Here is a 57,671-nt window from a genome sequence, read left to right as displayed (position 1 = left end):
GCTTCGCCACAGGGTCCGATTCTTCTGGGGTTTATCTGCTTGTTAATAATAGAGTGGGAATGATCGTATGAGCCTGTGAACGCAGGCTCAAAACGATAGCGACAAAAAGAAGCCCCGGGTTGTGAGACCCGGGGCTTCTTGCGTTTCAGTTGTGTTCGCCCCAAATCCCCTGTGGGAGCGAGCTTGCTCGCGATGAGGCCAGCACATCCAACATCTCCCGCGCCTGACACGCCGCCATCGCGAGCAGGTTTGTTTACACCGGCAAGCGCCCTTCGAGGTTCATGCCCATACGGCTGAGCCCCCAGGACAGCTCGTCGATGCTGGCATAAGGCACCTGATTCACGTCGGTCCATGCGGGGCGATTGATCAGGTAGCTGCCGTCAGCTGTGCGCTCGACCATCGTTCGGACCACTTGGCCGAGTCTGTTGCGATGAATCAGTGTCCAGTTTCCGTTCGATTTCTCGAAAGTGAACATGCCTTGCCGATATAGCAGTCGATCAAGTGCTTCCGGTGTCTTTTCAAGCAACGGCAGTGGCATCTGCAAGCTCAAGTCAGCGTGCAAGGTGTCGAAGTTTCCGTCGGTTAATTCGGGTTGGGTGGCAAAGCCGCGGCCTACCTCAATGCCTCGATCCGTTTCAATCAGCAGGCTTTCTTCCGGCAGCACTTCTTCGATGCGCAAACCAATACCGCCCTGCATTTCGCTGATGCCGGACATTGCGCGAAAGGTGTTGATGTTTTCCTGATCCGTCAGCACCACCCATCTGCCCGCTCCGTTGAGCGTTTTGTCGGCCTCCATGATGGTGTGGGTGAGGTAGGTCTTGATGGCTTGCTCATGCATGTCGGGAAGTGATGGGCCGGGGAAACGGTAACTGGCCAGGCAGTCGGTTGCCTGAATCCGAATGCCATTTTGTTGAGCCGCCTTGACCACTTCAAGCGGGGTGAATCTGCCGGAGGGATCGCTTTTCAGCTTTTGCAAATACGCCTTGAGATCATCGGGCATTGACCCGGTCTTGAAGAATTGATCGAGTTCCACCTGGTTGAAATCGTTAAGCAGGCGATGGAAATAGATCGTCTTGACTTCCTGTTGGGCAAGGGTCGGCATGTTCTCGATGAGAAACCGCATGCTGGCAATGCGGTCCTGGCTTTCACCGATGACCAGGCCCGGTGCCGCTTCAAATATCTTCGGGAGCAGTTCTGCGGCAGTGGTTGATGGCGTCACGACTGGAAGCTGCGGACGAGGGGGTAATGAAGCGAAAAATCCACTGCGGGAAAAGAATTGACGGGCGTCTTGTGACAGCGTGGCGCGCGGGGCCGCGACGTATCGTGCGTAAGTGGACTCTGCGCGAAAGCTTCCGTCTGGCTGACGGACCAGTTTGATATGGGTTTCTCTCTCGCCCATCGCCAGTAGTCTGATACTGAATCGGTTAGTTGCGTCGTATTGCGTGGCAGGGCGGCGCAGGATGGCCTGTGTTGGCTCTTGAACAGAGGCAGACTCAGAGGCCGGAGCAGATGTAGACGGCGGAACGCGGGACCCGCCCGGATGCCGGTTTCCACCACCCCTGAGCCCGGCTCGGGGTGTCAGCTCCCATTCGCCCTCGGCATTGAGACGCACAGGGAGTGAACCTGAAAACGCGTTGGGATTTTCAGGGTCGATGATGGCCCAGGTGCCGCCTCCGTTGGGATCGGCTTCGTAGCGCACGTAATAGGCCCTGTCATCGAGCAAGATCGCAGTGGCGGGGTTGGAGTCGAGTTGATAGATGCCCTGGAATTTTCCGGCTTCACTCACGGGTGTCCGCCCCTCGAGCAGTTCATTGGCTTGCCAGTGGTCCGGTATTTCGATGGGTTGAGAGGTTCCTGACAAGGGTGAATCGAGTTCACTTGCCAGCTCGACGGGCCAGCCCATGGGCTTCATGCCCTTTGCAACCAACGCTTGCTTGAGTTCTTCGAGGTTGTCCACTGTCATGGACTCGTAGGCTGGCCGAAGCGGGGTATCCAGATTCAGCCTTCCACCCGGTGTGGATCTGATGACGCTGTCTGCCATCCCGTTGTTGGCATTGCGATAAACCACAAGGACGCTGCTGCGGTAGCGCTGAAAGGTGAACATCCCCGGTTCAGGCAGCAGCGCTCGCAGTTGTTGCGGGGTCCTGTATGCCCACGGGGTTTGCATCTGCACGCGCCAGTCGCCTTTGATCAGTGCATGGACGCTGTCGAAGTCCATGCCATCAGATACGTAAAAAACAGGGGAATCCGGATAGTCCGCATGCTCCACAGCCAACCCCGGATCGGAGTTGATGGGTTGCGCTTGCCCCGGCGCTACGTCATCGATACGAATGCTCAGGGCATCGGTCTGTTCGCTAATGCCGCGATAGCCTCTGAATGTCGCCATGTTTTCCTGATTGACCAAGGCGATCCATTTGGCCGGTTCTTTCAATGCTTCGTTGAACCGGATGACCTCGCTGGCAAAAAAACTCCTGGCCATCTGGTAATCGGATTCCCAGTTAATCGCTTCTTTGTTGATGTTGTAGGTCGTCGACATGTCGAGGGCCTGAACCCGGATCTGTTGGGCATTGGCGGCTTTGACCAGCGCCAGCAGATTGAATTGGCCTGTTGGGTCGTTGCCGGCCTTGATGTCGAGTTTTTTCAGGTAGTTTTCCAGCTCGACGGGCATTTCACCTGTGCGCGCGAAGGTGTCCAATTCGAGTTGATTGACGTTGGCCAGCAGCTCCTGCAAGTACAGGGTCTTGACGCCATGTTGCGCGAGCGTTGGCATGTTTTCGATCAGGAACTGTTTGCTGCCGATGCTGCCCCGGCTCTCGCCGACGACCAGCCCCGGTTTTTCTGCGTAGGCCGCTTCAAACAGTTCGCCAGGCGTGGCAAACGCTTGTGCAGAGGGCGCCGGTTGGCTCAGCGTCGGAGGGTGAAGCTCGTACCAGGTCCTGGCGTCGCTGACCAGGTTGCGACGAGGTTCTTCCTGGGCCATCTCGAATTCGCTGAGGGTGATGACCTCTTGGTCGGCATCGGACATGAGTACGCTGTGGACGTCGATGTCTGCCACTGACCAGATCCGTCTGAACGGGCTGCGTACGTCGGGTCCACCCAGCGCCCATGCCCGCATTTCAGGGTCGTCAAGGCCCGGCACGTGAACGCCTGGCCGTTGTGACCACTCCTCGACGGCGGGGGAGGCGGCGTCCGCTGCTTGCATCCCGCCTCTGAGGCCCAATTTTGGAACGACTTCCCATTCTCCCGAATCATTCATAAACCGTACTGGAATCGAATCCGTGAAGGAGTCGGGATTGGCCGGGTCGATGATTGCCCAGTACCCACGCCCGTTGAGGCTGTTTTCATAACGCACGTAATAGGCGTTGCCGTTGAGTTTGATGGCGGACGAAGGATTCGAGGCGAGCCGATATGTACCCTGGAACTTGCCTGACTCACGAACCAGGGCATCATCGCTGAGCACATCATTAATCCTGAAGGTGTCCGGCACTGATGACGCTGGCCTGTCCTCAGTCGAGCCCGTGACAGCCTCTGATTCTCCTTCGATGGTTTCGACCTTCGACCCCGCGGTTTCGGCAGGTGTGGTTGATTCAATCAGGTCGGTCATTTCTTTGGCTTCGGCGGCGTCGATGTCCGGGCCGATTTCCTCCAGCGATCCTGGACCTTTGAGCACCAGGAGGTTGAACAGCAAATCAATACCGCTGAGCACGGCGCCAAGAACGCCGGCCTTGCGCTCCCCGGCGGTTTTGCCATTGACCGCCTGATCGATGTTCAAACCCAGGCTGGCGATACTGGCGCCGACCACCGGCAGGGCAATCGGCCAACCGACCACCGCCATGGGGCCGAATACTTTTAAACCGGCGCTGAGGTAACCGATCCAGAGTTTCTTGCGCAGATCGCCATTGGACGTCAGCGAGAGTTCGGCTTCGGCAAACATTGCGCTTTTGGTCGAGTTGCTCAACCAGCTGAATGCGTCGCCGGTGATGACCTGGTTTTTTTGATTGATCAGGTGATGATCGTACTTGCCCCAGGTGCTGACCAGCCGGTTCATGATATCGGTGATGTTCTTGTCGATGGCTTGACGATCGGCCAAGGAAAAATGCGTCATGAAGCCTCGGCGAGCCTCTTCTTCGTTCATCTGCTGCAACATCCAGTAGTGCATGTCCGTCGCGGTTTCCAGCACTTTGAAAGCGACGTTTTCACCGGGCAGGTACACGATCTGGCGCCCCTTGGGTGCGACGAAACGCAGGATGTTGGTGGCAAGGTACCCGTCGACGTCCAGAGCCCGAACAATGTCGGCGCAAGGGTGCTGAGCCCGCAGCATCTGCAGATCGACGGGCCAGTTGATCGGGCCCATTACGGCGTTCGTGACGAACTGGAAGTCATCGTCGCTCAACTGCCGTTTGTCCCTGGCCTTTACGGCTTGTATCAGAAAATTGCATTTGGCCAGGGTTCGGAAGTCGGTGCCGGACTGCTTCCAGAACGCGGTCAATTTGTCGGTATAGAGCGTGCTGAAATCGATGTTCCAGAACGCCTTCAGCACCTCGTTGCCGTGCAGGCGTACTTCGTTGGTTTCGTTGAACCTCCCGGCGTTCGGGCCGGCGGTATAAAAGCCTGCATAGACGTCAAGCAGGTCGGCGTTGTCCTGATCGCTGGTGCGAAAGCGCTGGATCACCAGCTGTGTCAGGGTCGTGGTTGACGTCGGCGTTGCTTTGACATGCTCCCACCCCGTGAACGTTTTCGAACTGCTTTCCGCTGTGTCGAAACGGTGGAAGTACACCTGATCCGGATCGAGGTCGGTAATGCCGGATTTTTTCAGTAAGTCGCTGGCGACTTCGTGCGCCGTGTCTTGCAGGCTCGGGCAAGTCTGGATCACGGTGGTGGCGATCGCCTTGAGCGCAGCCTTGTCGGCGGCATTGGGCAGCGGGCGTGTTTCGTTCGGGTTCATGCACTCTCTTTCCTTGAGAAAACGGGATGTCGAGGATGGCCGGTTTTTTCAAGGCAAGTGCACTACATAGTTATGCCCACAGCTGATGTGCGGCCACAGGTCACCCTTACCGTTTCGCAGTTGCAGGTGTATCGTATTCGCCTTTTGCAGGCTCCCGGGCCTGTCGCTGATACGTGAGGTAGTTGAGTTCATGTCGTTTACCCGTCGCCAAATCCTCGGTGGCCTGGCCGGTCTTGTTGTCGTTGGTGTCGGTGCAGGGGGCGCGTCGCGCTACTGGCTGGGCAAGATGGCTGACGCCGAGGCGGGCCACGACTATGAGCTGATCGCAGCGCCGTTGGACTTGGAACTGGTAGCCGGGCACAAGACCCAGGCTTGGGCCTTCGGCCCTTCGGCGCCGGGCACCGAGTTGCGGGTGCGCCAGGGTGAATGGCTGCGGGTGCGTTTCATCAACCACCTGCCGGTCGCCACCACCATCCACTGGCACGGCATCCGTCTGCCGCTGGAAATGGACGGTGTGCCTTACGTCTCGCAGCTGCCGGTGCTGCCGGGCGAATACTTCGATTACAAATTCCGCGTGCCTGATGCCGGCAGCTACTGGTATCACCCCCATGTGAGCAGCAGCGAGGAACTCGGTCGCGGCCTGGTCGGCCCGCTGATTGTCGAGGAGCGTGAGCCCACCGGCTTCAAGTACGAAAAAACCTTGAGCCTGAAGAACTGGCACATCGATGAGCAGGGCGCTTTCGTCGACTTCAGTATTCCCCGGGAAGCGGCCCGTGGCGGCACGGCGGGGCGTCTGTCGACCATCAACGGCATCGCGCAAGCGGTGATTGATTTGCCGGCCGGGCAGATCACCCGTGTACGTTTGCTCAACCTCGATAACACCTTGACCTATCGCCTGAATATTCCCGGCGTCGAAGCGCAGATCTATGCGCTCGATGGCAACCCCATCGAACCGCGCCCGCTAGGCAAGGAATACTGGCTCGGCCCCGGCATGCGTATCTGCCTGGCGATCAAGGCGCCGCCGGCCGGTGAAGAATTGTCCCTGCGCAACGGCCCGGTGCGCTTGGGTACGCTGCGTTCGGTGGCCAACACCGACGCCCCGACCGAGTGGCCGCCCGCGCTGCCCGCCAACCCGGTGGCCGAGCCGGACCTGGCCAATGCCGAGAAACTCAACTTCAATTTCGAATGGGTCGGTTCGGTGTCGGTGAACGTCGATAATGGTAAGCCGCCAAGCCTGTGGCAGATCAATGGCAAGGCCTGGGACATCACCGACAAAACCTGTGCCGACCGCCCGATCGCCAAACTGGAAAAGGGCAAGAGCTACATTTTCGAATTGAAAAACATGACCCAGTATCAGCACCCGATTCACCTGCACGGCATGAGTTTCAAGGTCATCGCCTCGAACCGGCACAAGGTCATTCCGTATTTCACCGACACCTACCTGCTGGGCAAGAACGAGCGCGCGCAGGTAGCGCTGGTGGCGGATAATCCGGGTGTATGGATGTTCCACTGCCATGTGATCGATCACATGGAAACCGGCCTGATGGCCGCTATCGAGGTGGCGTGATGCGTCAGATTCGTCCCGCCGCCATCATCGACCGCAGTCGTGATCGCGAATTCATGCGTGAGGCCCTGGCACTGGCGGCCCAAGGCGCGGCCCTCGGCGAAGTGCCGGTGGGCGCGGTACTGGTCCAGGATGGGGAAATCATCGGTCGCGGCTTCAACTGCCCGATCAGTGGCAACGACCCCAGCGCCCACGCCGAGATGGTCGCAATCCGCGCCGCCGCCCAGGCCGTCAGCAATTACCGACTAACCGGCAGTACGCTTTACGTGACGCTGGAGCCGTGCAGCATGTGCGCGGGTCTGATCGTGCATTCGCGGATTGCCCGGGTGGTGTACGGCGCGCTGGAACCCAAGGCGGGGATCGTGCAGAGCCAGGGGCAGTTCTTTACCCAGGGCTTCCTGAATCATCGGGTACTGCATGAAGGTGGGGTGTTGGCGGATGAGTGTGGAGCGGTGTTGAGCGAATTCTTCAAGGCCCGAAGAGCGAAACCAGCAGACTGAACCCGGACCTGTGGGAGCGAGCTTGCTCGCGATAGCGGACTAACATTCAACATCTCTGTTGGCTGACAGTGCCTCATCGCGAGCAAGCTCGCTCCCACAGGGTTCTTCTGTATTTGGGTGGTTGTGGTTTACTTCCGCGCCACAATCACCGCCCGCATCGGCGCCGGCAACCCTTCAATGGTCTTGCTGTGATCTTCCGGATCGAGGAAGTCACTGAGCGACTGATACTTCATCCACTCCGTCCCGCGCTGTTCCTCGATCGTGGTGGTGCTCACGTCCACGCACTTCACGTCTGTGAACCCGGCACGTCGCAACCACAACTCCAGCGCCGGCACCGACGGCAGGAACCACACGTTGCGCATCTGCGCGTAGCGGTCCTCCGGCACCAGCACCTGATGTTTGTCGCCTTCGACCACCAGGGTTTCCAGCACCAGCTCACCGCCCTTGACCAGGCAATCCTTCAGCGCCAGCAAATGTTCGATGGGCGAACGGCGGTGGTAGAACACACCCATGGAAAACACTGTGTCGAACCCTTCGAGGTTCGGCGGCAGGTCTTCGAACGGGAAGGGCAGGTGCCAGGCGTTCGGCTCGGACAGGTAGCGTTGCACCGCCTGGAACTGGCAGAAGAACAGCCAGTTCGGGTCGACACCGATCACGCTGTCCGCGCCGGCGCCAAGCATGCGCCACATGTAATATCCGTTGCCACAGCCGACATCGAGGATGCGCTTGCCTTTCAGGTTCAGGTGCGGGGCGACCCGTGACCACTTCCAGTCCGAGCGCCATTCGGTGTCGACGTGCACGCCGAACAGGTCGAACGGCCCTTTGCGCCATGGCGACAGGCCCATCAGCGCGGTACGCATTTGCGCGCGGGTCTCGTCGCTGCAATCGGTATCGAGCTTCAAGCCATTGAGCAAATCGACTTCACTCGGCTGGATCTTCGGCAGGGCGTCCAGCGCGCTTTGCCAGCGTTCCAGGTCGCCATGGCCCTTTTCCATTTTCTTGTCGAGTTGTGCTTGCAGGGTGTTGGCCCATTCGGCCAGCGGCGTGCCGGCCAGACGGCGGGCGAGGGGGGACAGATCAATCATGGCAAGGCAATCAACGAGGCAAAGTTAAGACACTGGAACCACGGCACGACTTTCGAGAACCCGGCGGCCAACAGGCGTTCGCGGTGTTCTTCGAGGCTGTCGGGCTTCATGACGTTTTCGATGGCGCTGCGCTTCTGGGCGATTTCCAGTTCGCTATAGCCGTTGGCGCGTTTGAAGGCGATATGCAGGTCGGTGAGCAACGCGTGTTCCTGCTCGTCTTCGAAACGCAGTTTTTCCGAGAGGATCAGGGCGCCGCCGGGCAACAGCGACTGACGGATGCGCGACAGCAATGCTGTGCGTTGGTCCCGGGCGATGAATTGCAGGGTGAAATTCAGCGCCACCACCGAGGCCGGCTGGAACTCCAGCGCCAGGATGTCGCCTTCGATCACCTCCACCGGCAGCAACTCCTGGAACATCGAGTCCTGACCGTTGAGGTACTCGCGGCAGCGTTCGACCATCGCCGCCGAGTTATCCACAGCGATCACCCGGCAGCCATCGGTGCGCACGTGCCGGCGCAAGGCCTGGGTCACGGCACCCAGCGACGAGCCCAGGTCATACAGCACGCTGCCCGGCTGGGCGAACTGCGCGGCGAGCACACCGAGGTTTTCGACGATGGTCGGATAACCCGGCACCGAGCGCTTGATCATGTCCGGGAACACCCGCACCACGTCCTCGTTGAAGGCGAAGTCAGGCACCTGGGCCAGAGGCTGGGCGAAAAGGCGATCGGGTTCTTTGCTCACGGCGGTTCCAGCGGTGTAGGTGGAAAAGGCCGGCATTTTAGCCAAGTTGGCGCGGGGATGCGCGGGTTGTCTGATAAACCGCCAAGCAGCCTGCAAAGTCTGTGTGTTCAGTGATATTGATATCGCGAGCAAGCTCGCTCCCACAAGGGCTGTGCAATACCTGTGGGAGCGAGCTTGCTCGCGATGGGGTCAGCGCGGTTTCTGAGTGAACGCCGATGCCGTGATCCCCCATTGCCCCAGCCAATAGCTGAGGATGATCACGTACGGCGCCGCGTCGAACGGCACCACGAAGCGGCTGATGCCGATCACGCTGTCGGAGAACACGAATGCCACTGCGCCCGCCGCCGCCAGTAGCGCCGAGCGTTTGGGCACATCGGTCCCGAGTCGGGCCAGGGCGCGCCACAGCATGGCGCTGATCGCCGTGCCATAGACAATCACAGGCACCAACAATGGCCCGAGGCCGTTGGAAATCAGAATCCCCAGCAGGACGGCGCCGACGCCGAGGGCCAGCACCAGTGGCAGCAATGCCGGACGCCGGCAATCGCTCAAATAGGCTTTCAGATAGGCCAGATGCGCAACCAGAAACGCCCCAAGGCCGAACACGAACAAATCCCCCGGCCATGCCAGCAACACGTCGCCGACCAGGGAGAAAATCAGCCCCAGGCTGATCCAGCGCCGATATTCGCCTGGTGGTGCGTCATGCAACCAGCCAAGCAGGGCCAGCACCGGCAGCGGCTTGACCAGCAGGCACAGCAGGGACGCATGCACGCTCAGGCCATAAAGGAAGGTCACTGCGCCCATCAGCGCCAGAATCAGCCAGCCCACGGTCAGTTGACCGAAATCGCGCAGTCGAACGAATCCACCGGCAGCACTTCCGGCGCCCATGGCTGTTGCGAGGTCAGGCGCAAACGTCCGGTGCCGGGCGCGAAAGCCTGAAAGCGCCAGGTCGAGACCCCGGCTGCGCCGACGATGCCAGCATCTTCCGGATTTCGATAAACCTCCGGGCCCAGGGCGTGCAATACACCGCCGGCCGAATCCTGGATTGCCCAGCGATAACCCGTGGTCGGATTGCTCGGCAGGGTCAGGATCAGGTTTTGCCCGTTGCTGAGTTTCACCGGACATTCGCTTTGTTTTTCCACGGTCACGTTGTGCGCAGGTTGCGTGGCGCATCCGGCAAGCAGGGCGAGGGCGAGGGGGACAAACAGGCGAATGGGGGACATAAGGTCAGTTGCTCCGGCGTTCACGACGAACGGCGAGCATAACTTAAGATGAGACAAAGTGTGACAGTCGCCCGCAATGGGGGTGTAAGAGTTGACGCTATCGCGAGCGGGCCACACACAGGGGGTAGAGGTAACCTCGTGAGAGCGACCTGCTCGGGATAAAGAAAATATTTACTGGTAGTGCTTAACGGTTAACTCACAAGAGAAAAACAGAAATCGCTTTCTGATGTAAATTCGATGCCATTCAGATCTTTGAACTTCATAACGACGTTGCCAGAGTACTGTTGTGTTTCGTTACTCACGGTCAAGTTCATGACACCTTCCAATGCCCAATGGCTGGTGTAGGCAGGGAAGTTTTCGGTATAGGCAATTTCTATCAAATAGTCCAGAGAGTTCAGTGTGTAGATTCCCGTCTCGATATGCTTGGGCATGTAAATGTCAAAGGCCCGGTCACGCGGGGTGTTTTTTTCTCCGGCCTTGAAAATGGCGAGGATTTCCCTGTTTCCGACGCTGGCGAAAAATTCTTCGGACCGGAAGTATTCACGATTCTGAAGGGTTGCATTCAAGTGGTTGTTTGGGCAGCAACGGCGAAATTTGACATTGTCATTAATGCGTTCGTCGACACCATTTCTTCGTTGTTTTATATCCATGGGGTTCTCTCCTTTGTGCTTTTCGCACGAATGATTTGAACCTTGAGGATATAGAGCCGAAGTGCCTGGATGTACTCTCTGTTCTGATGGGATTACAAACCTATTAATTATTTATTTTTAGTTATTGCTGGCCTCGAAAAAATGGTCAGGTTACGAGCCTGACCATTTCGAAATCACACTGTTTAATCAGAACAACACCTTCGCCACATCCGCAAAGCGCTTGGCGAAGTGCACGGTAATCCCTTCCTTCAGATACTCCGGCAACTCCTCGAAATTCCCCCGGTTGGCCTCCGGCAGAATCAGTTCGAAAATCTTCTGCCGCCGCGCCGCAATCACTTTTTCCCGCACCCCGCCAATCGGCAATACATGCCCGGTCAAGGTTAGTTCGCCGGTCATGGCCACGCCTTTTTTCGGCGGTTGGTTGCGTGCCAGCGATAGCAGGGCGCTGGCCATGGTCACGCCGGCGCTCGGGCCGTCTTTCGGGGTGGCGCCTTCCGGCACGTGCAGATGGACGAAGGCTTCGTCAAAGAATTTCGGATCGCCGCCATAGGACTTCAGGTGCGAGCTGACATAGCTATAGGCGATTTCCGCCGACTCTTTCATCACATCACCCAATTGCCCGGTGAGCTTGAACCCACGGTTGAGGGTGTGGATGCGCGTGGCTTCGATCGGCAGGGTTGCACCGCCCATGCTGGTCCAGGCCAGCCCTGTGATCACGCCGACCCCCGCCAGTACCTGCTCGTTGCGGAACACCGGCTTGCCGAGCGAAGCCTCCAGGTCTTTCGGCCCGAGCTTGATCACGGCTTTCGGTTCGTCGAGCAGTTTCATCACCGCTTTGCGCACCAGTTTGCCGAGGTTTTTTTCCAACTGGCGCACGCCGGCTTCACGGGCATAACCGTCGACCAGCGCCTTGAGCGCGCTGTCGCTGATGCTCAGGCTGCCCTTGGACACGCCGGCTTTCTCAAGCTGCTTGGGCCACAGGTGACGCTTGGCGATGGCGACTTTTTCTTCGGTGATGTAGCCCGACAGGCGAATCACTTCCATCCGGTCCAGCAGCGGGCCGGGGATCGAATCCAGAGTGTTGGCGGTGCAGATGAACAGCACTTTCGACAGGTCCATCCGCAGATCCAGATAGTGGTCGAGGAATTCGACGTTCTGTTCCGGATCGAGGGTTTCCAGCAGCGCCGAGGCCGGATCGCCCTGGTAGCTCTGGCCCATCTTGTCGATTTCGTCGAGCATGATCACCGGGTTCATCACCTCGACGTCTTTCAACGCCTGCACCAGTTTGCCCGGCTGCGCGCCGATGTAGGTGCGGCGATGGCCCTTGATCTCGGCTTCGTCGCGCATGCCGCCAAGGCTGAAGCGATAGAACGGCCGGCCCAGGGATTCGGCGATGGATTTGCCGACGCTGGTCTTGCCCACGCCCGGCGGGCCCACCAGCAATACGATGGAACCGCTGATCTCGCCTTTGTAGGCGCCGACCGCGAGAAATTCGAGGATACGGTCCTTGATGTCATCGAGGCCGGCGTGGTGTTTGTCCAGTACCTTGCGCGCGTGCTTGAGGTCGAGTTTGTCCTCGCCGTACACGCCCCACGGCACCGAGGTCGCCCAGTCGATGTAATTGCGGGTCACCGCATATTCCGGCGAGCCGGTCTCGAGGATCGACAGCTTGTTCATTTCTTCTTCGAGGCGTTTCTGCACCTGCGTCGGCAGGACTTTGCCCACCAGCCGCTGCTCGAACTGTTCGAGGTCGGCGCTGCGGTCGTCCTTGGTCAGCCCCAGCTCCTGCTGGATAACCTTGAGTTGTTCCTTGAGGAAAAACTCGCGCTGATGTTCGCCGATCTTTCGGTTAACTTCGGCGGAAATCTCTTTTTGCAGGCGCGCGACTTCGACTTCCTTGCGCAGCATCGGCAGGACTTTCTCCATGCGCTTGAGCATCGGCACGCAGTCGAGCACTTCCTGCAACTCGCTGCCGGTGGCCGAGGTGAGCGCGGCGGCAAAGTCGGTCAGCGGCGACGGATCGTTGGGGCTGAAGCGGTTGAGGTAGTTCTTCAGCTCTTCGCTGTACAGCGGGTTGAGCGGCAGCAGTTCCTTGATCGCATTGATCAGCGCCATGCCGTAGGCCTTGACCTCGTCGGTCGGCTCGGTGGGCTGGTGCGGGTATTCGACTTCCACCAGGTACGGCGGGCGGTGGTGCTTGAGCCAGGTCTTGAGGCGTACGCGGGTCAGGCCTTGGGCGACGAACTGCAGCTTGCCGTTTTCGCGGCTGGCGTGGTGCACCTTGACCAGCGTGCCGTAGAGCGGCAGGGCCGAGGTGTCGAAATGGCGCGGGTCTTCCTGGGGCGTGTCCATGTAGAACAGGGCCAGGGAGTGGTGATCGGATTTGCTGACCAGATCGAGGGTTTCGGCCCACGGTTCTTCGTTGACGATGACCGGCAGCACCTGGGCCGGGAAGAACGGTCGGTTATGGATCGGGATGACGTAGACCTTGTCCGGCAGGTTCTGGCCAGGCAGGGCCAGGCCTTTGCCAGGTTTGTGCTGCTGGGCGTTTTCCGGATCGGCGTATTCGCTCGGGTCTTCGGGGAATTCCTGCTGGTCGCTCATGGGGGCACCTGCGCAATGGGTATGGGTCTTAGATGGGGCAGGTTGGCGGTGGTTTCAACGGTCATTTTCTGCGACGCGGTGTTTCGCAGGTATGTTCAGCGCAGAGACAGGTTAGCTGGATTTCGCGGCGACACTATCCCCTGTGGGAGCGAGCTTGCTCCGGGCGGCGTTCCGACGATGAGGCAAGGACAGACACCCTTGAAGTGACTGTCAGACCGCTATCGCGAGCAAGCTCGCTCCCACAGGGGGCGGGGGTGATTTGAAATCTGCGATAACAAAAAAGGCGACGTCCTCACGGACGTCGCCTTTGTTTTGACTGCCGCTAAAACTTACTCGGACAGTTTGTAAGCAATCACATAGTCACCCATTTTGGTGCCCAGTGAGCCGTGACCACCGACGACCAACAGCACGTACTGCTTGCCGTCCTTGCCGGTGTAGGTCATCGGTGTAGCCTGACCGCCAGCCGGCAGGCGCGATTTCCACAGCTCGTTGCCGGTGTTGACGTCATAGGCGCGCAAGTACTGGTCCAGCGTACCGCTGAGGAAGCCGACGCCGCCGGCGGTGACCATCGAGCCGCCCATGCTTGGCACGCCGAGTGGCAGGCCGATAGGCAATGGCGAGCTGTCGCGGCTGGTGCCGTTCTTGCGTTTCCACACGACTTTGCTCGTGGTCAGGTCGATGCCGGCCACGTAGCCCCAGGCCGGAGCCTGGCACGGTACGCCTAACGGCGACATGAACGGGTGCATGATCACCGCGTAAGGTGCGCCCGTGTTCGGTTGCACACCCGCGGTTTCGCTCTCGCGCTTGCTGTCGGCTGCGACTTCGGCACGAGGCACCATCTTCGAGACGAAGGCCATGTAGTTCGGACTGGTGAACAGCATCTGGCGAACCGGGTCGACCGAAACACCGCCCCAGTTGAAGACGCCGACGTTACCCGGATAGATCAGGCTGCCCTGTTCCGACGGCGGGGTGTACTGGCCTTCGTAACGCAGTTCCTTGAACTGGATGCGGCACAGCATCTGATCGAACGGGCTGGCGCCCCACATGGCTTTTTCGGTCAGTTCCGGGGCCAGCAGGTTCAGGTCCGAACGAGCCTGGGTCGGCGCGGTGCGGTCACCTTTTACGGCACCTTGCGGAGCCGGAATCTCCTTGATCGGGATGATCGGCGTGCCGTCACGACGGTCGAGGACGTACAGGCTGCCCTGTTTGGTCGGGGCGATCAGCGCAGGTTTCACGCCGTCGGCGGTTTTCATGTCCAGCAGGGTTGGCTGGCTGCCGACGTCCATGTCCCACAGGTCGTGGTGAGTGAACTGGTAGTTCCAGCGCACCTTGCCGCTGGCCAGATCCAGCGCGACCAGGCCGGCGCTGAATTTCTCGGCGCCTGGAGTGCGGTCTGCACCCCACTGGTCAGGGGTCTGGTTGCCCAGTGGCAGGTAGACCATGCCGAGTTTTTCGTCGACGCTGGCCAGCGACCACATGTTGGCCGAGTTGCGGCTGTAGTGTTCGCCCTCTGGCAGCGGTTCGGTCGCGTCGGGATTGTTGCTGTCCCAGTTCCACACCAGATGACCGTCGTGTACGTCAAAGGCACGGATCACGCCGGATGGCTCGTTGGTCGACTCGTTGTCGGTGACGTGGCCGCCCATGATCACCAGATCACGAGTGATCGCTGCTGGCGAGGTGGAGTAGTAGCCGCCGGCGGTGAACGGGCCGATGCCTTGAGTCAGGTCAACCACACCGTTTTTACCGAAGCCTTCGCAGATCTTGCCGGTGTCGGCGTTGAGTGCGATCAGGCGTGCATCGGCGGTTGGCAGGTACAGACGACGCGGGCAAGCCTGGGCAACGGCTTTGCCAGTCTCGGAAATCACTGCGGAGGCAGCGCTTTCAGACTTGGCGTAGGCCGCTTCGTCGTAGTACGACACGCCACGGCAGGTCATGTGGGCGAAGCCCTTGAAGCCCACCGGGCTCTTGATCTGCGGGTCGAAACGCCACAGTTCCTTGCCGGTGTCCGGGTCCAGCGCCAGCACCTTGCTATGGGCGGTGCAGGCATAGAGCATGCCGTTGGCCTTGAGCGGGGTGTTTTCGTTGGTCAGTTCCACCGGGTCATCAGCGGTTGGCAGATCGCCGGTCTGGATACGCCAGGCTTCTTGCAGCTTGCCGACGTTGGCCGGGGTGATCTGCTTGAGCGGCGAGTAGCGGTCACCGAATTCGCTGCGGCCATAGGCCTGCCAGTCGCCTTCGGGCATCTGCGGCGCGGTGCTGGTCATGTCCGCGTTGTCGCGACCCAGTTCGCCGAAGGTTTCGCCCGGATGGGTGAACTGGCTGGCCACGGCGGTGGCGCCGGCCAGGACCACGGCCACGCTCAAGGCGCCAGTACCCATAGGGGCAGGGCCGTTGATCAGCAATGGACGACGGAACCACGGCAGCAGCATCACCACACCGAGGGCGAACCACAGCGCCAGGCGCGGCACCAGTTGCCACCAGTCGAGGCCAACTTCCCACAGCGCCCAAACAGTGCTGGCGAACAGCACCAGTGCGTACAGGCCCAGCGCCGCGCGGCGGGCGGCGATCAGCAGGACGCCGCTCAGCGCGATGCCGATACCGGCCAGCAGGTAATACAGTGAGCCGCCAAGCATGCTCAGCTTGATCCCCCCGGCCAGCATGGCCAGGCCCATCAGCAGAAGCAATATGCCGAGCAGGGTCGGCAATAGACGGCTTCGGCTCAAGGCACCATCAGTGCTCATAGTGTGATTCTCCGTGACGTTTCAAGTAGTCCCGCGCAAGTTCACTGTAGATGACGATCTTGTGCGGGCAGGGTTCATATAAAACGGGTTTGGTTGACGCATACCCTGTGGGAGCTGGCTTGCTCGCGAGAAGCCTGAGAACACCGCGGGGTGTCAGGCTCCAAGCGTTATCGTTCACGTCCATCGCGAGCAAGCTCGCTCCTACAGGGGGGTTGTGGTGTTTTTTAGAACGACGACTGGACCTTGATCCCGCCGATCAGCGCGTCATCGACCTCGTCCACGCCACCGGGATGGCGGATGTATTGCAGGTTCGGGCGCACGGTCAGCCAGTTGGTCACGTGCACGCCGTAATAGAGTTCGGCGCTGTATTCGGTGTCCTGGGGCGGCAGGTAGGACGGATTGTCGTAGTCGAAAACAACATTGGCCTGGTTGGTCGCCTCGGCATTCTTGCGATAGGCCGGGTTGACGTGGACGCGGGCCATGGCAAAGCCGATGTCGTCCCTGGCGCGCGCATCGAGCAGGCCTTTGTAGACGAGGCCGGCCTGGACGTAGTTGTCGATGGCGTTGGTTTTTTTGTCGTGCATCGTGCCGTTGGCGAACAGGCTCAAGCCGCGAGAGTGGTCGCTGGCGAGGCTGGTGACTTGCTGCTGAAGGCCCAGCCACGCGCCGTGTTTGCTCGACGCGCTGCGATAGGCTTCGCCACTCAGGGCGGCAGGCTGGCCATTGCTGTCCTTGTAGACGTCGGTGGCGTTAGCGCTGCTGTAGTAGTAACCGGCGCGGTATTCACCCGGCAGGCCGTTGAGTTTCGGCGTCCACACCAGCTCTACCGGCAGGACTGCGCCCTGGGTGCCGCTGCCGCTGAGCTTGAAACCGTTGTCGCGGTCAAGGTTCGACGGGTTCTGCTCATACGCGCCGATCTGCGCGTACAACTCTGGCGTCAGGTGATATTTGACCCGCAGCGCCCACTGGCTGACCGGCCAGTTGTACCAGATGTCACCGGCCCAGTTGCCGACCTGGGAGCCGCAGAACGCCAGGTTCTGGAAGTCGCAGGGGAAGCTGTTGAAGTCTTCGCCTTCGCCGAAGCGGCCGACCTTGATGTCGAGCTTTTCATCGAAGAACTTCTGCTGATACCACATCTGCGTCAGGCGCCAGGTCTGGCCGCGGCCCCAGACTTCCTGGGCCGAGGTGAAGCCGCCGACACGCGGGTCATTGATGCGGTCGTTGCTGATGTTGTTGCCGCTGCGTTCGGTGATGGTCAGCTGGAACTCGGCATCGTCCCAGCCGAGGATCTTCTGCAAGTCCAGGTGGGTGCCCAGGCCGAACTGGTCGCTGTAGCGCGCGGTGCGGTCGTGGTCGTAGCCGCCGTGAAGGTTGCTGCCCATTTCGCCGGTGTAATCCAGTTTGAAGTCATAGCCTTTTTCCGCCAGCTCCGTACGTGTGCCGTTCCAGTCGCCGAGCATCCACGGTGAGTCGCTATCGAATGCCGGAGCGGCCTGGACACAGGTGGCGAGGCCGAACGCGGTGAAACCGCCGATCAGTTTGAGGGCGTTGTGGCAAGAGACAGTCTTAAAGACAGCGCTGTCTTTCGAAAATCGCAAATCAGGCATAGGGAAGAAATTCTTGATCTTTTTCTGGGGGATGAGCGGAAGAAGTGACTGGCAGAAGCGTTTCAGCTAAAGCGTGCGCAAGGATAATGTTCCGTTACAAATAGAGAAAGGGCTTTTGCTGACATGCATCCTTTCAATTTTGGTAACAGTGTTCTCCTGTAGGAGCGAGCTCGCTCGCGATGGTCGTGAACGATAACGCGTCAAACCGGATACCCAGCGGCGTCGTTGCGTTTTTCGCGAGCAAGCTCGCTCCTACAGGATTCCAGGATTCCAAGATCACCTACATTTAACAGACCGCTTCCACCCGAAGAAGCCCTCGGCTAAGGTGCGCGGCTTTCCCATTCCAACATCGCTGAAGGCCCGGCATGACCGAACACAACACTGATCCGCTGCATGGCGTGACGCTGGAACAGATCCTCAACGCGCTGGTTGACCACTACGAGTGGTCGGGGCTGGCCGAGCGCATCGATATCCGCTGCTTCAAGAGCGACCCGAGCATCAAGTCGAGCCTAACATTCCTGCGCAAAACCCCGTGGGCGCGGGAGAAGGTCGAACGCCTGTATGTGAAGTTGATGCGCACCAAACGACCGCTTTGAACATGGTCAACCCGTCTGTGTTACGCCGTCGTTTTGCGGTCGTGGCTGCCATGCTCGGCTGGGCGGGGTTGAGCATCCAGATGTACCTGATTTTCCATTCGCGCTGGACGCTGGGCGCCAGCCTGATCGGCGGGCTGGTGAGTTTTTTCAGCTATTTCACCGTGCTGAGCAACACCCTGGTGGCGACCGTGCTGACCTGTGCAGTGACCTCCCGCGAGTCGGCGGCGCGTCGCTGGTTCTTGCAGTCGTGGGTCAGTAGTGGCATTGCCGTGAGCATCGCCGTGGTGAGCCTCGCTTACAACCTGCTGCTGCGCCACTTGTGGCATCCCGAGGGCTGGCAATGGCTGGCCGACGAACTGTTGCACGACGTCATGCCGCTGCTGTTTCTGGTGTATTGGTGGAGTTGCGTGCCCAAGGGCAGGCTGCGGGTGGGACACATCGGGTTATGGGTGATCTATCCGCTGGTCTACTTCGCCTATTCGCTGCTGCGCGGGCATTTGCTGGCGGTTTATCCCTACCCGTTCATTGATGTCGAGAAGCTGGGTTATCCACAGGTGTTTATCAATGCCGGGGGATTGTTGGTGGGGTTTGTGGTGATTGCCTTGCTGGTGATTGGGCTGGATCGGTGGCGTACCGCCCGGAAGTGAACGCTGATTGTGGCGAGGGGGCTTGCCCCCGTTGCGCTGCGAAGCAGTGCTAAAAGCTGCAATGAGTATTTATCTGAAACACCGCATCAGCAGATTTTACGACTGCTTCGCAGCCGAACGGGGGCAAGCCCCCTCGCCACAAAGTCTTTAACCAGCGATTGAGCGAGCAGATCACTCCTCGACACTGTCCCCCAGTTTCCAGTAACCCACCGCCTTGACGAACTGCTCGTCCAGCCCGTGCTCATCCAGCAGCACCCGACGAATCTGCCGCGACACTTTGCTCTCGGTCGCCACCCATGCGTACAGGCTGCCGGCTGGCACCTGGATCTGGCGCACCGTGCTCAACAAATGATCTTTGCCGCCTTCGCGCAGCACCCAGATCACATTGACCTCGGCAGCGCTCTCCAGCACTTGCTGCTCCTTGCCGTTTTCCACTTCGACAATCACCAATGCGCGTCGATTGGCTGCCAAGCCTTCGAGGCGTCGGGCAATGGCGGGTAGGGCGGTTTCGTCGCCGATCAGCAGATAGCTGTCGAACATGTCAGGCACGATCATCGAACCCCGTGGCCCGCCGATGTGCAGGAACTGCCCCGGTTTGGCCTGTTCGGCCCAGGTCGAGGCAGGGCCGTCGCCGTGCAGTACGAAGTCGATGTCCAGTTCCAGGGCGTCCAGATCGTAGCGACGCGGGGTGTAGTCGCGCATCTCAGGCAGCGGACCATTGTCCTTGCCGGCGCCCAGCACCAGGGTTTCCAGCGCCGCGGCCTGTTCGGCATTTTGCGGGAACAACAGTTTGACGTGATCGTCCGTGCCGAGGCTGACAAAGCCTGCCAATTCAGGGCCACCCAAGGTAATCCGGCGCATGCGCGGAGTCAGGTCGACCACGCGCAACACTTCCAGGCGACGGCGTTTGATTTCGTGCATGACACGGTGAATGGTTGAGGCGATGACTTCAGTCATTCGGCGTTCTCCTGAACGGGTTGAACGGCGGGGCCGTCGACGATGGCTTTGGCGGTGTCGTTGAGCAGGACAGCGACGCGGTGGATTTCTTCCTTGCTCCAGCGGCCGTGGTGCAGTTGCAGCGCGTGGCGCAGGTTATGCACGGCTTCGTGAATTTCGGGCGGGCGATCATGGCCGCGCAGCGAGCGTTTGCTGACATCGATGCGCACCCGCACACCTTCAAGGGCGATGGCTTGCTCTTTCAAGGACAGACGTCCGGCGTCGGTCACGCTGTAGCGTTTTTTTCCGCCTTCGGCGTCGCCCTGGATCATTTCGCTCTCTTCCAGAAAGGTCAGGGTCGGGTAGATCACACCGGGGCTGGGGCTGTAGGCGCCGTCGAACATGCCTTCAATCTGGCGGATCAGGTCGTAGCCGTGGCAAGGCTGTTCGGCGATCAGTGCCAGCAACAGCAATTTCAGGTCACCGGGGGCAAAGACCCGGGGGCCGCGACCACCGCGCTCACGTCCGGGGCGTTTCTCGAAGCCGTCGCGGCCGTCGCCGTGTTCACGGTGGGGGGAATGATGGTCTCTCATTTCTGCTTTCTCTCGTCGTGTTTAGATACAACTTAAGATATATCTTAACGAGAAAGCAAGCCCCCCTGACCGGTGGCCGTTCCGAGCGTCGAGCCGATGACCCCGCCAAAACCGCAAAAATAGTGGTAATCAGTGCGGGTGAAAAACCTGAAATTAGTGTTAACTCTCTAATGTTGGGTTTTGGCCTGTTAAATGCGGGGTTTGTGGTATTGGTCTTACAGAAGTAACTTCGTTAGTTTCTGCTTGTCATTGCCGTTAGTGTGCGGTTTGTAGTATTTCTCTTACAGTCAGACATTGGTTTTTAAGTTATTTCAGGTTTTTTCTTTCTCGGGTGATAGCACTTTGGCTACGCACTTGCAGGAACGTTCCTGCTTACTTTCCAGATAAATTGATCGATCATCTTTCGGCGTTGAAAGTTCAGCTGAGCAAATAGCTGCTCGTGACGGTTTTGCTCAACTTGAACTTTCTGCGCTTATCCTTTTAAAAGACAGGTACTGAAAGATGTTCAAGAAAATCGCGTTTGCTGCTCCTCTGGCTGTTCTGGCTCTGAGTTCTTCCGCCGTATTTGCCGCGGGTGAAGCCCGTCACTCCATCAACCTTGTCGCGCATGTACCGACCAACGGTTTCTACGTGGTACCGGTCGATCCGGATCTGGTCAACAAGGATCAGAGAATGGATTACATTCCAAGCAAGGGCACCATGGATGAGGTCAACGGTTTCTTCGACGTACGCAACAACAACGGCTCGGTGCATGCCAGCCTTGAAAGCGTGCCGGAGCTGATCAGTGGTGCATCCAAAATTGGCCTGCAAGTGGCACTCAACAATGTAGTGCTCACCACGACTCCGCAAATGGTGGTTGGCGAGACCGAATCGAATGTCAATTACCGTGCCCCACTCAACATCAAGGCACAAGGCACCACCTTTGCACCAGGTGATTACACCGGTGCCGTCACCATGATGTTCGACGCTGTTCCTCCGGTTGCTCTTTGAACTTGATCAAGAGTCATAAGCGCTTACTTGTATAAGTAACGTGACCGACCGGCAATATTAAAAGTTGCCGGTCGGGTTTCAACTTCTTTGATATTAGAGTATTCGTTCATGTTCCCGATGACGCCCATCGCGGCAGCGCTTGCGTTGCTGTTATGTAGCAGCGCATTTGCGGCGCCCGCTTCCGTTGATAATACGCCGCGAAGTTTGCTGGCCCAGGCCAAAGGCTTGCCGGCAGAGTTCGAGGAGCATTTTTTCGACGTTCCGTTGGCGGTCCGGGTCGAACTCGATCAGCAACCGTTGGGCGAGGCGATGATTGTATTGTCCCGCGATGACCGGGTGACGTTGCTCGATTTCACCGACACCAGTGAAAGCCGCTTCGGCGCCAGCGAACGCGAGACTTGGGCGGATATCCTCAAACCCGGCGTGGCGCTGGGCGCCTGCAGCGGTCAATGCCCGGAGCAGATGCTGGCGGTGCACTACAACCTGGAAAATTCATTGCTGTCGATCGTCACCGAAAATGCCGAACGCGACAGCGAAGCCAAGCGTTTCTACGATCAGCCTGAAGGCGGCAGCAGCGGCCTGATGGTGCGCAATCAACTCAATCTCAACGGCGGCCAGGATCAAGACCTGGGCGGTCGTTTCGGTCTGGAAGCCAGCGGCAGCCTGGGCAACTGGAGCCAGACCTTCAACATGCAACTGGCGCGTCTGGGTGGACCGGACGACAAGACCTATCACGCCGTGCATGAGCTCTTCACCCAGCGCGAACTGGAGGGCAGTTTTTTCCGGCTGGGGTACTTCACGCCCAACTCCGAAGGCTTGACTCGCCAGCCCCGTTCGTTCGGCACCAGCCCCGACACCGCCGTCGGCGTGATGTACGGCAGTTCCGACAGCCTGGCCATCGACAGCCCGAAACCCAGCGTCTACCCGGTTTATGTCACGGCCAACCGTCAGGGTTCCGTGGAAATCTATCGCGATGGCCTGCTGATCAACACACAGTCAGTGCCAGCAGGGTTGCAGACCCTCGACACACGGCCATTGCCGGGCGGTATTTACGAGGTGGAAGTGCGGTTGATCGAAGATGGTCAAATCACCTCGACCACCCAGGAGCTGATCTATAAGCCGAACAACTGGCGCAACCACGATGAGCGCTGGCGCTACAACCTGTTCGCCGGGCAGGAAAGCAAACTGCTGAGCAACTGGGATCAACAGAGCAGTGGCGATGCCACGGCGGGCGCCTCGATCAATTACCTGCTGCACCCACGGGTGATTCTCGGACTGTCGGCACGCCAGGTGCGCGAAAAACTCCAGTACGGCAGCTCCATTGACTGGACCCTGGGCAACAGCACCAGCGTCTACGCCAATCTTTACCAGACCGAAGACCACGGCACCGGCGCCGATCTGCAAGGCCTGTACAACTACGGCTCTGGCAGTCTGGTGATCAGCCACAACCGTAGCTGGCTCGACACCACCAACACTTATGACATCCTGCCCGACGGCACCCGCGTACGCCAACGCAATGTGTTCACCGGCCAGACCAGCAACTCGTCGCTGGCGCTGAACCACCGCATCAGTCGCAAGAGTTCGCTCAACGCGCGGGTGTCCCACAGTGAGGGCAATGTCGAGGGCGTCGGCGTCGACCTCGGCTGGACCCAACGAACCCAGTTGTTTGGCAGCGATGCCAACTGGCGCCTGTCGCTGTTCGACCGCCCAGGCAGTTACAGCAGTGGCGATGCGCGCAATCGCGGTGTCGACCTGAGCATCAACATGGCGCTCGGCGGTCCGGGCCAGCAGATTTCCGGCAGCATCGGCAGCCGCACCGCCCGTGAGGGCGGTCGCGACAACAACGCCTCGCTCGGTTACCGCAAAGACCTGCAAGACCACGTGTTGCAGAGCGTCTCGGTGACGGCGCTGACCGACACTTATGGCGTCGGTTTGTCGAGCCTGGCGAACTTTCGCACCGACGCCATCAATGGCGACGGTTTCATTCAACGCTCTTCGTTCAACGACAACTTCACCGGTGGCGTGAACCTCGACAGCACGCTGGTGGTCGGCGCGCAACGCATGGCATTGACCAGCCAGCATCAAGGGCGCGGCGCCGGGATGATTGTCGACGTCGAGTCCGACATCGACGGTATCGCCTTGCGCGCCGACGACCTCAGTGGTGGCAGCGCGGCGCTGCGGCCGGGGCGCAATTTCATTCCGCTCACGGCCTACAAAAACAGTTCGGTGAGCTTCGACTTCGAAGGCAATCACGTGCCGGCGGCCAGCATCGAACCGGCGCGCACTCGCTATCACCTGAACAAGGGCGGTGTGGAGTACCGCAAGGTGCGGGTGATGAAAACCCTGACCGTGCTCGGGCGCCTGATCGATCCGCAGGGGCGGCCGCTCAAGGGCCACCACGTGATCAACCACGCCAGCCGTGGGGTCAGCGAGGTCGACGGTTTCTTCTCGATGGAAATGAACGCGGGTTCACCGACCCTGCAAGTGCGATATGCCGACCAGTTGCTCTGCCAGTTCCGTCTCGATACCGACAAACACCGCAATGAAAACAACGTGCTGATGATCGGTGATTTGCGCTGTTCGCCGGACACCTTGGCGGACGCCAATCGCACGGCTGAGACGGCGGGATGACGGATATCCGGTTCAAGGGATTTTTGAGGTCATGTCAAATGTTAGATATTTCACAAGTTAAAAGGTCAGCCATATATGCAGCCGCTGTTGTTGGAGTAGTCGTGGCGCTGTTCCCTGCTTCAGCCGCAGCGGTCACCCAACAAATCAGGGCAGTGTTTTACCCTGATGCATCTAACCCTCAATTCAATAAGTTCGAAAATAGAACGCCGTTAAGTGGTTTTTGCTTGGATAACCCACCTCAATGCCACGCTGAAAACCTGTTCAGCTTACGCCTGCCTATTCTCTCTTACTCGAATGCAACCATTGTGGGCGGTCATACCAACAAGCGTTTGGGGGCGATGTTTAACATTCCTTCGCAATGGCAAGACGTGACCGTCAGCCACCCAACGGCGCCCCCTCAAACCGTCAGGTTCCGGGTGGCCGGCATGGGCGTGGCCTACAAATTACCTCTGCCGGCACCCGAACTGACCGGCGGGTTAGGCCATAACTATCTGTTTGAGGGCGGTACCTGGAGTTATGCCGGTCCACCGTGCACCGGTTTAATGGGTGCGGGTAATGACATTGGTTTCAATAGTTTCTGGCGGCACCCGGTTAGCGCCGAGATTTGCGCCAAGAAGGCTGTTTTCGATATTCCACAACCCTTCAAATATGAAACATTCGACATTACTTATGAGCTTGATACTCCCAATCCCCAAGACATGGTTTCGGGGCAATACACCGGACAGCATATTTTTCGAGTTGGGCCAAGCCAGGATTTTGATTTGGGCGATGTGATGATTCCTCAGGACAACGTCATCGTTCTTGATTTTCTTCTCGACGTTGAACATGTGTTGAAAATCGACATCCCCCCCGGCGGTGAAAAAATTCAGCTGGTCCCGGCTGGCGGCTGGCAGAGGTGGTTGCATGCGGGGCGAAAACCCGTGCGGTTGTTCCGTGACCAGACCTTCAACATCTCGGCCTCATCGCGTTTCAAGATGCACATGGAGTGTGAGTGGAGCACTGCCTACGACTGCATGCTCGATGACCGCGTCTCCAAGCGGGGGGTGGAGCTGCAGGTCTTTGTCACCCTGCCCAATGGCCTGACCGACACGAGCGGGCAACCCGTCAGGCACATGCGTTTGCGAGCGGGCGCGGCCAATGCGTTGAATTTCCAGCCGGGCTTCTACGTCGACAGGGCGCCGGGTGTTCTGCACTTTGAAGTGCCCCAGAGTCAAATGGCATTCATGCTCGAACCGGGTGCCGGTCCTTACTACAAGGGCAAAGTCACCGTGATCTGGGATTCGGAAATCTGATGGGCCGTCTATCGATGGACCGCGCCTGTGTTGTGTTCAATGTCATGAGGTTCAAAGGTATGAAACGTCTGTGGTTGCTGTTGGGTTTGAGCGGGTTTTCTCTGGCGGTTCAGGCCGGTCCGCAGATCAACGTCGGAACGGTGTACGACTATCTGGACGGCGACAAGAGCACTTACCTCAAACGCGTATTCAACAGCGGCGACAGCACCGCGTTCGTCAAGGTCAACATCCTGGAAATCATCTACGACGCCGATGGCACACATCGCGAAATACCGGTCGCAACGCAAGCGGATGGCAGCGGTCGGGATGGCTTAATGGCCAGCCCCGCACGGCTGATCGTGCCGGCCAATGGCATGCAGGGTACGCGTTTGCTGCACTTGGGCGCTCGTGACACCGAACGTTATTTCCGCGTGCGCTTTGTGCCGGTGGTTCCGGAAAAGGAAGATGACTTCGCGGTGTCCAGTGAAGAGCGCGAAACCTACAAGGAGAACCTGTCGGCGGGGGTCAACGTGATGACCGGGTTTGGCACTGTGTTTTTTGTCCGTCCCAAGAACAGCCGTTTCGACAGCGTGATCGATGACAGCGCCGATGTTTATCGACTGCGCAACAACGGCAACACCGTGGTGGTGATCGATGAGTTTCGCAATTGCTCGCTGAAGAATGAAACCGAGTGCGAGCCGACCACCAAGCATCACGTTCTGGCGGGCAAGTCGTTCGAGTTCGAGAAGAAACCCGGTCGGGAATACCGCTTCAACCTGATCGAAGGCGCTGAAAAAAAAGCGTTGCGCGTTGCCAGCCAGTAACACCGCCAAAGGCGGGTTGACTCACCGCTTTCTTTTACGCAACAGGTAACTGACATGATCAAGCAATCGGCCATCGCCCTCTGTGTGGGCGTGATGGCGTGTGCCCAGGCTTTCGCGGCACGGGAAGAGCGCACGTTCGAAGTGTGGGCGGATATTCCGACCCTGGGCTTTTACGTGCTACCGGCCGAGACGAACTGGATTCATCTGGAACAGACCCTGCCGTGGAATCGCAACACGTCGAAGCTCGAAGGGTTACGCAAGAATTTCGACGTCAAGCACGACACCAGTGCGATCGAAGCGCGACTGGACGCCGAGCCCTATCTGTTCAACGGGCGGGAGGACCAGAACATCTACTTGCGGGTCACCTTCAATGGCCAGGAGTTGAGCCACGAGGCGACGCCGCGCGAAGTGGTGTCGGCGGCGCAGGCGATGGCAGGCGGGCGCTTTGCTTTGGAAGTCCAGCCGAAAGAGCCGGCCGGTGGTTATAAACCGGGCACTTACTACGGAACGGTGCAATTGATTTTCAGTGCCGCGGCACCCTGATCTGTTTTTGACAGGGCCCAAAAGTGTGAGAGCACACGGGTGTTGCAGCGTTTGAATGTCGAGTGGATATCGCCACCCAGGGAGCAGGGCGGCTTTTCGGAGATGGATACAGATGAATGTCACAGGTGTTTTGTTTTCAACGAGGCTTTTATGGTTATGGAGTCTTTTAATGGTGTGGTGGCTGATGCCCCAGGCGTTGGCACAAGACGTATCAATCACGGCGTTGTTCAAGCCTGATTCGGCTCATCCGCATCTCAACCAATTCAAGAACACTACTCCGCCCAGTGGCTACTGTCAGCTATATCCGGGGCAATGTGAGGAAAACAAGACGTTCAGCCTGCAAGTCCCGATTCGATTCGATTCCAGCCAAGCGATCCCGGCCAACCATGCATCGCCGCGCCAGGGCGCAACGTTCAAGGTGCCGGCGCAATGGCGTGATCTGACGGTTCGTCACGAATCCGGGGAAGTGGAGACTGTAAAGGTGAGGATTACGGGTGTGGGCTCCAGGCATGTGACACAAGATGTGATGCAGTTGGTGGGCGGCGCCGATGATTATCGGATTGCGCACAACCTCTTATGGGGATCGAGCTGGGTGAACTCCCCGCCGCCATGTCTTTACAGTGGCGTGGGTTACTACGGTACCAACTACTACGGTTTTTTCTGGAAAACACCGGTTGAGGCCGCGTGTGATAAACAGGCGAAATTCAATATTCCGTGGTTGCGCTACGACCATCTGGATTTTTCCTATGAACTGGTCACGCCCAATCCATTGGGCATGTTGGCAGGCCATTACACAGGCTCGCTCACCTACACGATCGGCCCCAGCGGCGACTTCGATTTCGGCGATGTCATGCTGCCGAGCAGTCCGGTGTTAACCATGAACTTCAACCTCGACGTTCAGCACACCCTCAAGGTCGACATTCCGCCCGGTGGTGAGAAAGTCCAATTGGTACCGGCCGGTGGCTGGCAGAGCTGGTTGCAGGCGGGGCGCAAACCGGTGCGGTTGTTCCGTGACCAGACCTTCAACATCTCGGCCTCATCGCGTTTCAAGATGTACATGGAGTGTGAGTGGAGCACTGCCTACGACTGCATGCTCGATGACCGTGTCTCCAAGCGTGGGGTGGAGCTGCAGGTCTTTGTCACCCTGCCCAATGGCCTGACCGACATGAGCGGGCAACCCGTCAGGCACATGCGAATGCGATCGGGCGCCGCCAATGCGTTGTATTTCCAGCCGGGTTTCTACGTCGACAGGGCGCCGGGTGTTCTGCACTTTGAAGTGCCCCAGAGTCAAATGGCATTCATGCTCGAACCGGGTGCCGGTCCTTTCTACAGGGGCAAGGTCACCGTGATCTGGGATTCCGAGGTCTGAGGCTCGGGGCTGCCGCCATCGCTGGCAGGCCAGCTCCCACAGTGGATGGGTGTCGTACACAGATCTTGTGGCGACCACCGATCCCCTGTGGGAGCGAGCTTGCTCGCGATGAGGCAGGCACATCCAGCATCAATGCCGCCTGACACTCATGTTTATGCTTTTTACTGGCCGGCGCGCTTCATGGCTTGACGGGTCAAGCGCCTCGACAGTTCTTTCTCGGCGTCACCGAGGTCGACCAGCAGGCGATCGAAAATTCCATCGCTCAATGGCTCATCGGCAAAGACCACCGTGTCCGGCGCCGGCAGATCGTTCATCAGTTCCCTGAGCCGGCTGCGCAGGGCAGCTCGCTGAGTATCCGACGTCGATTCAGCCCATTCGCGCTGGGTCGTGCGCAAAGTGTCCAGTTGATCCGACAGGCCCTGATAGCGACGTTTATTGGCTTCCATGTCGGTCGCATAGCGCTCGTTTAAATGGTTTTGCCAAAAGTCCTGTTCGAGCATTCGATCGACCAGACCATCGCCTTCGCCCAGGGCCAGCACCGTGTCATAGGCTTGATCGATCATCGCGTCAGTGACGCCGGACACCGGCCGGAACAACATGCCCTTCGATTGCCAGGGCAGGTCGAGGCGCTCTGCCAGTCCGGTCTGATAGGCCAGGTAGACCTCGACTTCGTCCGGGTTGCCGCCACGACTGGCGACATCGGCACGGGCAATGTCGTTGACCTGTTCCAGCCGCGCCGCGCCTTTGGCCAGGGTCACCAGCTTCTGCTCCAGCTGCGCCGGGTCGGTGGAATACGCGTGGGCCTCATAGGCGAGCACATCAATGCCCATGTGATTGAACAACTGCGCACCGGCGTCGGCGCAATCCACCGGCGCGACGGCCATGGTGAACAGCTTCTCCCGCAGAGGCGTATCGACGTATGCGGCATCGAGCATGCGCCAGACACGTTGCACCAGTTGATCCCGGGCCGGGCCGGGGTTCTGGAAGTCGCGGCTCAGGCGGGTATCAAGCAAAACTTTCAGGAAGCCCTGTGCCTGAGGCTCATCGGCCAGCTCCGACCAGAGATTGGTCCGGTCCATGCCCCAGCTGGGAACATCGCTCCAGTGATTCGCGCTGTAATCCGAGCTGACCACCCACTCGGCCTGGCTGTTGTAGGGCACGATGGGCTCCGGAGGCAGCGCCACCGAGCGGCGAACCGCCTGATAGTGAACCTGGTTTGCTTCCGACAGGTTGCCGACGTCCAGCCGGGTGCGTGCCACGACCCAGGCCTGCGGTGAGCCGGGTACCACCTCGGGGATCACGCTGATCGGGTTATCCCGAAGATCCAGCAGAAAACCGCGGGGCCTGGTTTTGCTCAGCGTACCTTCGGGCCAGGTGGTAATGCCCGTGTTGCGCAGCCCGACGACCTTCAGCCGGGGCATGCGCGAGATATCGACAGGCCTGCCCAGAGGATTTTTGTCCAGACGCAGAATTTCCAGGTAGGTCAGGTGTTTGAGTTTCTCGACGGCGGCGGCGTCCAGCGCGATGTGATTGTCACTCAAACGCAGGCGTTCGAGCCGATGCATGGCGCCGATGTTTTCCGGCAGTTGCGTCAGGTAGCATCGGTTGGCGCTGAGTTCGCGCAGGTTGGGGAAATCTTTCAGTAGGCCATTCGCCTTGGTGGAAAACAGTGTGTTATCGAGTTTCAGGATGGTGACCTTGTCCAGAAACCTTTTCAGTTGCGGTCGTTTCGGCCATTCGGACTCCAGATCTATCGGAAGCAGCTCCCGAGACAGATCCAACGCATAGCCATGGAGTTCGGTACGGCTGCCGAGCTCGGTATTCTTTCGTTCGAAACAGGCGAGTAAACGCTCGGCAATGTGTTGTCGAACACCGCGCAAAGGCATCGGATTATCGGCATCCAGCCCGGCGGACTCCGCCCTCCACAAATCGATGAGATTGCGCAGCTGGTTGAGATCGTTTTCCTGTTCCTCCAGAAGCCTCAGCGGCTCACCCTGGTTGGTCAGGGCAGTGGCGAAATTGTCGACCTCGGCCTCGCTGAAATGTGGATAAAGATCCTGGATGCGTTCGTGCAGTGTCAGGCCTTCCCTGCTGAGCCAGCCTCCACGCACCAACAACATCGTTTCATGCTCGGCCACCGGGCGAACGGGCGGGTCGGCGAGTACGGTCCGGCGTTCGCTGGGCGGGGCCGATTTGACCATGACCCATTGGCGGAACCTGTCGCCGTCACCCGGTTTGTAGCCCAGGCTGTTTTGTCCGTTCTCCTGTGTGGCCTGCAGGACAGCTTCGAAAAAGTCATCGGCTTCATGGATCGGCTGATCCTCGCCATCACGCACCTGATACTGTCCGACCTCGTCGCGAATCAACACCCGCACCCGCGTGGCGTCTTCGGGGCCGACGCTGTAACGCAACTCGCCATCGAATGTGCCCTGACGAATCTCGAGACGCAGGTCGCCGAAGGTATCGGTGTTAAAGCGCAAGGTGCCCAGCACCAGGCGCTCGGTGTCGGGAGTGATTGATGCGCTCGGGTACAGACCCTGGGCCGCTCGTACTGTTTGTGTTTCGAATTGCAGCTCTCGGGCCTGGGTCCTCATGCGCAAAGGCAGGCGGTTTTCCTGGGTAATCCGTTGACGTTCCGCGGCGCTGGAACGCGTATGGATTTGTTCCGCAACGGTCGCCGGCAGCTCGGGGAAATCGCTGAACAGCGGCGCGATTTCAGCGGGTACCGCGGCGGGCGCGATTGGCGGTGAAGCCAGGCGTTGCAGGGTATCGGTCAGCAGCGGTGGCGGCGGGGCGCTTTCAACGTGCACCCGGCGCAGCTCGGCTTCATCGGTGCCGCTGATCTGGCGAATCTGCTCCAGTTGTTCATCGTTGAAACCATCGGTGCTGTGGCCGAGGCGGCGCATCAGGGTGGAACCTTCCCATTCCCGCGGGTTTTCGGTTTCGCAGACCCAGGCCCCACGGCCATTGTGGCGTAGGGTCGGTGCATAGGCATCGAAACGCTGCGGATGGCGGATGCGTTGTTGCCCGGTCACCGGGTCTTCCAGCACTTCGAAGTGTTGATCGTTCAGGCGCACTATGCGCCGGCCTTGGTGCTGGTTAATGCCCTGATCATCAGGCCGGGCATCCGCGGGTAATTCCACGTCAGTGCGTTGATAAGGGTTGAGATCAGGGTTCCACAATCGCGTCTCACCGTTTGCCAGTTGCACCGGTTTCAGGCCTTCGAAAAACGGCGAAAGCTTCGCCTGTGCAACATTGCCGACGGCGCCTGCCGCCGCGAATACGCCCAACTGGACCACGCTTTCCAGGACGCCGAGGGTCTGCTCGCCGGCCTCGGCCAAGCGTCCCTCGGCCAGGTCGACAAGGCCTTCGACCACGCCATCGGTCAATTGATAGGCCGTGTACGCCAGCATCAGTGGGCCCAAGACAGGCACAAATGGGGTCGCCACCAGCAAGGCGATCGTGAGGATGTCCGAGAGCATTTTTTCCAGGTTGTCCCACCAGGCCCAGCGGGCCATGCGGTCGGCGTATTCGGTGGAGATGGCGATCTCCCGGGCATCGTTGAAAATCTTGTTGAGGGTCTGCCGGTAGCGATAGCCCCACAGGTCATTGTTGAAGGTCGTCGCGCGGTCGGTCTTGATGCTCGACACACTGAAATGCAGATCGGGTTTATCCACAGGCGTTTCGCGCCAGCTCGGCAAATTGGTACCTGCGGCAGCCGGCTGCCATTTCACCGTGCTCAGACGCGCGTTCAATCCGGCAAAAAAATGGCCGCGTTGCTCATGGGGCACGAACTGGCTGAAGAACTGTTGATAGCTTTTAGCCGATGCGCCATCGCGCAACTGGCGCGTCAGTTCCGCCATGAATTCCAGAGACGAAGGGTATTGCTTGAGCGGGTGCTGCGGGTCTTGGGGCACATAGGCAATCACCGGGACCGGGCCGCTGGCACTGGCTGTATCCGCCGCGATCAGGATGATGCCGCTCAGGCGCGTGTCCATCATCGCCAGGTTGTAATAGTCGACGGGTTTGCCGTTCCACTTCAGCCGTGAACGATCCTCGAGCATGCCTTGCACCACGTCATAGGCATCCTGGTCGATGTCGTGCTTCATCAGGGCCATTTGCGCGGCGACATTCAGTGCGCTTTTCTGGCTGAGAACGACTTTTTGGCGCAGGACATTGCTCGCTGCCTTGTCGCTCGGCTTTAAAGTGTCTTGCAGGTGCTGTTGATAGCGGGCGCCGATGTCCAGTTCGCGACACACGGACTTGAACTGCTCGATGCTCAGTTTGTGCTTGAGCTGTTTGACGTTGAAATGCCCACGTGCGTCGGGGCGGGTGATGAATTCGGAATCTTGGGTGAACGCCTCGTCTTGGGAAAAGTTGTGCAGCGCGGCATCCAGCAGCGAGATGGTGCGACTGGTGGTTCCTGCGGAAAAGTCATGGACCCACCAGGCCGTCTTAACCGGGGCATACAGGCGCAGCCAGGTTTCCTCGACATCGTCTTCGACGCCGAAGCGGTCCCTCAGTTTTTGCTGCAGCAGGGGTTTGGCAAAGGCTGAAATATCCAGCAGATCGCGCAGGGCCTGATCCACGGTGTTCTGCGAGGTCCAGTTAAGCTGGTTGGCTTTTTTCAACTTGCGGTGAGCGGTTGTCGACGCGGTCCTGTGCCAGTCGGGCAGCGTCAGCCTGACAGATTTCAGCGCATCGACACGAGATGGGGAGGTGTTCAACAGCCAGGACGGAATCGCCTTTCTGACCTGATGGAAGTGGATGCTTTTATCGAATGGGGCGATGGCGATCGGGTCTGATCCTTGAATCGCCGAGGGGGTAATGGGCATTGTTTGATCGTCCTTTGATCAGTACCGGGGACGACCAGACTAGGTAAGCATGTAGCCTAAAAAAAGCGCAAAGATTGGTTGTTAAAGGTGCCGGGTGCGACTCGATTCTCCAAAAATCAAAGAGTGAAAAATACATATGTACCGCCATCGTTCCATTTCGTTGAGTCGGGCTTAGCGGCTCGCCGCCACCTCGGTTGGCTGGCACATCGTGTGGGTGCCCGGTTGCAGGTAAGGCGTGAGGATCGGTGCCATGCCCTTGAGCACCTGCACCGGCAACGCCGAGGTGAAGGTAAAGCTTTCCGCCGAGCGGCCTGGCACGAACGCCGTCAGGGTGCCGAAATGGTGATCGCCTATGTAGAACACGAAGGTCGCCGTGCGGTTGAGCGATTTGGAACTCAAGATTCGCCCACCGGACCCGATGGCCTCGATGCGGTTGTCACCGGTACCGGTCTTGCCTCCCATCGCAAGCGGGCTGCCGTCGGGCAGTTTGAAACTGCCGGCCACGCGTTTGGCGGTACCGGCGTCGACCACTTGCGACAGGGCCTCGCGCATGGCGGTGGCTACTTCGGACGGCATCACCCGTTTGCCGACGTCCGGGTCATTGATCAGCTGGGTTTCAAAGGGGGTGTTCGCGGCAAAATGCAGGCTGTCAATGCGCAGGGTCGGCATGCGCACGCCATCGTTGAGGATGGTGCCGATCAATTCGGCCAGGGCTGCGGGACGGTCGCCGGAGCTGCCGATGGCGGTGGCCAGCGACGGTACCAGGTGGTCGAACGGATAGCCGACTTTCTGCCAGCGCTGGTGGATGTCGAGGAACGCTTCGATCTCCAGCATGGTGCGGATGCGACTGTCGCGGGCGCCCTTGTGCCGGCTTTTGAACAGCCAGCTATAGACCTCCTGGCGCTCGAACTGGCTGGCTTTGACGATGTCGCTCCACTTGGCGTCGGGGTGATTGAGCAGGTAGCCCATCAGCCACAGGTCCAGGGGGTGGACCTTGGCGATGAAGCCCTGGTCCGGCAAGTCGTAGGAGCCTGGACCGTAGGCCTCGTAGAGCCGCACAAGACGTTCGTCGGTGAGCTTTTCCGTGAGCTTGGCGCCTTTGAGGTGCGAGCGCACAAAGGCGTTGAAGCTTTCCTGGCTGGCCTGCGGCAGCAGGTAGCGGTGCACGGCGGCCATGCGGATCGGGGTCGGGCGCATGCTGTCGAGGAAGGTGTCGAGGCGGTCCTGGGTGTCCTTGTTCTTGTACTTCTTCCAGAACTTGAGCAGGAACGAAGTGCCCTCGCGGTCGGCGAATTCGGCCAGGTACTCCTGACGCCGCGGGTTGCGGTCATCCTTGAGCAGTTCGGCACTGCTGTTCGGGCCGGAGTAGGTGGTGTAGCGCACCAGATCACGCATCAGGCGAATGAACGGCAGGTTGATCGATTCGCGCAGAGCGTCGCGCAGGGGCGGTATCCGGCCGTTGTCTTCCTTGCGGAAGTTGTGGAACGTGTGCAGGCCGCCCCCGGTGAAAAACGCCTCGCCGGGGCCGGCGGAGTATTTGCGGTCCAGGGCGGCGCCGAGCATTTTTTGCAGGTCGCGGTCCTTGTTTTCGATCAGGTAGTCGACCGCCCAGCGGCTCAGGCGATCCTGATCCGGCACGTCGACTTTCTTCAGTTCCGGAACGGCCATGCCGGCGTATTTGTCATGCAACTCGGCGATGATTTGCAGGTAGGTGGTCAGCACGCGCATTTTCGCGGTGGAGCCCAGTTCCAGTTTGCTGCCTTCGTTGATGTCGAATGGCTGGTCGGTGCTGTCGGTCTGCACCCGCACCCGCGAGCCGTCCGGGGTCAGTTCGAACAAGGTGAAGCTGTAGCGTACCTGGGTGGTGCTGGTGGGGGTCAGGAGGCGTTCGCCGATCAGGCCGATTTGCGTGGCAAACTCAGGGTCGGCCAGTTTTTTCAGGTACTCGGTGGCCTCGCTTTGCAACTGGCCTTGCAGGGTGCTGGTGGCGGAGAGGTCAAGGCGGTCGAGGTCATACAGCGGGCGATTGAGCATGCCGGCCAGACGGCTGCGCGCGACGCTGATGCCCTTGTTGGTTTCAATCGGTTGAATGGTCGGCTGGGTGGCCCAGTCGCGGTAGATCACTTTGCTGGCCAGGGCGGCGGCGGCGAACTCGGCGTCGATCACATGGTTTTGTGCCAGCAGGCGAATATGGCTGTCGGTGAGGTCGGCCAGTTCATCGTGACCCTTGGTCAGGTAGTGCGACGGGCGGCGCTGGGCAATCATCAACGACAGCACTTCACGCAGGGCCAGGCCTTTTTCCGCCATGGTTTTTGGATCCGTAGCGGTGCTGGACAGCGCTTCGTTGGCCTGTTTGAAGTCGGAGCCGTACCACACGCGCAACCCTTCAGCCATGCCGTGCACTTCACCGTGGCCCGGTACAGCTGACAACGGCACGCTGTTGAGGTAGTCACGAACCACGTTCTGCCGGATTTCGAGGGTTTGTGGCCCGGCCTGATAGGCGCGTACGGTGGCGGAAACCATCTGGCGAATCTTTTCCGCGCCATTGACTGTCAAGCCATCGGGGGAATGCCGGTACTTCTCCAACTGCGTGGCCAGGGTACTGCCACCGGCGGATTGGCCGGGCACGTGCAACATCTTCGCCAACTGGGACCACGCCGCCATGCCGAACCGCGGCCAGTCCACCGCCGGGTTGGCCAGCGGTTGCCTGGGGTCGAGCAGGAAGCGGTTTTCGATGAACAGCAGGCTGTTGACCACCACCGGCGGGATCGAGGCAAAGGTTGAATAAAGCTGCTGCGGATAGTGGTACTGGTACAGCGGCGCTGCGCGGCAGTCGGTGATCGACAGCCCGGCCTGGATTTTCTCGGCATAAGGCACGAACAGGCCCTTGTCGCTGTACTTCAGCAACGCCGGAGAAAAACGGGTTTGCGCCTCAACGATGAAATTGCGCTTGATCAGGCGCGGCAGGAACTCACCCAATGAGCTGTAGCCCAGGCGCCGATCGAATGGACCTTCCCCCGGATAGCGAATCGCATCGCTGGGGCCGGGTTTGAGCTCATAGTTCAGTGACGCGGCGTATTTGCTGACTTCCTGGGCCTGGAACTTCGAGGTACGCATCTCCCTCATGGCGGCCAGCCCCACGACAATCGCGATAATCAACAGCAATAGCCAGAACGCCCCCCATCCGTGTCTGGAACGACGGGGTTTTTCAGGTAACGGCGCTTTATCCTCACTTTCATTCGGAACCACGGTTTTACTCGTATCGGTTTGCCACAAAGCGCCCATAGTCGACTGATCCATTCACGCAGATTGATCGGACTTGACTCAAGCTTAGACGGTGGTTGGCGAGGGTGAAGAAAATGTGAAGGGCAAAATGATGCACGGACGCACCGACAATCAGGCTGATTGAAGCGCTCGTGGCGAGGGGGCTTGCCCCCGTTGCGCTGCGAAGCAGTCGTAAATCCGGTATTTGCGGTGTGTCTGATACAACAGTGGTTGCCTGATTGAGGGGCCTGCTTCGCAGTCCAACGGGGGCAAGCCCCCTCGCCACAGTTGTGATCGCACCTGGAGAAGGGGGCGGTCTGTAATGGCTGAAGTAGAGCCTTTTCGAGGGTAAGTACGACTTTGGCAGGGGCATGACGATGCACCATTGTTGTGCAATACTCGGCGCCGTTTTTCCCACTGATCTTGCGGGTTTTTCCTACAAGACGACTCTGCCCACGAAGCAGAACCGGTTCGGGAAGCGATGGCTTATCGGTCAGCGCTTCGCCACTCGGTGGTCATATCCAATAACAAGACGAGGTTGTCCCCCATGCCCGTAGGCAATCACCTGCCCCAAGGCGAGACCGCTCAGGGCGGTCCGCTCAAACGTGAACTCGGCGAGCGGCATATTCGCCTGATGGCACTCGGTGCCTGTATCGGCGTCGGCCTGTTCCTGGGCTCGGCCAAGGCCATTGAAATGGCCGGTCCGGCCATCATGCTGTCTTACATCATTGGCGGTCTGGCGATCCTGGTGATCATGCGCGCTCTCGGTGAGATGGCCGTGCACAATCCCGTCGCCGGCTCGTTCAGCCGTTACGCCCAAGACTACCTCGGCCCGCTGGCGGGCTTCCTGACCGGCTGGAACTACTGGTTCCTGTGGCTGGTGACCTGCGTCGCGGAAATCACTGCCGTGGCGGTGTACATGGGTATCTGGTTCCCCGATGTACCACGCTGGATCTGGGCGCTCGCTGCGTTGATCAGCATGGGCTCGATCAACCTGATCGCGGTTAAGGCCTTCGGTGAGTTCGAGTTCTGGTTTGCCTTGATCAAGATCGTCACCATCATTGCGATGGTGCTCGGCGGTATCGGCATCATCGCCTTCGGTTTCGGCAACGACGGCGTGGCCCTGGGTATTTCCAACCTGTGGACCCATGGCGGCTTCATGCCCAACGGTGTACAGGGTGTGTTGATGTCGCTGCAAATGGTGATGTTCGCCTACCTGGGCGTGGAGATGATCGGCCTGACCGCCGGTGAAGCGAAGAACCCGCAGAAGACCATTCCGAACGCGATCGGCTCGGTGTTCTGGCGCATCCTGCTGTTCTACGTCGGTGCGCTGTTCGTGATCCTGTCGATCTACCCTTGGAATGAAATCGGCACCCAGGGCAGCCCGTTCGTGATGACGTTCGAGCGGCTGGGCATCAAGACCGCCGCCGGCATCATCAACTTCGTGGTGATCACCGCGGCGTTGTCGTCCTGCAACGGTGGCATCTTCAGCACCGGGCGCATGCTCTACAGCCTGGCGCAGAACGGCCAGGCTCCGGCGGGCTTTGCCAAGACCTCGAACAACGGCGTGCCGCGTCGTGCATTGCTGCTGTCGATTGGCGCGTTGCTGTTGGGCGTACTGCTGAACTATCTGGTGCCGGAAAAGGTGTTTGTCTGGGTGACGGCAATTGCCACCTTCGGCGCGATCTGGACCTGGGTGATGATCCTGCTGGCCCAGCTGAAATTCCGCAAAGGCCTGAGCGCCAGCGAAGCGGCCGGCCTGAAATATCGCATGTGGCTGTACCCGGTCAGTTCGTACCTGGCGCTGGCGTTCCTGGTGCTGGTGGTCGGCCTGATGGCGTACTTCCCGGACACCCGCGTGGCGCTGTATGTGGGGCCTGCGTTCCTGGTGCTGCTGACGGTGCTGTTCTACGTGTTCAAGCTGCAACCGACCAATGTTTCGCAAGGTGCGGCGCGTTCGGTTTCGTAAGTTGTAACGCTTGAAAAGCCAAAGCCCCGGTCGATTGGCCGGGGCTTTTTGTTGAAAGTCATTTATCTGCGAACCGGGGCTTTTGTGGCGAGGGGGCTTGCCCCCGTTGGACTGCAAAGCAGTCTCTAGATCAGGCCCTAAAGTTGTGCCAGACACACCGCAAATATCGGATTTGCGACTGCTTCGCAGCCGAACGGGGCGGTGCGGCGATCCGACAAGCCCCCTCGCCACAGGTATCAGTCAAGCGACTACCACCTGCTTTGGACCAGTCAACCGCTTGTTGAACTCAAGCCAGGTCGCCAGCAACGCCATCAACCCGGCACCCACCAACGCCGTGAAGATCTGCATGGCAAAAGCATCGTCGGTCAGCGCATTGACCATGTCCGCCAATGGCGCCAACAGCACGCCCAGACAGAAAATCTCCAGCGAGAAACGGCCCATGCGGCAACTTTGCTGCGCGAGCCAGTTTTGTGTCCATCCGCTGTCGGGAATCAGTTTCGCCGTGACGTAGGCCAGTGCCAGGAAGTGCAGCAGGCGCACGGGGGAAAGGTCGGTCTTGCTGATGGGGTACAGGATGTTTTGCAGGCTCGCCGGCACCACGGCATCGTGTAGGTCCGGCCAACGCCACAGCACGGTCAACACACCCGCGACCACGACATACAGCGCCGCACCGACAAACAACGGCTGGCGAACCAATGGGCGGGTCTGGGGCAGGCGCGGGCGCTGGCTGTGAATCGCAGCGGCACCGCCGAGTACGAACAGCAGCTGCCAGGCGACCGGGTTGAAATACCACACGCCGTCCTTGATGGCCGCCAGGTTCCAGCCAGCCAGCGGCACCATCAGGTACAGCGCCAATGACATCGAGACCACCACCCAGGCCTTGCGCACCAGCAGCGGCAGCACCAGGGGCAAGCCCGCCAACAGCACGATGTACAGCGGCAACGGGTCCATCAGGTTCGGCTTGAAGCGCAACAGCAGTTCATCGATCAGGGCCTGCTGCGGGTTGCTGATGAAGTGATGCATACCCATTTCTTCCACCAGATCCCGTGTTTCCACGTGGCTGTTGGCGAAAAACACAATGCCCATCAGCATCGCCAGCAGGAAGATATGCACCACGTAGAGCACCCACGCCCGGCGCAGGATTTTTACGCAGGCGATCAGAAAGCCTTCGCGCGCCAGGACTTTGCCGTACGCCAATACGGATGCGAAACCTGCCAGAAACACGAAGACCTCGGCTGCATCGCTGAAACCGAAGTTACGCAGGGTGATTTGCCCCAAAGGGTTGTGGGGCACGTGATCCCAAAAGATGAAGATCAGTGCCAGACCACGAAAAAAGTCGATCCGGTGATCGCGCGCTAAGGTCATGACAGCAGGCTCGTAACTGCGGGTAAAAATGGGATTGGCCGCTGGCGCAAAGGCCACGCGCCCAATCGGCGGCGCGCAGGGTGGACTGATTCGCGGGCAATTGCAAAACCGGGATATTACCGGATGTCTCGGGCATTGCCCCAAGGCTCAACCGCTGGTCTGAAAGACCGCTTGACCTGCGATTTATGACAGTAAACAGGCTCAAATATCAATAAGTGCAACGTTCTTGAAACGGGAGCCTCACATGAGACTGTTGTGGAAAGGGCTGTCCAGTTACACGGTGATCGGGGTCGCCAACACCCTGATTCACTGGCAGATCTTTTTCCTGTTGAGCGTGGCAGCCGGCCTCAGTCAGGCGATCAGCAACCTGGCCGCCTTCTGCGTGGCCGCGTCATTTTCCTTCTACATGAACGCGCAATTTACTTTCGCCGCCAGTGCCACGGTCGCGGGTTATCTGCTGTTTCTTTTGGGCATGGGGGCACTGAGCCTGGGTATCGGCCATCTGGGTGACCTCTGGCGATTGCACGGCTTGCTTACGGTGGTCCTGTTTTCGGCGTTGAGCCTGGTGTTCGGTTTTCTATATTCCAAATACGTAGTGTTTCGCGGGCGTGATCAATGAAAATCTCGCTCATTGTCCCGGTGTTCAACGAAGAGCAGTCCATCAACCTGTTTTATCAGGCGGTGCGAAGGGAGTTGAGATTAGGCGACACCGAAGTCGAGATTGTGTTCATCAACGACGGCAGCTCCGACAACACGGCCGAACAGGCTATGGCACTTGCCCAGGCGGATGATCAGGTCATGCTGATCAATTTCTCGCGTAACTTCGGCAAGGAACCGGCACTGTTTGCCGGCCTGGAGCATGCCAGCGGCGATGCCGTGATTCCCATGGATGTCGACCTGCAGGACCCGATCAACGTCATTCCGTTGTTGATCGAGCAATGGCAAAAGGGTGCCGATGTGGTACTCGCCAAGCGCCGCAACCGGGTCGCCGACGGCTACCTCAGGCGCCACAGCGCATCGATTTTCTACCGTGTGCTCAATCGCATCGCCTACACCCGCATCGAGGAAAACGTCGGGGACTTCCGGCTGATGGATCGCAAGGTGGTCGATGTGATCCGTTCCTTGCCGGAGCACCAGTTATTCATGAAAGGCGTGCTGTCGTGGGCCGGGTTCAACACCGTAGTGGTGGAGTTCGAGCGGCCGGGAAGGGTGGTGGGGAGCAGCAAGTTCAATATCTGGAAGCTGTGGAACCTGGCCCTGGAAGGCGTGACCTCGTTCAGTACCGTGCCGCTGCGCTTGTGGACTTACGTCGGTGGCGGCATTTCGATGTTCGCGGTGTTCTATGCGGTGTACATGGTGCTGGACAAGATTTTCTTCGGCAACAGCGTTCCCGGTTATCCGTCGCTGATGACTGCGATCCTGTTTCTCGGTGGCGTGCAACTGATCGGCATCGGCATCCTCGGCGAGTATATCGGTCGCATCTATATCGAGGCCAAGCACCGGCCGCGTTATGTGATCAAGGACATCGTCGGCGGTAAAGACCGGGGCGGGCGTTAGAATGGGGCGGTTCAGCGACGTCTTCGTTCGCGAGCTCAGCCGGCATCAGGTCTGGCGGTTTTTTCTGGCCGCCACTCTGGTGTATGTCCTGCCGTTGATCCTCGCCGATTATCCCTACATCGATGACAACTGGCGCTCGCTGGCGGCGGGCATGGCCTGGGCCGAACAGGGCCGACTCTTCGCCCAGCTTTTCTACAACGCGCTGACCTTCAGCCATGCCGCGCCGAACATCTTTCCCTTGCCCTTGTTGATCGCCACGCTGGCCATGGCGTCGGCGCTGACAAGCCTGACGTTCCATTACTTCCGTCGGCCCACCGTTGCTTGCTGCCTGGTGCTGTTGCCGCTCTGGTACAACCCGTTCTTTCTGCAGAACCTGTCTTATCAATACGACGGTCCCACCACGACCCTGAGCCTGGTGGCGGTGATCTACGCGATCACCTTTCGCCACCCTTGGCGCGGCGTGCAGTGGCTGGTGCCGTCGTTCCTGATTGCCTTGGCGCTGGGGCTGTATCAAGTCAGCCTGAATGTGTTCCTGGGTCTGTGTTGCCTGGAGTTGCTCAGGGCCGCCAACGATAAAACCACCCCGGTACCATGGCGCGACCTACTGGGCTGGAAAGCCGCTCAGGTCATCCTCGGCGGGTTGATCTACAGCGTCAGTGCTTATCCTTTCATGGGCTCCAACCGTACATTGCTGCTCGATTGGACGGCGCATCCCTCATTGCAGATCCAGATCAACATTGGCCGGGTCCTGGAAAAAGTCGTGCTGCTGTTCCATGGCGGATGGCTCTGGGTGTCCGGCGGGTTGCTGTTGCTCGCGATAGCCGGGGCGGTGCGGTTGGGATTGAACGTAGCGGCGCGCCAGGACAGCGGGCCGAAGAAGCTGTTGATCGGCCTGATGTGTTTGCTGACTTTGCCCGTCGTGACGCTGCTGGTGTCCGGTGTCGCGTTGTTTTTCCGCGACTTCAACGAAGGTGCCCGCACCTTGATGGGCTTCGCCGTGCTGCTGGTGTTGCTGTTCTACCTGGGGCATCTGGCGCTGGCGTCGATCCATGAGCGGTTGCCGCTGCTGTTGATGATTCCCCTGCTGGCCATGTTGTCGTTGTCGTTCGCTTATGGCCGGGTGCTGACGGTGCAGAAAACCTTTGCGTCCACGGCACTGGCCGGTCTTGCGTACGACATCGCCAGCCATCAGTCGCTGCGCGAGGCCAGGCGGATCTACCTCTCGGTGAGTTACTCCGACTATTGGTTGGTGGCGGCGGCAGGCTCATTCAAACAGCTGCCAGTGCTGCACTACTTGCTCAATACCGACTTTTACATGCTGGCCGAAAATCTGCCGAAAGCAGGCATCACCAACGTGGTGGCGGAACAGGAGCGGCGTAATGCGACGCGGGTCGGCTATCAGGGCTATCCGGCGTTGGTCGAAAGCCGGTTCTACCGGATTTACCTGATCGGCGATTACGGTTTTATCGTGATGAAGGAACCGGCCCCGAGCAAAACACTGCGCTGGTGACGCGCGATTCTGATCGGGGTGTCGAGGTCATGCCGCCGCTATTTCACTGGGCTCGAAACTATCGGCCCGGGCCATCTGCCACATCCGCGAGTAGAACTCGCCGTTCACTTCGCCGGTCAGCAACTCACCCGGTTTGAGGAACACGTGCAACTGCGAGAACAGCTTGATCTCGGTTGCCGACATGCGTCGCACCAGATGCTTGGCGGACAACTGCGATGGATGTTCGAGGCCGGCGGCGGCGAGCATTTCCGCCAGGGCCTTGAGGGTGTTGCGGTGGAAGTTGAACACGCGTTGGGCTTTGTCCGGTACCACCAGCGCGCGCTGGCGCAGGGTGTCCTGGGTGGCGACGCCAGTCGGGCATTTGTTGGTGTGGCAGCTCTGTGACTGGATGCAGCCGATGGCGAACATGAAGCCGCGCGCCGAGTTGGCCCAGTCGGCGCCGATGGCCAGCACGCTGGCGATGTCGAAGGCGCTGACGATCTTGCCGCTGGCGCCGAGTTTGATCTTGTCCCGCAGGTTCAGGCCCACGAGGGTGTTGTGCACGAACAGCAGGCCCTCGCGCATCGGCACGCCGATGTGGTCGGTGAACTCCACGGGCGCGGCGCCAGTACCCCCTTCCTTGCCGTCCACCACGATGAAGTCCGGGAGGATGCCGGTTTCCAGCATGGCCTTGGCGATGCCCATGAACTCCCACGGATGACCAAGGCAGAACTTGAAGCCCACCGGTTTACCGCCGGACAACTCACGCAGTTGCGCGATGAAATGCATCATTTCGATCGGCGTGGAAAACGCGGTGTGGCGCGACGGTGACACGCAGTCCTCGCCCATCAGGATACCGCGGGTTTCGGCGATTTCTTTGGTGACCTTGTGTTTGGGCAGGATGCCGCCGTGGCCGGGCTTGGCGCCCTGGCTCATCTTGATTTCGATCATCCGCACCTGTGGCGTCCGGGCTTGCGCCGCAAAGCGTTCCGGGTCGAAGCGGCCGTCGCTGGTGCGGCAGCCGAAGTAGCCGCTGCCCAGTTCCCAGGTCAGGTCGCCGCCGTTTTCCCGGTGATAGGGGCTGATACTGCCTTCGCCGGTGTCATGGGCAAAATTGCCGAGCTTGGCACCCTGGTTCAAGGCACGGATGGCGTTGGCGCTGAGGGAGCCGAAACTCATGGCCGAGATATTGAATACCGACGCCGAATACGGCTGGGTGCATTGCGGGCCGCCGACCGTCACCCGGAAACTGCTCGGGTCGCTCAAGGGCGCGGGGCGCATGGAGTGGCCGATGAATTCGAAACCCGACTGATACACATCAATCAGCGTGCCGAAGGGTTTGTCGGCGGTTTCATTCTTGGCCCGGGAGTAGACCAGCGAGCGCTGGGCCCGGGAGAAGGGCAGGGCGTCACTGTCGGATTCGAGCAAGTACTGGCGGATTTCCGGGCGGATGCCTTCGACCAGGTAGCGGATATTGCCCAGGATCGGGTAATTGCGGCGCACCGCGTGGGGGCTTTGCAGCAGATCCAACAGGCCGATCAGACTGAGGACGGCGGTGACGGCGGTAATCGGCCAGAGCCAGTCATTGTCAAGAAAAGGCAGGCTGGCGAGGGTGAAGATCACACAGACGGCAAAGAAGGCGTAGCGGCTCAGGAGTGACAGGCTCATACGGTTTCCTTGGGTTCGGACTCAATATTTGGGCAAAACACAAAACACTGTGGGAGCGAGCTTGCTCGCGATGGCGGCGGGTCAGTCAACATCAATGCTGAATATGAAACCGCAATCGCGAGCAAGCTCGCTCCCACATAAAAGCAAAGTGCTCCACAGGTCGTTCAGGCATTTTGTGCCTGGAGAAAAATCGAAAACAGCTCGGACTGGGATTTGATCCCCAGCTTGCTGTACATGTGTTTCTTGTGGACTTTCACGGTTTCGACCGAAATTTCCAGCTTGCGGGCGATCTCTTTACTGGAGCAACCGCTGAGCATCAAACGCCCGACATCCAGCTCCCGGGCCGTCAACTGCGCGCCTTTGAGTTGCTGCACCGAGGCTTCCAGTTGTACCCGCCAATCAGCTTGCGGCGGTGCGGGGGACAGGGCCACGACTTCGTTGATTTCATAGGGTAGACGCTGGCGCAACAGGCCGAGCACCCACGGCTGGATCAACGACAGCAAGGCGATCTGCTGGCCGCTGAAACGCTGGGTGCTGCCCAGGGACAGGCACAGCGTGCGGTCGCCTTCGAGCTGGCAATTGAACTGGATTTCGTCGGCCACCACATTCAGACGAAAGTAGCGCTGGTAATACTCAGTCAGCTCAAAGTGCTCCGGGGCCACTTCCGACAGGCGATACAGCCCGGTGCGCGACTGCTCGCGACAGGCGATGTAGAAGGGGTCGAGCAGGTACAGGCCGCGCAGGTAATCCTGGAACAACTGGTCAGGGATGCCGTCTTCGCCGGGGCATTCGGCGAACACCTGGGGGCGCTGATCGGCACTGAAAAGCAGCGCCACCCAGCTGTCGAAGGGCACGTACTGGTCCAGCAGGCGTACAAGCTGGGTCCAGAAATTGGGCTTGTCCAGGGCGTCGATCAGTTGCCCCACCGAGCGGTGCCAGGCGATGTCGTCCAACGAGAGTGTCATGCATCTACCCCTATCGTGTTACCCCGGCGGCGTAATTCCCCGCCCGGTTGCTTGCTGCGCATACTGGCGCACAGACACCGACCGGGCAATCTTTCTGCCGCCCGGCGCATAACAAGGAATACCCATGAAGGTCGAACTCGCCCAATTGGCAGGCCGTGACAACGACACGGCCTACAACCTCGAACGCACTCTGGCGGCGATGGCTGCATGCGCGGCCGATACGCAGCTGATCCTGTTCCCCGAAGGCCACTTGATGGGCTTCCCTTCGGCCGAGTCCGTGGCCGAGGTGGCCGAGCCGCTGGACGGCCCGTCCGTCAGCGCGGTAATCGCCGCCGCCCGCCAGCACAATATCTCCGTGGCCATCGGCATGGCCGAAAACGACAACGGCCGCTTCTACAACACCACGCTGCTGATCACTCCTGCAGGCATCGCGCTGAAGTACCGCAAGACTCACTTGTGGGCCTCGGATCGCGGTGTCTACGAGGCGGGCGATCGCTACACCACCTGCCTGTGGAACGGCGTGCGCGTGGGCCTGCTGATTTGCTACGACATCGAATTCCCCGAGAGCGCCCGCGCCCTGGCGCAACTGGGGGCTGAACTGTTGATCGTCACCAACGGCAACATGGATCCCTACGGTCCGACCCATCGCACCGCGATCATGGCCCGCGCCCAGGAAAACCAGGCGTTTGCGCTGATGGTCAACCGGGTGGAAGAGGGCGATGGCGGTTTGTTGTTTGCCGGCGGCAGCGCATTGGTCGATCCGCTGGGCACCTTGTTGTTCGAAGCCGGACGCGAGGAAGGGCAGTTTGCGGTCGAACTGGACCTGAACCAGCTGACGGTGGCGCGCCAGGATTACCGCTATCTGGACGATCAGCGGCTGAGGTTGCCGGGGGAGGTGGTTGAGCAGGCGGGTGGGCTGCGGGAGCTGCTGATTCCTGTGCGCTGATCTGGGCCCTGTGCTGGCTGGGCTGACGCCATCGCGAGCAAGCTCGCTCCCACAGGGGCGGGCTCCAGTGGATCCGGATTTTGTAAACGACACAAATCCTGTGGGTGCGAGCCTGCTCGCGATAAGGCCCTGACAGACGACACACCTGTTTGACCATTCACCCAAGAACAACAACGCAACACCCGTAATTTTCGCCGAACTCGGCTCTGCCATAAATCCAATAAAATCCGGAGTAGTCGCTCATGGCTCGTTTGCAACGCACCCTGTCATTAGGCTCGGTGGTGCTGTTTGGCATCGCCTACATGACGCCGATCATTGTGCTCGGCACCTTTGGCATCCTCGCTCAATCCACCGCCGGCATGGTGCCGGCCGCGTACCTCGCGGCGCTGGTGGCGATGTTCTTCACTGCCATGAGCTATGGGCGGATGGCTTCGGCATTCCCGGTGGCCGGCTCGGCCTACAGCTATGTGCGCAAGGCCATCAGCCCAAAACTCGGGTTCATCGCCGGTTGGGCGGTGCTGCTCGATTACCTGTTCCTGCCCATGGCGATCTGGCTGATCGGCGCGGCCTACCTCAACTCCGCATTCCCGGCGGTGCCGCAGTGGGTCTGGGTACTGGCGTTCATTGGCATCACCAGCGCGATCAACATCGTCGGCCTGAAGCTGGCCAACGGCATCAATGCCCTGTTGATGCTGGTGCAGTTCCTGGTGCTGATCGCCTTCGTCGCGCTGTGCGTGCATTACGTCGGCGGTGATGCAAGCACGCCGTTGTGGTCGACCAAGCCGTTCTTCAATGGCGACATGCAGATGCCGTTGATCATGAGCGGCGCGGCCATCGCCTGTTACTCGTTCCTGGGCTTCGACGCGGTCAGCACCCTGACCGAAGAAACCCGTGATCCACGCCGCACCATTCCCCGGGCGATCATGCTGATCACCCTGATCGGCGGGCTGATTTTCGTCGGCGTGTCGTACTTCGTGCAGATCGCTCATCCGTCGTTCCAGTTCGACAGCGTCGACTCGGCGGCCTATGAAATTGCCCGCAACATCGGTGGGGACCTGTTCGTGTCGATCTTTCTGATCGGCCTGATCGTCGGTCAGTTCGCCTCGGGGCTGTCAGCCCAGGCCAGCGGTTCGCGGCTGCTGTACGCCATGGGCCGCGACGGCGTGTTGCCGAAGTCGTTTTTCGGGACCTTGCACGAACGCTTCGGTACGCCGATCAACAGCATTCTGCTGTGCGCGGTGGTGGCGTTGCTGGCACTGAAACTGGACGTCACCACCTCGACCTCGTTCATCAACTTCGGCGCGTTCCTGGCCTTCAGTCTGGTGAACCTGTCGGTGATCTTCCATTACTGGATCGGTGGCGAGAAAAAGGGCCCGCGCGAATTCGTGCTGTTCCTGCTGTTTCCGTTCATCGGCCTGTCAGCGGATTTGTGGTTGATGGTCAGCCTCGATCATCTGGCGGTTTATCTGGGGTTGAGCTGGCTGGCGATTGGCGTGGTGTACCTGGCGGTATTGACCGGCGGGTTCCGTCGGCAGCCGCCGGAGATGGATTTCCAGGAAGCCGCATAAAGGAAACTGTAGGAGCGAGCTTGCTCGCGATAAACCTGAGGGCGCCGATGGGCATCTGGTTTTACGCGTTTTCGTTCCCGACCATCGCGAGCAAGCTCGCTCCTACAGGGCGGACATGTGATCCTTAGCGTTTTTGAGTCAAGGGCCTTCTGTTTATGTCGACGTTTTCCATGCCTGCCTCCGGGATTATCCACATCGCCGCCGCCCTGTTGATCGGCCCTGACGGCCGCACGTTGCTGGTGCGCAAGCGCGGCACCACGGCGTTCATGCAGCCGGGTGGCAAGATCGAGCCCCATGAATTGCCGGTCCACGCCCTGGCCCGGGAGCTGGAAGAAGAGCTGAGTCTGGACATCGACCCGGCGCAGGCCGTTTACCTCGGTCACTTTTCGGCACCGGCCGCCAACGAACCGGGGTTTGTCGTACACGCCGAGCTCTTTCAACTGAATATTCATTGCGACGTCACCCCGGCGGCGGAGATCGAAGAGGTGCTCTGGATCGACCCGGCCACCGACGGCGATGTCAGCCTGGCGCCATTGACACGGGACCTGATTCTGCCGTTTTATCGAGCATCGCTGACCGCGATCGCCTGATCATCACGCAAAGGACCTCGCCCATGATCCCGCTTCAAGACCTGCTGATTTTTGCTGCTGCCGCGTTGCTGATGGTAGTGACACCGGGGCCGAACATGATCTACCTGATCTCCCGTTCGATCTGCCAGGGGCGCAAGGCCGGGGTGATCTCGCTGCTTGGGGTGGTCGCCGGATTCTTCGTGCACCTGTTTGCCGCCGCTGCGGGTTTGACTGCAGTGTTCCTGGCGGTGCCGATGGCTTATGAGGTGTTGAAGTGGGCCGGTGCGCTGTACCTGTTGTGGCTGGCCTGGCAGGCGGTCAAACCCGGTGCGCGCTCGCCGTTCGAGGCACAGCAGTTGCCCCCGGATTCGTCGCGCAAGCTGATCACCATGGGCTTTCTGACCAGCGCCCTGAACCCGAAAATCGCGGTGTTCTATCTGTCGGTGTTTCCGCAGTTCATCACGCCGGAGCACGGTTCGGTGTTCACCCAGAGCATCATCCTCGGCCTGACCCAGATCAGCGTCAGTTTCTGCGTCAACCTGCTGATCGCCATGTTTGCCGCAGGCATCGCCTCGTGGTTCGTCAACAATCCGACCTGGCTGGCGATGCAGCGCTACTTCATGGGCTTTGTATTGTCGGGGCTGGCGCTGCGGCTGATGCTTGAGCAAAAGCGGATGGCCTGAGGATGTGGATCGAACGACTTGATGCCAGCCATGCCCTGGACTACCGCGCGCTGATGCTCGAAGCCTACGACCTGCACCCGCAGGCCTTTACCTCGAGCGTGCGTGAGCGGGCGGCGATGCCGCTGAGTTGGTGGGAGTCGCGCCTGACCGGCAAGCTGGACGTGGTGCTCGGGGCGTTCGAAGAGGGCCGGTTGGCCGGCATCGTCGGCCTTGCGTTCGAGCCTCGGGAAAAGGCCCGGCACAAGGTGACACTGTTTGGCATGTACGTGACCGCCAAGGTCCGCCAGCGTGGGCTCGGCTATCAACTGGTTCAGGCGGCATTGGCCGAGGCGCAGAACCATGCGGGTTTGCGCCTGATCCAGTTGACCATCACCGCCGGCAACGATGCCGCGTTCAACCTCTACCAGCGCTGCGGCTTCATCCAGTTTGGCCTGGAGCCGATGGCCGTGCGGGTGGGCGAGGATTACTTCGACAAGATCCACATGTGGCGCGAGATCTAACCATCACATAGATCCCCTGTAGGAGCGAGCTTTTGTGGCGAGGGGGCTTGCCCCCGTTGGAGTGCGAAGCGCTCCCCAGCATTTCTTCAGACACATTGCGCTTGCAGTTTTCGCGACTGCTTCGCAGCCGAACGGGGGCAAGCCCCCTCGCCACAAAGACCGCATCGTCTGATTGTTCTAGCGAACGGCGCTGACTCCATCCAGCGTCGAAAACGACGTGTCCTTGGCCGTCAGCAAGAAGTCGCGCATGTACGGCGCATCGAGCATGTCGGCGCGGATCGCCGCATACAGTGTGGCGAACAAACCTTTCTCACCCAGCCGCTTGGCTTTCACATAGCCTCGCGAGCTGTATTCATGCAGTGCCCAATGGGGCATGCCGCAAACGCCGCGACCGCTGGCCACCAGTTGCATCATCATCACTGTCAGTTCCGAGGTGCGGACCTGGGCCGGCTCGATGTCGGCGGGTTCGAGGAAGCGGGTGAAGATGTCCAGCCGGTCCCGTTCCACCGGGTAGGTGATCAAGGTTTCCGGGAGCAGGTCTTCGGGGACGATATAAGCCTTGCTGGCCAGGCGGTGCTGGTTGGCCACCGCGAGCATCGCTTCATAAGTGAACAGGGGGACATAGGTGATCCCGGCCAGGTCCACCGGATCGGAGGTCACCACCAGGTCCAGGTCGCCACGGGCCAGGGCTGGCAGCGGGGCGAAGGAAAACCCCGAGGCCAGGTCCAGTTCGACTTCCGGCCAGGCGTCGCGGAACTGGTCGATGGTCGGCATCAGCCACTGGAAGCAACTGTGGCATTCGATCGCCATGTGCAGACGACCGGCGGTGCCACCGGCCAGGCGACTGATGTCGCGCTCGGCGGCGCGCAGCAGCGGCAAGGTAGCGTCGGCCAGTTGCAGCAGGCGCAAACCGGCGCTGGTGAAGCGCACCGGTTTGGTCTTGCGCACGAACAGCGGCATGCCCATGCGCTCCTCCAGTTCCTTGAACTGGTGGGACAGGGCTGACTGGGTCAGGTGCAGGCGATCGGCCGCATCCACCAGGCTGTCGGCTTCGCGCAAGGCGTGCAGGGTCTTGAGGTGACGGATTTCAAGCACCGGAGGCTCCATGAGGAAAACTTGTCGATAAATCGAAAAGGTTGAGTTTGTCTCATGTTGATGCCGCTGTCGACCACAAGCACGGCGGAGCACATGGCATGCTCCGCCGTTGTTACTTTACAGCGAGGAAAAGTGTTTGTTGCCCAGCGGTTTGCCAATGTCTCCGCGCCAGATTGCCTCGACCGTACCGCCACTGGCGGCCACGTCCTTCTGCCATTGCAGGCCCAGGTTGCGTTGTTCCGGCAGTTTCAGATGGCCTTTGACGAAGTCGCTGAACTGGGGCTTGGTCGAGGTGTAGTGGAAGTGTGCGTACCACAGGGTTTGCGCCGGTTCGCTGCGCAGGTCGCGCACCTCGTACTCCTGCAGAAAATCCCGTCGTCCGTCTGCGCGTTTGCCCAGATCGCGTAGGCCGCCCTCCTTGCGGATGTCCACCACGCGTTGTTCAAGCAGATAGTCCAGATAGCCCTCGGTCGGGGTTTTGCTGTTCAGGGTCTGCTCAATACGCAACGTGCGGCCGGCACGGGTCAATTCATTCGCGCGATTGCGCAATTGCAGCGCGACCGTCTCCGTGGGCGACAGGCGTTCGATGGCCCGGGCTCGCATGTTCAGTTCCGCGGCTTCACTGATCATCATGTGCTCCAGATCGACCGGCAACATGTCCTGGCGGACGTAGCCTTCTACCTTGCTTTTGTAGGTGTCCACGGTGCCGAGCCGTTTCCTGGCTTCCACCAGTAACGGCATGATATCGGTCACAAGTTCCGTTGGCGCAGGCGCCACGGGCTCGCTGAGGTGATATTTGCCGCTGGAGGAACGGGGTAGCCAGGTTTCCCTGAACCCATTTGCACCCTCGACGGTGAAGCGCTGTTGGTGGGTTGCGGTATCCGTGCTGGCGATGCCGATGAGCAACTGATTGTCTTCCGTCTCGAACAGCTGCTTTGACGCATTTACCGCTTTCGCACTTTTGGACGGGCGAGTCTTGATGGCATGACGAGCCGCCGCTTCGACTTCTGCCAGATTGTCGAGAAACGCCGTGACCTGCTCCAGATCCAGATGCTGCGGATAACCCAGGGACCAGGCCCCGAGGTTGCGACGAAATTCGGCATAGGTCGCCAGGCAATCTTCGAGCACCTTGTTGCGCTGGGTAAACGTGGCCTGTACTTCAGGCAATTGATGTTGGGTCAGCAGCGCTCGCCCGACCTTGTCGCGGGCCTGTTTCAACTGTACGTGAAAGTAGACCCAGGACTGGTCGGTGACGGCGTTGTAGTGAGTGATGATCTCCAGCTCATTTGCCGTTTTCAGATAGTAGTAGTTGGCATCGCTGAATTTTTCGTTAACCGTGGCCATATCCGGGGCCATCTTTGATTTTTGCACGCGGTTGGTGATCCGTCCGTTCCATCGATTGGCTTCTGCGACCTGAGTGTGAAGCCGGTCGAAGTCCTTGAGAAACTCGATTCGGATTTCCTTGCGTTGCGCCATCAGTTGAATGTGTGCGGTGGTATTGCTGAACGGCGTGGCCTCCGAACGGGCAATCATTTGATCGATGCGGTTGAGGTGTTCCACCAGGCGCTCCTTGACCAAAGCGATCCGCCGTACCCATCGGTCGACGATGACCCAAGCGCAGCGGCTTTGAGCATCTTCGACCAGCATGCGTCTGCGGCCGTGGCTGATCAGCATCAGTTCTTCAAGGTTCAGGTACTGGGCCTGCGCCAGCTCGATGTCGTTCACGCAAAGAATGTCGGCATTGGCTCGAAGCGGTTGGCGCTGCTCCCGGTCAAGGCTGAAGTAATGTTCCAGCACAGTGTTGGAACTGCGGGTCTGGGTCCCGAGTCGCCGTGAGTAGGCATCGGCGGTGTTGGTCAGCGTCAACTGGCGTCGCAACGCCCGATCCGTCCACCAGCGTGGCAGCCAGCGGCGAATGGCGGCGGGCCAGAGCGGGTCGAGGCCGTCAGCCATATGACCGAGCACCGCGCCGCCACCGGCTCCGCCGCCTGTCGTCACGGTGCCGTACACCGCGTAATGGGTTTTCCAGTTGCCGGTTTCATCCAGGGCGATGGGTTGTTTGTAGGTTCGGGTGCTGGTTGCACTCAAGCGCCATTGCGGTGGGTTGTCGGTCAATTCGATGCGATAGATACGACCCTGGCTGACCATGAAGTCGCCGTCGGCGTGGCGATAAACGTTGCGATAAATCCCTTCGGTGCCCGGTTGCAGGCCGGCGAAGGAAATCTCGTGTTCGTACTCATAGCCCCTGAAGCGTTCGAGGGTGCGTCGGACGTACTGCGGGGTCGAGACCTGCAAGGCGCCCGGTTGTCTGGTCAGGGCGCGCAATTGTCGCCCGCGCGTGGCGGCGCGCGCGGCACTGGAAGTGGCGCCAACAACGGGCAGTACATCCATGGCAGCGTCGATCAACGACAGCAACACGGCTTCCACCTCGGCCAGGCCATGGCCGACATCACCGCGCAGGAAGGCCGCCGCTGCCTGATTGGTGCTGTTCCAGGCGTCGTACAGGGCAATGGCGGTACCGATGAAAGGCACGACGCCCAGCGCCATTTTCAAGTAGTTGAACATGGTCCCGGAGCGCAGCGCGACGTGCTCCAGATACAAGGCATCGTTGGAGCGGGATGTCGACCGATGCGCCTCCAGCAAACGGCCCATGTGCACATTGAGCAGATGCGCTGCCAGGGATGTGCTGGCCGGCCAGGCGGTGCCGACGCCGATCAGGGCATCGAAGTTTTTCACCCGGGCCTGGTTGATCCGGCTGACGTGCGAGGCAAATTCCCCGGTCAGGGCGCGACCGGCCAGATAGTTGACCATCGTGCTGTTCAGGCATTGGTTGAAGAGGAACGTCCGCGCCTGTTCAAGGCTGTCGAACTGACGCACAAACACCCCATCGGGGCAGTCAGGCCGATAGAGCAGGGTCAGGCCGCTGATCTGCTCGACGATAAAAGTCACCCCGGCCAGGGTGCTCGGCCCCTGACCCGGCGTATCCGTGCCGCCAACGGTCAGGTGCGCGGGCAACAACACGATGCGCTTGCCGTCGACCGCAAAGGCTTCACGACTGTTGGCGTCGATGGCGATCTGCAGCACGCGCTGGCCCGAGACGTCGATGTCCTTGGCCAGCACGGCGAATTCGCCGTGCAACTGGAGCATCAACCGCCACGGTTCGTTCAGGCATTCACGACGAAATTCATTGCTGAAGGCCGAGGCGCTAGGGGCGCCAAGGAAGGTCTCGCGAATCAGCCTTTCGTATTTCCCGGCCAGATCCAGCTCGGTGACCATGTTGCGCAGGTAGTCCTGGGTGATGCCGGTTTTCAGTTTCTGCCGTTGCGCCTCGTCGGCGCCGCTGATCTGGACCCGCATCAACGACACCCGATACCACATCGACTGATCGATATTGCCTTGCGCCAGTTCGGCGAGGGACAACAAGCTGCGCTGCTCGCTGCCGGTCAGTACATTCTTTTGCGGTGTTCCCGGCGCTGCGCCCTCGATCAGCACCTTGCGCCACGTGGTGGTGTCGGGGATGTCCAGCATCACTTCAGCGGTTTGCGTCAGGGCGAAGTCTTTACGCAGGCGGGCGTCGATGGCCTTTTTGCTGAATGACTCGCGCAGTGGCAGTTCCCGTTCAAGCAGTTGATGGGAGCGCTTCATTGCCGCGATGTAGGCGGTGAACAACGCCTTGAGCCGATCGCGTTCGGCCGCGGACAGTGCGCTGAGGGAGGACGGCAAGCGTGTTGCCAGCGTGGCGCTGCGGTTTTGCTCGACGATTTGTGCGAAGGCCAGCTCCCGCGCGGAGACAGTGGGGACGGTCAGGCGGGCGAGCGTCTGTTCACGCAGTTTTTCCAGTTCCGCCGCGCGTTGACCAGCATGGGAGGGCACGGGGTTGGCTGTCATCAGCCGCGTCGCATGCTGTTCACAGCTGTGAAGCTGGGTTTGCAGGGCGTACTCGAACGGGTTGCCGGCCAGCGGCAAAAACTGCAGCGCTTGCGTGTCGTCGTTGGCCGGCTGCCTGAACATCTTCTGCTCCAGGGCATGGCGGGAGGCGAACCGTTGCAGGCCGCCGAAATGTCCGGGCCAGTAGAGCAACACGCTGTCGCTGGCGGACGGCAGCAATGCCGATGGCCGGGCAAAGAGCAGTACACCGTCGAGCTCCTGGGTCTGCGTGCGGAGGGTGTCGCCTTCGTTGTCAGTCGCGGTCAACACCAGTCGGGCGACCACCACATCGGCCGGTCGAGGTTTTTCGGGCGCGTCGAGCACGGCCGTCAGCCACTGATATTCATCGCTGCTGATCTGATTCAGGCTCAATTGCAGGTCGGCTTCGGCACGCAGGCCACTCAGGCGCGCCTGGTACAGGGCCTTGTAATGTGTGCCCGACGAGTGGCGCAGTTCCAGCAGTTGCGGTGCATCGTCGGCGCTTAACAGGGCAAGTGCGGCCTCGCTGCTGGCCTGTTCGGCGGCGCGCAGGGCGTCGAATTGCTGTTGCAGCCGCTGCATGCGCGGGTCGTCGGTGGTGCCTGCAAAGTCCAGCCCCAGAAAGTTTTGCAGTGCCGTTTGCTGTTGCACTAAAGCGCTGTGGCGCAGGCTGAAGGGAACGTCGGGGCTCAGTTGCCCGAACGGGGCGATGTCGTTGCTTGTATCCGGCAGGGGCAGGTCGGCGGGCGAGGCAAAAATTCGGTCGTTGCGTTGCCGCTCGGCAGGCGCCGTGGCCAATCCCGCCAACAGGGACTCGGCACTTTTCGTCAGCTGCGGGGTGTCCAATACGGTGTAATCGACCGTGACGTGGCTGGCCTCGGGTTCGGGTTGCTGCTGGGTCAACCAGCGTTCCAGGCTGTTGCGATTTTCAAAGGTCATCCAGGGCGCTTGCCGAGACGGCAGATACAGCAACTGGGTGACCGGTTGGTCGGTATTGCGGGTAATGACCAGGGCACCCGCCAGTTCGTCAGTCAGACCGCTGTTGCCCCTGAGCGACAGGGTCTCGACGTAAATCAGGATCTCGGCGGAGGTTGTCTGCGCTGCCGGGTTGACGAGATCCAGCAGAACGCCGAGCTGCTCGGCATTCAAGGTGTCTTGGGCAAATGCCAATTGGCACGACGCTTCGAAATGCTGGCGATACAAGCGAAGGGCCTGTGCCTGGCGTGAAACGTCGGTACCGCGTGCGCGTGCCTGCCACCAGTTCGTGGTCAAGGGAACTTGCGGGTTCTGCGCCATGAGGGCCAGCCATTGATCGCGGCAGTCGTTCCAGCGCGCCGAGGCGCTCAGGTACAGGTTTTCATCCGTGTCTTGGGCCAATGAGGAGACGAGGCCGAAGTCGGCCAGCGGTGCGGCAGGTGATTCGTGCATGAAGAAGGACTCCGATGGGTGAAAAAATCGGGGCCATTAAAGTTCGTTCGAGAAGCGGCATGGTGGTACATAGTTATCGCGTGCCGCTGTCTGGTCTGATGACCGTCCGGCACTCTTCATCAAACTGTCACGTAACTGTGGCAGCGCGCTTGAACAAACTTCATCAGACTCGCGCTCTACTGGGGTTCTGCGTTTTGGTGTTTCTTCATGCGTGTTTTCTTATCAAGATTTGTTTTTTTGGCCGCCTTTTTATTCGGCCTGCCGTCCCTGGCGGCTTCGCGTTGTGATGTCAATGTTCCGACCGAACGGGTGGATCTGGCCCAGGTAAACCTGGCGTACCAGAGCATTGGCCGTGCGTCGGATCCGGCATTGCTGCTGGTGATGGGGCTGGGCGGGCAATTGATTCACTGGCCGGACGAGGTGGTTGTCGCCTTGTGCCAGCAGGGGTTCCGGGTGATCCGCTATGACAATCGCGATGTCGGCCTGTCGACCTGGCGGCAAGCACCGGCCGACGCCAACCTGACCTTCGAAGTGCTGCGCTACAAACTCGGATTGCCGGTGTCGTCACCGTACTCGCTGACCGACATGGCCGACGATGGCCTGGGCTTGATGGACGCCTTGCACATCGATCAATTCCACGTGTTGGGCGCCAGCATGGGCGGCATGATTGCCCAGCACATGGCTGCCATGGCACCGCAACGGGTCGAGAGTCTGACCCTGATCATGACCACCTCCGGCGCCGAAGGCTTGCCGGCCCCGAGTGCGGCGCTGGTGCAGTTGTTGGCGCGGCGCGGCGCACCGAACCGCGAAGTGGCCTTGGAGCAACAGGCCGACCTGCTGGCGGCGCTGGGCAGCCCGATAGTGACCGACGATCGCCAGGCGTTGCTGCATCAGGCGGCGCAGTCCTATGACCGGTCGTTCAATCCCGAGGGCGTGAAACGCCAGATCATGGCCATTCTCGCCGAGCCGAGCCGGGTGACCCTGCTCAATCAGTTGCGGGTGCCGGCGCTGGTGGTGCATGGCACCGCCGACCCGCTGTTGCCGGTGATGCACGGGGTGCATCTGGCGGCGCATCTGCGCGGCAGTCAGTTGATCCTGATTCCGGGGCTGGCCCATCGCTTTCAGGAGGCGTTCAAGGCACCGTTGCTGGCGGCGGTGTTGCCGTACTTGCGCGAGCACCGAGAAGACACTTCACATTGGGCGCAAATCGAGCCTGTGGCCGATCACAACCTCCTCTAACCCCCCGATCACCTGTGGGAGCGAGCTTGCTCGCGATAGCGTCTGATCAGTCGACATCATCGGTGACTGAAACGCCGCCATCGCGAGCAAGCTCGCTCCCACAGGTTCTGGGTCGCTTTGAGCAAGCCCCCTAATGACTCAGGCCGTACTTTTTCACTTTGTCGAACAGAGTGGTCTTGGCCATGCCCAGTTCCTGGCTGGCCTGGGTCAGGTTGCCACCGCTGCGTTGCAAGGCGTCGCTGAGCAGATTGCGCTCGAACGCTTCTACCGCTTCGGCAAAGGCCAGGCCCTGATTGCCGCCACTGGCACCGGTTTTCTTGAACGCCGGCAGGCCCAGGGCAAAGCGCTCGGCAACGTTGCGCAATTCACGCACGTTACCCGGCCAGTCGTGGCTCATCAGGTTCGAAACGGTCTGGTTGTCCAGCTCCGGCACCGTGCGGTCGAAGCGTAGGGACGACTGCTGCAAAAAGTGTTCGAACAATTGCAGGATGTCTTCGCGGCGCTCGCGCAGCGGCGGCAGTTCCAGGGTCACCACGTTGAGGCGGTAATACAGGTCGCTGCGGAACTCG

Annotated in this window: 39 protein-coding genes (1 of these 39 cut by a window edge); 20 read left to right on the top strand and 19 right to left on the bottom strand. The window is 59.8% G+C overall.

Features of this window, described 5'->3' with window-relative positions:
* Positions 1-253: 253 nt before the first annotated feature.
* Positions 254-4,945, bottom strand: coding sequence for a membrane-targeted effector domain-containing toxin (locus AC1RS8_RS25510; protein ID WP_489339800.1), 4,692 nt, complete (start codon positions 4,943-4,945; stop codon positions 254-256).
* A gap of 190 nt (positions 4,946-5,135) precedes the next feature.
* Between AC1RS8_RS25510 and AC1RS8_RS25505 the strand changes: the two genes are divergently transcribed.
* Together AC1RS8_RS25505 and tadA are read left to right on the top strand one after the other, a co-directional pair.
* Positions 5,136-6,512: a multicopper oxidase family protein gene (locus AC1RS8_RS25505; protein ID WP_218494997.1), complete on the top strand. Its 1,377-nt coding sequence runs from the start codon at positions 5,136-5,138 to the stop codon at positions 6,510-6,512.
* Positions 6,512-7,009 (top strand): tRNA adenosine(34) deaminase TadA, encoded by a 498-nt coding sequence (tadA, locus tag AC1RS8_RS25500; RefSeq protein ID WP_489339801.1) that lies wholly within the window; start codon positions 6,512-6,514, stop codon positions 7,007-7,009. Before AC1RS8_RS25505 ends, tadA begins: the two co-directional genes overlap by 1 nt.
* A gap of 128 nt (positions 7,010-7,137) precedes the next feature.
* Here the strand turns inward: tadA and cmoB are convergent, their stop codons facing one another.
* The 8 genes from cmoB to AC1RS8_RS25460 form a co-directional block, all read right to left on the bottom strand.
* Positions 7,138-8,094: a tRNA 5-methoxyuridine(34)/uridine 5-oxyacetic acid(34) synthase CmoB gene (cmoB, locus tag AC1RS8_RS25495; RefSeq protein WP_057716261.1), complete on the bottom strand. Its 957-nt coding sequence runs from the start codon at positions 8,092-8,094 to the stop codon at positions 7,138-7,140.
* Positions 8,091-8,834 carry a carboxy-S-adenosyl-L-methionine synthase CmoA gene (gene cmoA, locus AC1RS8_RS25490; protein ID WP_057716260.1) on the bottom strand — a complete coding sequence of 248 codons (744 nt, stop codon included), beginning with the start codon at positions 8,832-8,834 and terminating at the stop codon, positions 8,091-8,093. The genes cmoB and cmoA overlap by 4 nt, the downstream gene beginning before the upstream one ends.
* Positions 8,835-9,023: 189 nt before the next feature.
* Positions 9,024-9,659, bottom strand: coding sequence for a lysoplasmalogenase (locus AC1RS8_RS25485; RefSeq protein WP_489340604.1), 636 nt, complete (start codon positions 9,657-9,659; stop codon positions 9,024-9,026).
* Between the two features lie 2 nt (positions 9,660-9,661).
* A complete protein-coding gene (locus AC1RS8_RS25480; RefSeq protein ID WP_489339802.1) occupies positions 9,662-10,054 on the bottom strand; it encodes a protease inhibitor I42 family protein in 393 nt (130 codons plus the stop codon).
* A 191-nt stretch (positions 10,055-10,245) separates the two neighbouring features.
* Positions 10,246-10,704, bottom strand: a complete 459-nt coding sequence (locus tag AC1RS8_RS25475; RefSeq protein WP_489339803.1) for a hypothetical protein — start codon at positions 10,702-10,704, stop codon at positions 10,246-10,248.
* Between the two features lie 186 nt (positions 10,705-10,890).
* Positions 10,891-13,308 (bottom strand): endopeptidase La, encoded by a 2,418-nt coding sequence (lon, locus tag AC1RS8_RS25470; RefSeq protein ID WP_489339804.1) that lies wholly within the window; start codon positions 13,306-13,308, stop codon positions 10,891-10,893.
* A gap of 329 nt (positions 13,309-13,637) precedes the next feature.
* Positions 13,638-16,049: a glucose/quinate/shikimate family membrane-bound PQQ-dependent dehydrogenase gene (locus AC1RS8_RS25465; protein WP_489339805.1), complete on the bottom strand. Its 2,412-nt coding sequence runs from the start codon at positions 16,047-16,049 to the stop codon at positions 13,638-13,640.
* Positions 16,050-16,273: 224 nt separating this feature from the next.
* A complete protein-coding gene (locus AC1RS8_RS25460; protein ID WP_218495003.1) occupies positions 16,274-17,656 on the bottom strand; it encodes a carbohydrate porin in 1,383 nt (460 codons plus the stop codon).
* A 365-nt stretch (positions 17,657-18,021) separates the two neighbouring features.
* Between AC1RS8_RS25460 and AC1RS8_RS25455 the strand changes: the two genes are divergently transcribed.
* Both AC1RS8_RS25455 and AC1RS8_RS25450 read left to right on the top strand, forming a co-directional pair.
* The gene (locus AC1RS8_RS25455) at positions 18,022-18,252 is read left to right on the top strand and encodes a VF530 family protein (protein ID WP_090453280.1); all 231 of its coding nucleotides are present in this window, start codon (positions 18,022-18,024) and stop codon (positions 18,250-18,252) included.
* Between the two features lie 2 nt (positions 18,253-18,254).
* Positions 18,255-18,899 (top strand): Pr6Pr family membrane protein, encoded by a 645-nt coding sequence (locus AC1RS8_RS25450; RefSeq protein WP_340315392.1) that lies wholly within the window; start codon positions 18,255-18,257, stop codon positions 18,897-18,899.
* Between the two features lie 171 nt (positions 18,900-19,070).
* On the opposite strand, the gene AC1RS8_RS25445 is transcribed toward AC1RS8_RS25450, so the two are convergent.
* Complete coding sequence (locus tag AC1RS8_RS25445) at positions 19,071-19,856, bottom strand: siderophore-interacting protein (protein WP_489339806.1); 786 nt, start codon at positions 19,854-19,856, stop codon at positions 19,071-19,073.
* Positions 19,853-20,428, bottom strand: coding sequence for a PadR family transcriptional regulator (locus AC1RS8_RS25440; RefSeq protein ID WP_223503267.1), 576 nt, complete (start codon positions 20,426-20,428; stop codon positions 19,853-19,855). The genes AC1RS8_RS25445 and AC1RS8_RS25440 overlap by 4 nt, the downstream gene beginning before the upstream one ends.
* A 501-nt stretch (positions 20,429-20,929) precedes the next feature.
* Between AC1RS8_RS25440 and AC1RS8_RS25435 the strand changes: the two genes are divergently transcribed.
* The 6 genes from AC1RS8_RS25435 (at position 20,930) to AC1RS8_RS25410 (ending at position 28,056) form a co-directional block, all read left to right on the top strand.
* Positions 20,930-21,418, top strand: a complete 489-nt coding sequence (locus AC1RS8_RS25435) for a CS1 type fimbrial major subunit (protein ID WP_057716250.1) — start codon at positions 20,930-20,932, stop codon at positions 21,416-21,418.
* A gap of 108 nt (positions 21,419-21,526) precedes the next feature.
* Positions 21,527-24,049 carry a CS1-pili formation C-terminal domain-containing protein gene (locus AC1RS8_RS25430; RefSeq protein ID WP_489339807.1) on the top strand — a complete coding sequence of 841 codons (2,523 nt, stop codon included), beginning with the start codon at positions 21,527-21,529 and terminating at the stop codon, positions 24,047-24,049.
* A 101-nt stretch (positions 24,050-24,150) separates the two neighbouring features.
* A complete protein-coding gene (locus tag AC1RS8_RS25425) occupies positions 24,151-25,341 on the top strand; it encodes a hypothetical protein (RefSeq protein WP_241781145.1) in 1,191 nt (396 codons plus the stop codon).
* 59 nt (positions 25,342-25,400) lie between these two features.
* Positions 25,401-26,144, top strand: coding sequence for a molecular chaperone (locus tag AC1RS8_RS25420; RefSeq protein ID WP_489339808.1), 744 nt, complete (start codon positions 25,401-25,403; stop codon positions 26,142-26,144).
* 54 nt (positions 26,145-26,198) lie between these two features.
* Complete coding sequence (locus tag AC1RS8_RS25415) at positions 26,199-26,687, top strand: CS1 type fimbrial major subunit (RefSeq protein ID WP_489339809.1); 489 nt, start codon at positions 26,199-26,201, stop codon at positions 26,685-26,687.
* Between the two features lie 112 nt (positions 26,688-26,799).
* Entirely contained in the window at positions 26,800-28,056 is a 1,257-nt protein-coding gene (locus AC1RS8_RS25410; protein WP_090453285.1) for a hypothetical protein, read from the top strand.
* A 161-nt stretch (positions 28,057-28,217) separates the two neighbouring features.
* Here the strand turns inward: AC1RS8_RS25410 and AC1RS8_RS25405 are convergent, their stop codons facing one another.
* Positions 28,218-32,891 carry an NEL-type E3 ubiquitin ligase domain-containing protein gene (locus AC1RS8_RS25405; RefSeq protein ID WP_489339810.1) on the bottom strand — a complete coding sequence of 1,558 codons (4,674 nt, stop codon included), beginning with the start codon at positions 32,889-32,891 and terminating at the stop codon, positions 28,218-28,220.
* Positions 32,892-33,062: 171 nt separating this feature from the next.
* On the bottom strand, positions 33,063-36,176 hold the full coding sequence (locus AC1RS8_RS25400) for a transglycosylase domain-containing protein (protein WP_489339811.1): 3,114 nt from the start codon (positions 36,174-36,176) through the stop codon (positions 33,063-33,065).
* 526 nt (positions 36,177-36,702) lie between these two features.
* Between AC1RS8_RS25400 and AC1RS8_RS25395 the strand changes: the two genes are divergently transcribed.
* Positions 36,703-38,124, top strand: a complete 1,422-nt coding sequence (locus tag AC1RS8_RS25395; RefSeq protein WP_057716242.1) for an amino acid permease — start codon at positions 36,703-36,705, stop codon at positions 38,122-38,124.
* Between the two features lie 240 nt (positions 38,125-38,364).
* On the opposite strand, the gene AC1RS8_RS25390 is transcribed toward AC1RS8_RS25395, so the two are convergent.
* Positions 38,365-39,489 (bottom strand): OpgC family protein, encoded by a 1,125-nt coding sequence (locus tag AC1RS8_RS25390; protein ID WP_489339812.1) that lies wholly within the window; start codon positions 39,487-39,489, stop codon positions 38,365-38,367.
* 244 nt (positions 39,490-39,733) lie between these two features.
* Here AC1RS8_RS25390 and AC1RS8_RS25385 point away from each other — a divergent pair, with 244 nt between their 5' ends.
* The 3 genes from AC1RS8_RS25385 to AC1RS8_RS25375 are packed head-to-tail and all read left to right on the top strand — an operon-like array spanning position 39,734 to position 42,556.
* Positions 39,734-40,108 carry a GtrA family protein gene (locus tag AC1RS8_RS25385; RefSeq protein ID WP_057716240.1) on the top strand — a complete coding sequence of 125 codons (375 nt, stop codon included), beginning with the start codon at positions 39,734-39,736 and terminating at the stop codon, positions 40,106-40,108.
* On the top strand, positions 40,105-41,046 hold the full coding sequence (locus AC1RS8_RS25380; protein WP_489339813.1) for a glycosyltransferase family 2 protein: 942 nt from the start codon (positions 40,105-40,107) through the stop codon (positions 41,044-41,046). Before AC1RS8_RS25385 ends, AC1RS8_RS25380 begins: the two co-directional genes overlap by 4 nt.
* A gap of 1 nt (position 41,047) precedes the next feature.
* Positions 41,048-42,556, top strand: coding sequence for a glucosyltransferase domain-containing protein (locus AC1RS8_RS25375; protein WP_340315416.1), 1,509 nt, complete (start codon positions 41,048-41,050; stop codon positions 42,554-42,556).
* 27 nt (positions 42,557-42,583) lie between these two features.
* On the opposite strand, the gene AC1RS8_RS25370 is transcribed toward AC1RS8_RS25375, so the two are convergent.
* Both AC1RS8_RS25370 and AC1RS8_RS25365 read right to left on the bottom strand, forming a co-directional pair.
* The gene (locus AC1RS8_RS25370; protein ID WP_057716237.1) at positions 42,584-44,203 is read right to left on the bottom strand and encodes an FMN-binding glutamate synthase family protein; all 1,620 of its coding nucleotides are present in this window, start codon (positions 44,201-44,203) and stop codon (positions 42,584-42,586) included.
* Positions 44,204-44,367: 164 nt separating this feature from the next.
* Positions 44,368-45,168, bottom strand: coding sequence for a helix-turn-helix transcriptional regulator (locus AC1RS8_RS25365; protein WP_489339865.1), 801 nt, complete (start codon positions 45,166-45,168; stop codon positions 44,368-44,370).
* 124 nt (positions 45,169-45,292) lie between these two features.
* Here AC1RS8_RS25365 and AC1RS8_RS25360 point away from each other — a divergent pair, with 124 nt between their 5' ends.
* The 5 genes from AC1RS8_RS25360 (at position 45,293) to AC1RS8_RS25340 (ending at position 49,434) form a co-directional block, all read left to right on the top strand.
* Positions 45,293-46,114, top strand: a complete 822-nt coding sequence (locus AC1RS8_RS25360; RefSeq protein WP_489339866.1) for a carbon-nitrogen hydrolase family protein — start codon at positions 45,293-45,295, stop codon at positions 46,112-46,114.
* Between the two features lie 242 nt (positions 46,115-46,356).
* Positions 46,357-47,682: an APC family permease gene (locus AC1RS8_RS25355; protein ID WP_489339867.1), complete on the top strand. Its 1,326-nt coding sequence runs from the start codon at positions 46,357-46,359 to the stop codon at positions 47,680-47,682.
* 155 nt (positions 47,683-47,837) lie between these two features.
* On the top strand, positions 47,838-48,272 hold the full coding sequence (locus AC1RS8_RS25350; RefSeq protein WP_489339868.1) for an NUDIX hydrolase: 435 nt from the start codon (positions 47,838-47,840) through the stop codon (positions 48,270-48,272).
* A 23-nt stretch (positions 48,273-48,295) separates the two neighbouring features.
* The gene (locus AC1RS8_RS25345; protein ID WP_057716232.1) at positions 48,296-48,934 is read left to right on the top strand and encodes a LysE family translocator; all 639 of its coding nucleotides are present in this window, start codon (positions 48,296-48,298) and stop codon (positions 48,932-48,934) included.
* A 2-nt stretch (positions 48,935-48,936) separates the two neighbouring features.
* The gene (locus AC1RS8_RS25340) at positions 48,937-49,434 is read left to right on the top strand and encodes a GNAT family N-acetyltransferase (RefSeq protein ID WP_090453308.1); all 498 of its coding nucleotides are present in this window, start codon (positions 48,937-48,939) and stop codon (positions 49,432-49,434) included.
* Between the two features lie 177 nt (positions 49,435-49,611).
* Here the strand turns inward: AC1RS8_RS25340 and metR are convergent, their stop codons facing one another.
* Together metR and AC1RS8_RS25330 are read right to left on the bottom strand one after the other, a co-directional pair.
* Positions 49,612-50,529 carry a transcriptional regulator MetR gene (gene metR / locus AC1RS8_RS25335; RefSeq protein ID WP_007985733.1) on the bottom strand — a complete coding sequence of 306 codons (918 nt, stop codon included), beginning with the start codon at positions 50,527-50,529 and terminating at the stop codon, positions 49,612-49,614.
* Positions 50,530-50,646: 117 nt separating this feature from the next.
* The gene (locus AC1RS8_RS25330; RefSeq protein ID WP_489339869.1) at positions 50,647-55,863 is read right to left on the bottom strand and encodes a dermonecrotic toxin domain-containing protein; all 5,217 of its coding nucleotides are present in this window, start codon (positions 55,861-55,863) and stop codon (positions 50,647-50,649) included.
* A gap of 207 nt (positions 55,864-56,070) precedes the next feature.
* On the opposite strand from AC1RS8_RS25330, the gene AC1RS8_RS25325 reads away from it, so the two are divergent.
* On the top strand, positions 56,071-57,102 hold the full coding sequence (locus AC1RS8_RS25325) for an alpha/beta fold hydrolase (protein ID WP_489339870.1): 1,032 nt from the start codon (positions 56,071-56,073) through the stop codon (positions 57,100-57,102).
* A gap of 130 nt (positions 57,103-57,232) precedes the next feature.
* Here the strand turns inward: AC1RS8_RS25325 and aauR are convergent, their stop codons facing one another.
* A protein-coding gene (aauR, locus tag AC1RS8_RS25320; RefSeq protein ID WP_429520713.1) for a two-component response regulator AauR crosses the window boundary here: on the bottom strand, positions 57,233-57,671 show its final stretch. 890 nt of this gene lie beyond the right edge of the window; the window shows 439 of its 1,329 coding nt (coding positions 891-1,329); its start codon lies beyond the right edge, outside the window — the gene reads right to left on this strand; its stop codon occupies positions 57,233-57,235.

The sequence above is a fragment of the Pseudomonas sp. GW821-FHT12A04 genome, from assembly GCF_058807755.1.
This window is presented reverse-complemented; position numbering and strand designations above follow the sequence as displayed.

Excerpts from the sequence above, each read along its gene's own strand:
- AC1RS8_RS25510 (WP_489339800.1), bottom strand. The coding sequence starts at position 4,945 with ATGAACCCGAACGAAACACGCCCGCTGCCCAATGCCGCCGACAAGGCT.
- AC1RS8_RS25505 (WP_218494997.1), top strand. The coding sequence starts at position 5,136 with ATGTCGTTTACCCGTCGCCAAATCCTCGGTGGCCTGGCCGGTCTTGTT.
- tadA (WP_489339801.1), top strand. The coding sequence starts at position 6,512 with ATGCGTCAGATTCGTCCCGCCGCCATCATCGACCGCAGTCGTGATCGC.
- cmoB (WP_057716261.1), bottom strand. The coding sequence starts at position 8,094 with ATGATTGATCTGTCCCCCCTCGCCCGCCGTCTGGCCGGCACGCCGCTG.
- AC1RS8_RS25480 (WP_489339802.1), bottom strand. The coding sequence starts at position 10,054 with ATGTCCCCCATTCGCCTGTTTGTCCCCCTCGCCCTCGCCCTGCTTGCC.
- AC1RS8_RS25475 (WP_489339803.1), bottom strand. The coding sequence starts at position 10,704 with ATGGATATAAAACAACGAAGAAATGGTGTCGACGAACGCATTAATGAC.
- lon (WP_489339804.1), bottom strand. The coding sequence starts at position 13,308 with ATGAGCGACCAGCAGGAATTCCCCGAAGACCCGAGCGAATACGCCGAT.
- AC1RS8_RS25465 (WP_489339805.1), bottom strand. The coding sequence starts at position 16,049 with ATGAGCACTGATGGTGCCTTGAGCCGAAGCCGTCTATTGCCGACCCTG.
- AC1RS8_RS25460 (WP_218495003.1), bottom strand. The coding sequence starts at position 17,656 with ATGCCTGATTTGCGATTTTCGAAAGACAGCGCTGTCTTTAAGACTGTC.
- AC1RS8_RS25455 (WP_090453280.1), top strand. The coding sequence starts at position 18,022 with ATGACCGAACACAACACTGATCCGCTGCATGGCGTGACGCTGGAACAG.
- AC1RS8_RS25450 (WP_340315392.1), top strand. The coding sequence starts at position 18,255 with ATGGTCAACCCGTCTGTGTTACGCCGTCGTTTTGCGGTCGTGGCTGCC.
- AC1RS8_RS25445 (WP_489339806.1), bottom strand. The coding sequence starts at position 19,856 with ATGACTGAAGTCATCGCCTCAACCATTCACCGTGTCATGCACGAAATC.
- AC1RS8_RS25440 (WP_223503267.1), bottom strand. The coding sequence starts at position 20,428 with ATGAGAGACCATCATTCCCCCCACCGTGAACACGGCGACGGCCGCGAC.
- AC1RS8_RS25435 (WP_057716250.1), top strand. The coding sequence starts at position 20,930 with ATGTTCAAGAAAATCGCGTTTGCTGCTCCTCTGGCTGTTCTGGCTCTG.
- AC1RS8_RS25430 (WP_489339807.1), top strand. The coding sequence starts at position 21,527 with ATGTTCCCGATGACGCCCATCGCGGCAGCGCTTGCGTTGCTGTTATGT.
- AC1RS8_RS25420 (WP_489339808.1), top strand. The coding sequence starts at position 25,401 with ATGAAACGTCTGTGGTTGCTGTTGGGTTTGAGCGGGTTTTCTCTGGCG.
- AC1RS8_RS25415 (WP_489339809.1), top strand. The coding sequence starts at position 26,199 with ATGATCAAGCAATCGGCCATCGCCCTCTGTGTGGGCGTGATGGCGTGT.
- AC1RS8_RS25410 (WP_090453285.1), top strand. The coding sequence starts at position 26,800 with ATGAATGTCACAGGTGTTTTGTTTTCAACGAGGCTTTTATGGTTATGG.
- AC1RS8_RS25405 (WP_489339810.1), bottom strand. The coding sequence starts at position 32,891 with ATGCCCATTACCCCCTCGGCGATTCAAGGATCAGACCCGATCGCCATC.
- AC1RS8_RS25400 (WP_489339811.1), bottom strand. The coding sequence starts at position 36,176 with ATGGGCGCTTTGTGGCAAACCGATACGAGTAAAACCGTGGTTCCGAAT.
- AC1RS8_RS25395 (WP_057716242.1), top strand. The coding sequence starts at position 36,703 with ATGCCCGTAGGCAATCACCTGCCCCAAGGCGAGACCGCTCAGGGCGGT.
- AC1RS8_RS25390 (WP_489339812.1), bottom strand. The coding sequence starts at position 39,489 with ATGACCTTAGCGCGCGATCACCGGATCGACTTTTTTCGTGGTCTGGCA.
- AC1RS8_RS25385 (WP_057716240.1), top strand. The coding sequence starts at position 39,734 with ATGAGACTGTTGTGGAAAGGGCTGTCCAGTTACACGGTGATCGGGGTC.
- AC1RS8_RS25380 (WP_489339813.1), top strand. The coding sequence starts at position 40,105 with ATGAAAATCTCGCTCATTGTCCCGGTGTTCAACGAAGAGCAGTCCATC.
- AC1RS8_RS25375 (WP_340315416.1), top strand. The coding sequence starts at position 41,048 with ATGGGGCGGTTCAGCGACGTCTTCGTTCGCGAGCTCAGCCGGCATCAG.
- AC1RS8_RS25370 (WP_057716237.1), bottom strand. The coding sequence starts at position 44,203 with ATGAGCCTGTCACTCCTGAGCCGCTACGCCTTCTTTGCCGTCTGTGTG.
- AC1RS8_RS25365 (WP_489339865.1), bottom strand. The coding sequence starts at position 45,168 with ATGACACTCTCGTTGGACGACATCGCCTGGCACCGCTCGGTGGGGCAA.
- AC1RS8_RS25360 (WP_489339866.1), top strand. The coding sequence starts at position 45,293 with ATGAAGGTCGAACTCGCCCAATTGGCAGGCCGTGACAACGACACGGCC.
- AC1RS8_RS25355 (WP_489339867.1), top strand. The coding sequence starts at position 46,357 with ATGGCTCGTTTGCAACGCACCCTGTCATTAGGCTCGGTGGTGCTGTTT.
- AC1RS8_RS25350 (WP_489339868.1), top strand. The coding sequence starts at position 47,838 with ATGTCGACGTTTTCCATGCCTGCCTCCGGGATTATCCACATCGCCGCC.
- AC1RS8_RS25345 (WP_057716232.1), top strand. The coding sequence starts at position 48,296 with ATGATCCCGCTTCAAGACCTGCTGATTTTTGCTGCTGCCGCGTTGCTG.
- AC1RS8_RS25340 (WP_090453308.1), top strand. The coding sequence starts at position 48,937 with ATGTGGATCGAACGACTTGATGCCAGCCATGCCCTGGACTACCGCGCG.
- AC1RS8_RS25330 (WP_489339869.1), bottom strand. The coding sequence starts at position 55,863 with ATGCACGAATCACCTGCCGCACCGCTGGCCGACTTCGGCCTCGTCTCC.
- AC1RS8_RS25325 (WP_489339870.1), top strand. The coding sequence starts at position 56,071 with ATGCGTGTTTTCTTATCAAGATTTGTTTTTTTGGCCGCCTTTTTATTC.